The organism is Kitasatospora sp. NPDC004614 (assembly GCF_042873675.1).
Taxonomy (GTDB): domain Bacteria; phylum Actinomycetota; class Actinomycetes; order Streptomycetales; family Streptomycetaceae; genus Kitasatospora.
Genome location: NZ_JBIALR010000019.1, coordinates 1 through 54083, shown reverse-complemented (window position 1 = coordinate 54083; position 54083 = coordinate 1). Strand labels below are relative to the sequence as shown.

Annotated in this window: 40 protein-coding genes, 1 rRNA gene, 1 other RNA gene and 1 pseudogene; 13 read left to right on the top strand and 30 right to left on the bottom strand. The window is 72.6% G+C overall.

From position 1 onward, the window contains the following. Positions 1 to 128 precede the first annotated feature (128 nt). From ACFYST_RS29655 to ftsE, 10 genes are all read right to left on the bottom strand, one after another. Complete coding sequence (locus ACFYST_RS29655) at positions 129 to 410, bottom strand: HU family DNA-binding protein (RefSeq protein ID WP_014136004.1); 282 nt, start codon at positions 408 to 410, stop codon at positions 129 to 131. A 439-nt stretch (positions 411 to 849) separates the two neighbouring features. Then, positions 850 to 2325, bottom strand: coding sequence for an NAD-dependent malic enzyme (locus ACFYST_RS29650; protein WP_387647559.1), 1476 nt, complete (start codon positions 2323 to 2325; stop codon positions 850 to 852). Positions 2326 to 2646: 321 nt separating this feature from the next. After that, the gene (locus tag ACFYST_RS29645; RefSeq protein WP_387866773.1) at positions 2647 to 4947 is read right to left on the bottom strand and encodes a HelD family protein; all 2301 of its coding nucleotides are present in this window, start codon (positions 4945 to 4947) and stop codon (positions 2647 to 2649) included. Positions 4948 to 5116: 169 nt separating this feature from the next. Next, positions 5117 to 5495, bottom strand: a transfer-messenger RNA (tmRNA) gene (gene ssrA, locus ACFYST_RS29640). 90 nt (positions 5496 to 5585) lie between these two features. Then, a complete protein-coding gene (locus ACFYST_RS29635) occupies positions 5586 to 6872 on the bottom strand; it encodes an alpha/beta hydrolase (RefSeq protein ID WP_387866772.1) in 1287 nt (428 codons plus the stop codon). A 77-nt stretch (positions 6873 to 6949) separates the two neighbouring features. After that, a complete protein-coding gene (locus tag ACFYST_RS29630; RefSeq protein WP_387647566.1) occupies positions 6950 to 8218 on the bottom strand; it encodes an alpha/beta hydrolase in 1269 nt (422 codons plus the stop codon). A 104-nt stretch (positions 8219 to 8322) separates the two neighbouring features. Then, complete coding sequence (gene smpB / locus ACFYST_RS29625) at positions 8323 to 8799, bottom strand: SsrA-binding protein SmpB (protein WP_387647568.1); 477 nt, start codon at positions 8797 to 8799, stop codon at positions 8323 to 8325. A gap of 44 nt (positions 8800 to 8843) precedes the next feature. Next, the gene (locus tag ACFYST_RS29620; RefSeq protein ID WP_387866769.1) at positions 8844 to 9965 is read right to left on the bottom strand and encodes a S41 family peptidase; all 1122 of its coding nucleotides are present in this window, start codon (positions 9963 to 9965) and stop codon (positions 8844 to 8846) included. Positions 9966 to 10008: 43 nt separating this feature from the next. Then, the gene (gene ftsX, locus ACFYST_RS29615) at positions 10009 to 10917 is read right to left on the bottom strand and encodes a permease-like cell division protein FtsX (RefSeq protein WP_387647572.1); all 909 of its coding nucleotides are present in this window, start codon (positions 10915 to 10917) and stop codon (positions 10009 to 10011) included. Positions 10918 to 10928: 11 nt separating this feature from the next. Beyond that, positions 10929 to 11618: a cell division ATP-binding protein FtsE gene (ftsE, locus tag ACFYST_RS29610; protein ID WP_387647574.1), complete on the bottom strand. Its 690-nt coding sequence runs from the start codon at positions 11616 to 11618 to the stop codon at positions 10929 to 10931. Between the two features lie 259 nt (positions 11619 to 11877). On the opposite strand from ftsE, the gene ACFYST_RS29605 reads away from it, so the two are divergent. Next, positions 11878 to 12066 carry a hypothetical protein gene (locus ACFYST_RS29605; protein WP_387647576.1) on the top strand — a complete coding sequence of 63 codons (189 nt, stop codon included), beginning with the start codon at positions 11878 to 11880 and terminating at the stop codon, positions 12064 to 12066. A 76-nt stretch (positions 12067 to 12142) separates the two neighbouring features. Here the strand turns inward: ACFYST_RS29605 and prfB are convergent, their stop codons facing one another. The 3 genes from prfB to ACFYST_RS29590 form a co-directional block, all read right to left on the bottom strand. Then, positions 12143 to 13246 (bottom strand): peptide chain release factor 2, encoded by a 1104-nt coding sequence (gene prfB / locus ACFYST_RS29600; RefSeq protein WP_387647578.1) that lies wholly within the window; start codon positions 13244 to 13246, stop codon positions 12143 to 12145. Positions 13247 to 13281: 35 nt separating this feature from the next. Further along, a complete protein-coding gene (locus tag ACFYST_RS29595) occupies positions 13282 to 14529 on the bottom strand; it encodes a serine/threonine-protein kinase (protein ID WP_387866766.1) in 1248 nt (415 codons plus the stop codon). 136 nt (positions 14530 to 14665) lie between these two features. Further along, positions 14666 to 16495 (bottom strand): serine/threonine-protein kinase, encoded by a 1830-nt coding sequence (locus ACFYST_RS29590; protein WP_387866763.1) that lies wholly within the window; start codon positions 16493 to 16495, stop codon positions 14666 to 14668. A 340-nt stretch (positions 16496 to 16835) separates the two neighbouring features. Here ACFYST_RS29590 and ACFYST_RS29585 point away from each other — a divergent pair, with 340 nt between their 5' ends. Beyond that, complete coding sequence (locus tag ACFYST_RS29585) at positions 16836 to 19532, top strand: FtsK/SpoIIIE domain-containing protein (RefSeq protein ID WP_387866862.1); 2697 nt, start codon at positions 16836 to 16838, stop codon at positions 19530 to 19532. Between the two features lie 24 nt (positions 19533 to 19556). Here the strand turns inward: ACFYST_RS29585 and ACFYST_RS29580 are convergent, their stop codons facing one another. Next, on the bottom strand, positions 19557 to 20090 hold the full coding sequence (locus tag ACFYST_RS29580) for a M15 family metallopeptidase (RefSeq protein ID WP_387866760.1): 534 nt from the start codon (positions 20088 to 20090) through the stop codon (positions 19557 to 19559). An 867-nt stretch (positions 20091 to 20957) separates the two neighbouring features. On the opposite strand from ACFYST_RS29580, the gene ACFYST_RS29575 reads away from it, so the two are divergent. Beyond that, positions 20958 to 21620 (top strand): response regulator transcription factor, encoded by a 663-nt coding sequence (locus ACFYST_RS29575; protein WP_387647661.1) that lies wholly within the window; start codon positions 20958 to 20960, stop codon positions 21618 to 21620. 14 nt (positions 21621 to 21634) lie between these two features. Next, positions 21635 to 22753, top strand: coding sequence for a sensor histidine kinase (locus ACFYST_RS29570; RefSeq protein WP_387866759.1), 1119 nt, complete (start codon positions 21635 to 21637; stop codon positions 22751 to 22753). Here the strand turns inward: ACFYST_RS29570 and ACFYST_RS29565 are convergent. The 9 genes from ACFYST_RS29565 to ACFYST_RS29525 form a co-directional block, all read right to left on the bottom strand. Continuing rightward, a complete protein-coding gene (locus ACFYST_RS29565; protein WP_387866758.1) occupies positions 22704 to 23237 on the bottom strand; it encodes a hypothetical protein in 534 nt (177 codons plus the stop codon). The two genes, ACFYST_RS29570 and ACFYST_RS29565, sit on opposite strands and share 50 nt — an antisense overlap. Before the next feature lie 72 nt (positions 23238 to 23309). Next, positions 23310 to 28250, bottom strand: coding sequence for an NAD-glutamate dehydrogenase (locus ACFYST_RS29560; protein ID WP_387647594.1), 4941 nt, complete (start codon positions 28248 to 28250; stop codon positions 23310 to 23312). A gap of 292 nt (positions 28251 to 28542) precedes the next feature. After that, complete coding sequence (gene pruA / locus ACFYST_RS29555) at positions 28543 to 30177, bottom strand: L-glutamate gamma-semialdehyde dehydrogenase (protein WP_387866859.1); 1635 nt, start codon at positions 30175 to 30177, stop codon at positions 28543 to 28545. Between the two features lie 91 nt (positions 30178 to 30268). After that, on the bottom strand, positions 30269 to 30925 hold the full coding sequence (locus ACFYST_RS29550; RefSeq protein WP_387866755.1) for an HAD family hydrolase: 657 nt from the start codon (positions 30923 to 30925) through the stop codon (positions 30269 to 30271). Positions 30926 to 30987: 62 nt separating this feature from the next. Further along, positions 30988 to 31815 carry an aldo/keto reductase gene (locus ACFYST_RS29545; RefSeq protein ID WP_387866751.1) on the bottom strand — a complete coding sequence of 276 codons (828 nt, stop codon included), beginning with the start codon at positions 31813 to 31815 and terminating at the stop codon, positions 30988 to 30990. 5 nt (positions 31816 to 31820) lie between these two features. Continuing rightward, entirely contained in the window at positions 31821 to 32168 is a 348-nt protein-coding gene (locus ACFYST_RS29540) for a nuclear transport factor 2 family protein (protein ID WP_387647603.1), read from the bottom strand. Further along, complete coding sequence (locus ACFYST_RS29535) at positions 32165 to 32590, bottom strand: heme-binding protein (protein ID WP_387866748.1); 426 nt, start codon at positions 32588 to 32590, stop codon at positions 32165 to 32167. Before ACFYST_RS29535 ends, ACFYST_RS29540 begins: the two co-directional genes overlap by 4 nt. 32 nt (positions 32591 to 32622) lie before the next feature. Continuing rightward, entirely contained in the window at positions 32623 to 33810 is a 1188-nt protein-coding gene (locus ACFYST_RS29530; protein ID WP_387866746.1) for an MFS transporter, read from the bottom strand. 181 nt (positions 33811 to 33991) lie between these two features. Beyond that, entirely contained in the window at positions 33992 to 34501 is a 510-nt protein-coding gene (locus tag ACFYST_RS29525; protein ID WP_387866744.1) for a DUF6912 family protein, read from the bottom strand. A gap of 314 nt (positions 34502 to 34815) precedes the next feature. Between ACFYST_RS29525 and ACFYST_RS29520 the strand changes: the two genes are divergently transcribed. Beyond that, positions 34816 to 35328 carry an Rv3235 family protein gene (locus ACFYST_RS29520; RefSeq protein WP_387647614.1) on the top strand — a complete coding sequence of 171 codons (513 nt, stop codon included), beginning with the start codon at positions 34816 to 34818 and terminating at the stop codon, positions 35326 to 35328. Positions 35329 to 35420: 92 nt separating this feature from the next. On the opposite strand, the gene secA is transcribed toward ACFYST_RS29520, so the two are convergent. Next, the gene (gene secA, locus ACFYST_RS29515; protein ID WP_387647617.1) at positions 35421 to 38198 is read right to left on the bottom strand and encodes a preprotein translocase subunit SecA; all 2778 of its coding nucleotides are present in this window, start codon (positions 38196 to 38198) and stop codon (positions 35421 to 35423) included. 219 nt (positions 38199 to 38417) lie between these two features. Here secA and ACFYST_RS29510 point away from each other — a divergent pair, with 219 nt between their 5' ends. Further along, positions 38418 to 39608 (top strand): winged helix-turn-helix domain-containing protein, encoded by a 1191-nt coding sequence (locus ACFYST_RS29510; RefSeq protein WP_387866742.1) that lies wholly within the window; start codon positions 38418 to 38420, stop codon positions 39606 to 39608. A gap of 18 nt (positions 39609 to 39626) precedes the next feature. Here the strand turns inward: ACFYST_RS29510 and ACFYST_RS29505 are convergent. After that, positions 39627 to 40295, bottom strand: a pseudogene (locus ACFYST_RS29505) (response regulator); the annotation flags it as partial. A gap of 225 nt (positions 40296 to 40520) precedes the next feature. After that, complete coding sequence (hpf, locus tag ACFYST_RS29500; protein ID WP_387647621.1) at positions 40521 to 41213, bottom strand: ribosome hibernation-promoting factor, HPF/YfiA family; 693 nt, start codon at positions 41211 to 41213, stop codon at positions 40521 to 40523. A gap of 371 nt (positions 41214 to 41584) precedes the next feature. On the opposite strand from hpf, the gene ACFYST_RS29495 reads away from it, so the two are divergent. Beyond that, a complete protein-coding gene (locus ACFYST_RS29495) occupies positions 41585 to 42373 on the top strand; it encodes a ComF family protein (protein WP_387866739.1) in 789 nt (262 codons plus the stop codon). Here the strand turns inward: ACFYST_RS29495 and ACFYST_RS29490 are convergent. Genes ACFYST_RS29490 through mtrA form a run of 3 tightly spaced genes read right to left on the bottom strand, consistent with a single transcriptional unit; the run spans position 42357 to position 46997 of the window. Beyond that, the gene (locus ACFYST_RS29490) at positions 42357 to 44234 is read right to left on the bottom strand and encodes an LpqB family beta-propeller domain-containing protein (RefSeq protein ID WP_387866738.1); all 1878 of its coding nucleotides are present in this window, start codon (positions 44232 to 44234) and stop codon (positions 42357 to 42359) included. The two genes, ACFYST_RS29495 and ACFYST_RS29490, sit on opposite strands and share 17 nt — an antisense overlap. Further along, a complete protein-coding gene (mtrB, locus tag ACFYST_RS29485) occupies positions 44209 to 46317 on the bottom strand; it encodes an MtrAB system histidine kinase MtrB (RefSeq protein WP_387647630.1) in 2109 nt (702 codons plus the stop codon). The genes ACFYST_RS29490 and mtrB overlap by 26 nt, the downstream gene beginning before the upstream one ends. Positions 46318 to 46319: 2 nt before the next feature. Further along, positions 46320 to 46997 (bottom strand): MtrAB system response regulator MtrA, encoded by a 678-nt coding sequence (gene mtrA, locus ACFYST_RS29480; RefSeq protein WP_030459579.1) that lies wholly within the window; start codon positions 46995 to 46997, stop codon positions 46320 to 46322. Between the two features lie 227 nt (positions 46998 to 47224). Between mtrA and ACFYST_RS29475 the strand changes: the two genes are divergently transcribed. The 6 genes from ACFYST_RS29475 (at position 47225) to ACFYST_RS29450 (ending at position 53894) form a co-directional block, all read left to right on the top strand. Beyond that, on the top strand, positions 47225 to 48328 hold the full coding sequence (locus ACFYST_RS29475; RefSeq protein ID WP_387866735.1) for a glycerophosphoryl diester phosphodiesterase membrane domain-containing protein: 1104 nt from the start codon (positions 47225 to 47227) through the stop codon (positions 48326 to 48328). Positions 48329 to 48333: 5 nt separating this feature from the next. Continuing rightward, complete coding sequence (locus tag ACFYST_RS29470; protein ID WP_387866734.1) at positions 48334 to 49005, top strand: DUF4129 domain-containing protein; 672 nt, start codon at positions 48334 to 48336, stop codon at positions 49003 to 49005. Continuing rightward, entirely contained in the window at positions 49002 to 50240 is a 1239-nt protein-coding gene (locus ACFYST_RS29465) for a DUF4350 domain-containing protein (protein WP_387866731.1), read from the top strand. The genes ACFYST_RS29470 and ACFYST_RS29465 overlap by 4 nt, the downstream gene beginning before the upstream one ends. Then, positions 50237 to 51223, top strand: coding sequence for an AAA family ATPase (locus tag ACFYST_RS29460; RefSeq protein WP_387866730.1), 987 nt, complete (start codon positions 50237 to 50239; stop codon positions 51221 to 51223). The genes ACFYST_RS29465 and ACFYST_RS29460 overlap by 4 nt, the downstream gene beginning before the upstream one ends. A 76-nt stretch (positions 51224 to 51299) precedes the next feature. Further along, a complete protein-coding gene (locus ACFYST_RS29455) occupies positions 51300 to 52613 on the top strand; it encodes a DUF58 domain-containing protein (RefSeq protein ID WP_387647643.1) in 1314 nt (437 codons plus the stop codon). Between the two features lie 30 nt (positions 52614 to 52643). Then, positions 52644 to 53894 (top strand): hypothetical protein, encoded by a 1251-nt coding sequence (locus ACFYST_RS29450; RefSeq protein ID WP_387866857.1) that lies wholly within the window; start codon positions 52644 to 52646, stop codon positions 53892 to 53894. Positions 53895 to 53996: 102 nt separating this feature from the next. Here the strand turns inward: ACFYST_RS29450 and rrf are convergent. Beyond that, positions 53997 to 54083, bottom strand: a 5S ribosomal RNA gene (gene rrf / locus ACFYST_RS29445); the annotation flags it as partial.

The window sequence follows — 54083 nt, the reverse complement described above, 5'->3', positions numbered from 1 at the left end:
CCAACTCCGCGCGCCCGGGGGGGGCGGGGGGGGCGGGGGCCCCGCGCCCCCCCTGACCCCCCCCCCCCACCCCCCGGGGGCCCCCCCCCCCGGGGGGGGGGCCGGCCACCGGTGCGTTCAGCGGAGGGTCACTTGCCCTTCGCGGCTTCCTTCAGCTTCGAGCCGGCGCTCACCTTGACGCTGAAGCCCTCGGCGATCTGGATCGGCTCGCCGGTCTGGGGGTTGCGGGCGGTGCGGGCGGCGCGCAGGGTGCGCTCGAAGGTCAGGAAACCGGGGATGGTGACCTTCTCGTCGCCCTTGGCGACGACCTCGCCGGTGATCTCGGCGAAGGCGGCCAGCACGGCGTCGGCGTCCTTGCGGGTCACCTCGGCGCGCTCGGCCAGCGCGGCCACCAGCTCACTGCGGTTCATGTGTACTCCTGTGGTCTGTTGCTCTGCCGTACGCGGAGGCATGGCCGGTCCGCGGCACGGTGCTCGTTCAGGCGAGGGGTGGTCAGGGGCCGGGCTCGCACCGCGAAGCGCCGCAAACTGCCCGCCTGGGTACGAATCCTGCCTCGACCGGCACTGAGAAAGCCAATCGGGTACCGGCGTGGTTGACCCGAACAGCGTCCGCCGGACAGAGGTGTGACGCTCCGTCGGTTCCGGGGTGGCCGGGGCGGGCGGCGGCCGGGACGACACGCCGTGGCACAACTGGGGACGTTCCGTACTTGTCGGACACGCCACCCCGTCGCAGGGCTACGGTACGCCCTGGCACCGACAAGCCCAAACACGCCCCTTTCCCTTGTGTCGCAAGGGATCCGGCACGTTCGCCGCAATCCGGCCGCGGCGACCGTACCGGGCGCTCACCGGCTCAGAGCTGAACGGCCGGGAACGCGGCGGTGTCGAGCGTTCCGACGATGCCCGGGGTGGGCTTCGCCGGGGCCGCCTCCGCGCCGCCACGGGCCGCCACGGCGGCGTCCCGGACGGCCGCGGCGACGGTCTTGGCGACACCCGGGTGGAAGACGCTGGGGATGATGTAGTTGGCGTTCAGCTCGTCGTCGGTGACGGTGGTGGCCAGCGCGCGGGCGGCGGCCAGCATCATCTCGGTGTCGACGCTGGCGGACTGGGCGTCCAGCAGGCCGCGGAAGACACCCGGGAAGACCAGCACGTTGTTGATCTGGTTGGGGAAGTCGCTGCGGCCGGTGGCGACCACCGCGGCGGTGTGCCGGGCCACCGCCGGGTCGACCTCCGGGTCGGGGTTGGCCAGCGCGAAGACGATCGCGTCCTTGGCCATGGTGGCCAGGTCGTCGCCGTCCAGCACGTTCGGGGCGGAGACGCCGATGAAGACGTCGGCGTCGGCCACCGCCTCCTTGAGGGTGCCGGTGCGGCCGGAGCGGTTGGTGTTCTCGGCGATCCAGCGCAGGTTCTCGTTCAGGTCCTCGCGGCCCAGGTGGACCACGCCCTGCACGTCCGCCACGGTGGCGTGCGCGACGCCCGCGGCCATCAGCAGCTTGAGGATCGCGGTGCCGGCGGCGCCGGCGCCGCTCATCACCACGCGGATCTCGCCGATCTCCTTGCCGACCACCTTCAGCGCGTTGGTCAGCGCGGCCAGCACCACGATCGCGGTGCCGTGCTGGTCGTCGTGGAAGACCGGGATGTCCAGCGCCTCGCGCAGCCGGGCCTCGATCTCGAAGCAGCGCGGCGCGGAGATGTCCTCCAGGTTGATGCCGGCGAAGCCCGGGGCGATGGCCTTGACGATCGCCACGATCTCGTCGGCGTCCTGGGTGTCGAGGCACAGCGGCCACGCGTCGATGCCCGCGAAGCGCTTGAACAGCGCCGCCTTGCCCTCCATCACCGGCAGCGCGGCCTTCGGGCCGATGTTGCCCAGGCCCAGCACCGCGGAACCGTCGGTGACCACGGCGACCGAGTTGCGCTTGATGGTCAGGCGGCGGGCGTCCTCGGGGTTCTCCGCGATCGCCATGCACACCCGGGCCACACCCGGGGTGTAGATCATGCTGAGGTCGTCACGGTTGCGGATCGGCAGCTTCGAGGACATCTCGATCTTGCCGCCGAGGTGCATCAGGAACGTACGGTCGGAGACCTTCCCGATGGTGACGCCGTCGATCGTGCGGAGCTTCTCCACGATCTCCTGGCCGTGCGCCACCGAGGACGCCGCGACGGTGACGTCGATGCGCAGCGCCTCCAGGCCGGAGGCGGTGACGTCGAGGCCGGTGACCGAGCCGCCGGAGGACTCGACCGCGGTGGTGATGGAGCTCACCGCGTTGCCGGTGGCCGGCACCTCCAACCGGACCGTGATCGAGTTCGAGACACTGGGCACCGTCGCCATCGACGTCCTTCTTCCTAGAATCAGCAGACCGTGACCGGCCTGGTAATCGCGCAGCATGCTAGGTATCGATCGTCGCACCTACCGGGTGCTTCCCAGAAATAACGTTCATTGAGTGTGCGGATCCGACAAACCCGCACGGCCCGGGCAGAGGGCCTCCTTGCCCGTGGGCGCCGATGCGTTACATTGGAACGGCACCGGCTCGATCCAAGCCCCCGGGCCCAACCTTCGTCCCTTCGAGGGACCACTTGCCGCGAGGCGAGCATGGCGGGTCGGTGTTCAGCTTCACGAAGGCCCCCCACCTCCTGGTGGGGGGCCTTCGCGTTACTTCAGCAGGGCCGGGACTCCGGCGGCGTCCGGCAGGTCGTCCGGGCCGGACAGCACCGTCAGCCGCTGGGTGGCGCGGGTCAGCGCCACGTACAGCACCCGCAGGCCCGCCTCGGACTCGCCGGCGATGCCGGTCGGGTCGGCGACCACCGTGGCGTCGTACTCCAGGCCCTTCGCCTCCAGGCTGCCCAGCGCCACCACCCGGTCGCCCAGTCCCTCGGTCCAGGACGCGGCCTCCGCGCGGCGGTCCATCGGGACGACCACCGCGACGGTGCCGTCCACCTCGGACAGCAGCCGCTCCAGCTCGGCCCGGGCGGCCTTGCCGAAGGACTCCGCGCCGGCGTCCCGGACCGCCGCGAACCGCGGGTGCACGCCGGTGGCCCGGACCGCGCTCGGCGACGGGGTGCCCGGCGCGGCCAGCGCCAGCACCTTCGCCGCCACCTCGGCGATCTCCGCCGGGTTGCGGTAGTTCACCGTCAGCGTGTGCCGGCGGCGCGGCTTGCCCGCCAGCACCTCGCCCATCGCCGCCTGCGCCTCCTCGGGGAACGGCCAGGACGACTGCGCCGGGTCGCCGACGATGGTCCAGGTCGCCATCCGGGCGCGGCGGCCGATCAGCCGCCACTGCATCGGCGTGAGGTCCTGCGCCTCGTCCACGATCACGTGCGCGTACTCGCGGCGCTCCTCGGGAATCCGCTCGCGCTCGCGCCGCCCGTACGCCCGCTCGCCGTACGTGGTGACTTCCTCCAGGCCGGTCAGCAGGTCGATCGCGTCGACCTCCCGGACCTTCGGCCGGGCCGGCTCGCCGAGCAGCACCTGCAGCTCGTCGACCAGCGCCACGTCGTGCGCCGACAGGTCGCCGGCGCCGCGGTCGTCCAGGTGCCGCCAGGACGCCGCCAGCAGGCGGGCCTCCTCCGGGGTGACGGCCCGGCGGGCGATCCGGTTGGTGTGCCGGTGCTGGCGCAGCGTGGCCAGCACCCGGCGCGGGGTGACGGCCGGCCACCAGGCGTCCAGGAAGTTCAGGAACGCGGCCTCGTCGGAGACGTACTCGTCGAAGGACTCGCGCTCCTCCTGGCGCTGCTCGCGCTCGCCGTGGCTGACCGGCTTCGGCAGGTCGCGCACGGCCTCCGACCAGAGCGCGTCCAGCAGCAGGCGGCGGGCGCGCGGGCGCAGCAGGTTGAGCGGGGTGCCGCCGCCGCCCACCACGTTGCCGCGCACGGTCTTCAGCCGGCCGGCGTCCAGCCGCAGCGCCTGGCCGCGGGCGAACACCTTCAGCTCGGTCGGCGCGCCCAGCTCCAGGGCCGCCCGGGCGGCCCGGCGCAGCAGCTGCACCATCCGCGAGGAGCCCTTGATCCGGGCCACCTCGGGGCTGTCGTAGCGGGCCGCCTCGATGCCGTCCACCAGGCTGCCGACCGCGCGGATCGCCACCTGGCCCTCCTCGCCCAGCGAGGGCAGCACGCCCTCGGTGTAGGAGACCAGCAGCGCCGTCGGGCTGACCACCAGGATGCCGCCCGCGTAGCGGCGGCGGTCCTGGTAGAGCAGGAACGCGGCGCGGTGCAGGGCGACGGCGGTCTTGCCGGTGCCGGGGCCGCCGGTGACCAGGGTGGCGCCGGCGGCGGCCGCCCGGATCACCTCGTCCTGCTCCTTCTGGATGGACGAGACGATGTCGCGCATCGTGTGACCGCGGGCCCGGCCCAGCGTCGCCATCAGCGCGCCGTCGCCGACCACGGCGAGTTCCTCGCCGTCCAGGGTCGGGGTCAGGTCGGGACGCAGCAGGTCGTCCTCGACGCCGATGACCTTGCGGCCCTTGGAGCGGATCACCCGGCGGCGGATCACCCGGCCCGGCTCCAGCGGCGTGGCCCGGTAGAAGGGTGCGGCCGCCGGGGCCCGCCAGTCGATCACCAGCGGGCCGAACTCGGCGTCGAGCACGCCGAGCCGGCCGATGTGCAGGCTCTCGGCGACCGCCGGGTCGGCCGGGTCCATCGGTGTCTGCGAGGGAATCCCGTGTTCCTCGGGGGCGTCGGCCTGCTGGAGGTCGATGCGCCCGAAGAGGAAGTCCTCGAACTCGTTGTTCAGCCGCTGCAGGTGCGCGCCGGCGCGGTACACCTGGGCGTCGCGCTCGGCGAGTGCGCCGGGGGTGCCGACCTGCACGCGCTTCGCGGCGTCCTCCAGGATGTACTCCGCCTCGGCGAGCTTCTCCTCGAGCCGTTGGTAGACGGTGTCGAGATGCTGCTGCTCCTCCGCGATCTCGCGGTCGCGGAGAGTATCGGTGTGGTGCTCGGCAGAGCCGTGCGCGCCCAAGGAGCCCCCAGAGGTGCGGAGAAAAAGGCGGACGGACGATCTTACGGGATGAACTGTTCCGCGGACGAGGACCCCCGCCCACCGACGCCCGGACCGGGGACCGGGGACCGGCCCGGAACGCACGAGAGCCGCCCTCCTGGTGGAGGACGGCTCTGCGATGCACATGGGGTGGTGGAGATGCCGGGAATCGAACCCGGGTCCAGTGGAGAGGATTCAGGACTTCTCCGAGCGCAGTCCGCTGTGAGTTTCTCGGCCCTGGCAGTCACGCGGACAAGCCGCCAACAGGCCCAGCCACTGTTTGATTTCCCCGCCACCCCCGTGACCGGAGTGGAAGGTTGAGTTCCCTAGATTATGCCAGGATCCGGGTCGGGAACGCCCCGGGCTGACACCCATTCACTTTCGCAGATCAGGCTGCGAGAGCGAACTGCTGGGAATCGCGCTTAGAGTTGGCGATTATATTTTTGCGACAGATGGTTTACGAGATCATTGCCGCGTTCCTCGGCTCGCTTCTCCTGTTTCGACAGCCACTGTCGAAACCGATCATCCCCATGTTGATTTGACAAACAGCACCGGCGGGCGAGGCCCTCCGGGTGATGCGCTGCCATAGTACTCGGGCGGCGCGTCAAGGGTCCAGCGCATTAACGAGCGGCGGCCGGCGGGTTCTTCGCGGCCGCCCCCGGAGTACCCAACTGCTGGGCCAGCCACGGCAGCTGGCGCTGGAAGGCGCCGGCGGCGAACTGCCAGACGTGCCGCCCGGGCTCGACGTTCAGGCGGGTGGTCAGCCCGGCCTTCCCCGCCGCCGCCTCCAGCTGCTTGGCGTGCGCGAGCTGCCCGCTCTCCTGGTCGCCGACGTCGAACATCCCGGTGACGCCCTTGTACTTGCCGCGGTGCGCGGCCAGCACGGTCTGCGGGTCGTAGGCGGCCCAGGCGGCGGCGTCGCCGCCGTACAGCTTCTCGATGGTCTGCTGCTTGTCGCCGATGTACGGGCCGAGGTCGCCGGAGATGTCCAGGAAGTGGCCGAACACCTCGGGGTGGGCGGCGGTCAGGGTGATCGCGCAGGTGCCGCCCATCGACCAGCCGGCCATCGCCCACTTCTTCGGGTCGGCGGACGTGTCGAAGGTCTTCTCGACGTACTTCGGCAGGTCCTTGACCAGGTGGTCGGCGGCGTTCCCGGCCGGGCCGTCCACGCATTCGGTGTCGACCTTGAAGCCGCCGGTGGCGTCCGCGAACACCAGCACCGGGGAGAAGCCGTTGTGCTTGGCCGCGTAGGCGTCGGCGGTCTTCACCGCGTTGCCGGCCCGCACCCAGTTGTCGGGGGCGGCGAACTCGCCGCCGACCATCTCCACCACCGGCAGCTTGGGCCGCGTCTTGCTGCGGAACCAGGCCGGCGGCAGGTACACCAGCTCCTGCCGGTGCGCGAAGCCGCTCGGCACCGCGGGGACGTCCACCGCGACCACCCGGCCGGTGCCGGTGCGGCCGGTGGTCTGCAGCGCCTGGTCCAGGCTCATCTGGTCGGGCACCGGGGAGCCGGAGAGTTCACCGACCGCGTCGCCCAGCGTCGGGTAGTAGCCGGTCGCCGCGTTCAGCGTGTTCGCCCCGGCCAGCACCGCCGCCAGCATCGCGACGGGCACCGCCGCCCGGTGCCACCAGCGCGCCCCGCGCCAGCCGGCCACCAGCACCAGGGCGGCGAGCAGTGCCACGCCCAGCCAGACCCACAGCGTGGCGGGAAGCGGGTCGGTGATCCCGGACAGCTCCAGCACCCCGACGGCGAGCAGCCCCGCCGCGCCGGCCGCCGCGCCGACCGCCACCGGCAGCCGGCGCAGCCACCAGCGGCGTCCGGGCCGGCCGATCGCGGCCAGCAGTGCGGCGACGGCGAGCGCGCGCACCGTCCACGGGAACCAGCCGTCCAACAACGAGATGTCCACCCCGGGATGGTAGGCGCCCGAGCGGCGGCACCGCGCCATCCGGGTGGACGGTGACGAAGCTGCGACAGTGCCGCCGGTCAGCTGCCGGTGCCCGGCACGCCGAGTTCCTTGGCCAGCCAGGGCAGCGATTCCCGGAACGCGAAAGCGCCGAACTGCCAGTCGTGCTTGCCGGGGTGGATCTGCACGCTGGTCTTCAGGCCGGCGGCCTTCGAGAGCTTGTCGAGCTCCTGGGCGGTGTTGCGGTGCGCCTCGGTCTCCTCGGAGCCGACCATGAACATGCCGCTGGAGTTCTGGTAGGTGTCCTTCTTCGCCTTCGCCATCACCGTCGCCGGGTCGTGCGCCTCCCAGGCGGCCACGTCGCCGCCGAACAGCTGGTTGATGGTGGTCTGCTTGCCGCCGAGGTTGGGGCCCATGTCGCCGGAGATGCCGACGAAGTGACCGAACACCTCGGGGTGGACCACGCCGAGGTCGACGGCGCAGGTGCCGCCCATCGACCAGCCGACCACGCCCCAGGAGCGCGGCCCGGTGGCGGTGTCGAAGGTCTTCGTGATGTACGGCGGGATGTCCTTGACCAGGTGGTCCTCGGCCTTGCCGTGGGCGCCGTTGACGCACTCGGTATCGACGTTGAAGCCGCCGGTGGCGTCGACCATCACCAGGATCGGGGCGTAGCCGTTGTGCGCGGCGGCGAAGTCGTCGGCGGTCTTGACGACTTCACCGGCCCGGATCCAGTTGTCGGGGGCGGCGAACTGGCCGCCGATCATCTCCACCACGGGCAGCTTGGGCCGCGTCTTGCTGCGGAACCAGGCCGGCGGCAGGTAGACCTTCTCGCGGCGGTGCTTGAAGCCGCTCGCGTCGGCGGGGATGTCCACCACGACGACCCGGCCCTCGGTGGCCTTGCCGACGGTGGTGAGGGCCTCCTCGAGGCTCATCTCCTGCGGCACCGGCGCGCCCGACAGGTCGCCCAGCGCGGCGTCCACGCTCGGGTAGTAACCGGTCGAGATGTTCAGCGAGTTGGCGGCGCACAGCATCGACAGTCCGGCGGCCACCGGCACCGCGGCCAGGTTCCACCACTCGGAGTTGCGGACGCCGGCCGCCAGACTGCCGAGCGCGAGCAGGGCGCAGCACAGCCAGAACCACAGGCCGAACGGCAGCGGGTCGTCGATGTCCCCGAACACCTTGGCCAACAGCGCGAGCAGCGCGGTCAGCGCGACCGCGCCTCCGGCCACCCAGGGAAGTCTGCGGCGCAACCAGAACGGACTGACCCGGAACAGCGCCACCGCGGCCGCCGCCAGGGCAAGTATCCGCAAGGTCCAGGGCAGCCAACCGCTCAGCAGTGAGATCTCCACCCACAGATCGTACGCAAGCCCCAACTGCGCAGGCCCCAACTGTCCGCGTACGACCGGGAGGTACTGTTTACCTGACGTGCAGTCAACCGCTCCTGGCGGCGCCCTCAGCCCTGCCGGCGGCGGGCCGCGGCAACGGCGCGGTCGGACTCGCGGCGGTCCTGGCGCTCGCGCAGGGTCTGCCGCTTGTCGTAGAGCTTCTTGCCGACGGCGAGGGCGATTTCGAGCTTCGCGCGGCCGTCCTTGAAGTACAGGGACAGCGGGACCAGCGTGTGGCCGGTCTCCTTGGCCTTGGACTCCAGCTTGCGGATCTCCATCTTGTGCAGCAGCAACTTGCGCTTGCGGCGGGCCGAGTGGTTGGTCCAGGTGCCCTGGGTGTACTCGGGGATGAAGACGTTGTCGATCCAGGCCTCGCCGCCCTGGATGTACGCGTAGCCGTCGACCAGGTTGGCCCGGCCCTCGCGGAGCGACTTGACCTCGGTTCCGGTGAGCACCATTCCGCACTCGTAGGTGTCGAGGATGGTGTATTCGTGCCGCGCCTTCTTGTTCTGCGCGACCAGCTTCTTGCCCGTTTCCTTTGCCATAGCTCCGTCATTCTCGCACCTCGGGGGCGCCCTCGGCAGCCCCTTTACGGCGCGCCGGACGGTTCGGGGGCGGGGCTCAGCCCGTCCAGCACCCGCAGGGCGAGGTTCTCGGTGCCGGTGTCGTCGCCGGCGGGGGCGGGAACGTCGGGCTGGACGCCGGTGCCGTCCGGGGAGCGGCCGGCCGGGGTCTGGTAGCGGCCGACGGTGAGTTCGAGCACCGAGCCGTCGGCGAGCGTGCTGGGCTGCTGGACGGTGCCCTTGCCGAAGGTGCGCTCGCCCACCAGGACGGCCCGGGAGCGGTCCTGCAGGGCGCCGGCCAGGAGTTCGGCGGCGCTCATGGTGCCGCCGTCGACCAGCACCACCAGCGGGACGGCGGTGTCGCCGCCGGGGGTGGCGGTCAGTTCGCGGTGCTCGCCGCGCGCCTGGTAGCTGGCCACCGGGCCACCGTCGAGGAACGCCGAGGCGACGCCGACGGCCTCCTCGACCAGGCCGCCGGAGTTGCCGCGCAGGTCCAGCACCACGCCGCGGGCACCGGCCGCGGCGGCCCGAACCTGGCCGGCCACGCCCTTGGTGAAGGCGTGCACCGCGATCCGCGCCACGCCGGGGCTGGGGCGGTCGGTCTCGACCTCACGGGCGGCCAGTTCGGCCCGGGTCAGGCCGAGTTCGCGCACCGGCCCGTCGCCGTCCTGCACGCCGACCACGACCTCGCTGCCGGCCGGGCCGCCGCGCAGCCGGGACACCAGTTCGGTGACCGGCAGTTGAGCGGCCGGGACGCCGTCCACGCTGACCAGCCGGTCGCCCGCGGCGATGCCGGCCCGGGCGGCGGGCGAGCCGGGCAGCACCTCGGCCACCTCGGTGGGGCCGTCGGCGCTGCGCTCGACGGTCAGTCCGACGCCCGGGTAGCGGCCGCCGGTGAAGTCCCGGTACTGCTGCGGGCTGAGGTAGGCCGCCCACCGGTCGCCGCTGGCGCCGACCAGCTGCCGGGCCTCCTGCGGGCTCAGGTCGGCCCCGGACAGGTCCGCGCCGCGGACCCCGTCGGACGACAAAGGGGCCCGGGGCGAACCGATCGGTTCGCCCCAGGCCCCGGAAGCGGCTCCGGCGAACAGCACGGCGCCGAACACCAGGCCGAGGGTCATCCCCTGGCGTACACGTGGAGCTGTCGGCATGCCAGCGAGTGTAGGGCCACCGGCGGGCGCTGCCGACGGCCCGTCAGACCTTCAGGTACTTGCGCAGGGTGAAGAACGCCGCGATGCCGGCCATCGCCATACCGACCACCACCAGCAGCGGAATGACCGCCAGCACCGAGGACAGGCCGATGAAGTTGATGAACAGCACCTTCTTCGCCAACCACCCGTGGACGAAGAAGTGACCACCCAGAAGCAGCAGCGAGGCCAGGCCCGCACCGAGCAGCGCGGAGAACGCGGCCTCCGCAATGAACGGCATCTGCACGTAGAAGTTGGAGGCGCCGACCAGCCGCATGATGCCGGTCTCGCGGCGCCGGCTGAACGCCGACACCCGGACGGTGTTGACGATCAGCAGCAGCGCCACGCAGAGCATCAGCGCCATGATCACGAAGGCGGCGGTCTGCAGGCCGCGCAGCAGGCCGAACAGGTTCTCCAGGATCTTGCGCTGGTCCTCGACCGACTTCACGCCGGGCTTGCCGGCGTAGGCGCTCTGGATCACGTCGTACTTGGTCGGGTCGTTGAGCTTGACCCGCCAGGACGCCGGCAGCGCGTCCGGACCGACCGCCGCGAGCAGCGGGTTGTCCGGGTTGGACGCCTTGAAGCGCTGGTACGCCTCCTGCGAGCTCTCGAAGGTCGCGCTCTGCACCAGCTCGGTGCGCTTGTCCAGGTCGGCCTTGACGTCCCTGATCTGGTCTTCGGTGGCCGCGCCGGCCGCGCACTGGGCGGAGTTGTGGTCCGACTTGGCGCAGAAGTAGATGCTGACTTCGACCTTGTCGTACCAGTAGTCCTTCATGGAGTTGACCTGGTCGCGGACCAACAGCGAGGCACCGGCGAGGGCGAGCGAGAGCGCGACACTGACCACGACGGCGATCGTCATGGTCAGGTTGCGGCGGAGACCGACGCCGATCTCCGACAGAACGAACTGGGCGCGCATGCTTCTCTCTTCTAGCTCTGGTAGCCGTAGACGCCGCGGGCCTGGTCACGGACCAGCAGACCCTTGTCGAGCTCGATGACGCGCTTGCGCATCTGGTCGACGATCGCCTGGTCGTGGGTGGCCATCAGCACGGTGGTGCCGGTCCGGTTGATCCGGTCCAGCAGCTTCATGATTCCGACCGAGTTCTGCGGGTCGAGGTTGCCGGTGGGCTCGTCGGCGATCAGCAGCATCGGACGGTTCACGAACGCGCGGGCGATCGCCACACGCTGCTGCTCACCACCCGACAGCTCGCCGGGCATCCGCTCCTCCTTGCCGCCGAGGCCGACCAGGTCGAGCACCTCGGGCACCACCTTGTTGATGGCGCTCTTCGGCTTGCCGATGACCTCCAGGGCGAACGCCACGTTCTGCCCCACGGTCTTGTTCGGCAGCAGGCGGAAGTCCTGGAAGACGGTGCCCAGTTGGCGCCGCATGTGCGGCACCTTCCAGTTGGAGAGCTTGCCCAGGTCCTTGCCGAGGACGTGCACCTCGCCGGTGGACGGGCGCTCCTCGCGCAGGCACAGGCGCAGGAACGTCGACTTGCCCGAACCGGACGAGCCGACCAGGAAGACGAACTCGCCCTTCTCGATCTCCAGCGAGACGTTGTCCAGGGCCGGACGGTTCTGCTTGGGATAGGTCTTGGAGACGTTGTCGAATCTGATCACGGCTGCATCACGGGGCCATCCTAGGTGGATCGGAGCCAGTGACCTTACGCGATGCCCTTGCGTACCCGCAGTAACCGGGCGGCTACCCATGGGGATTTCGTCTGCTTCGGTTCCGGTTCGGACCCGAAATTGCGAGCTACGTCACAGCTCGATAACCCTTCCCCTCCGGGGGCCCAGGTGTCCGGAACCTGGCAGAGTGGTAGGGAGTCGGAACAGAAGCCGCCTCCGGCACGTTGGCTATGCAGCAAGGAGGACACGCATGACCTGCGACCAACTGGTGTGCGCCAACTGCAACGGCCGCGTCATCGACGGCCGCTGCCCGGTGTGTCGCGCCAACCGCGCCCGGCTCCAGCAGGAGCAGCACGGGCCGTTCGCCACGCTCAACCCGACGGTGCTACTGGCCGTCCTGTGCGCCGCCCTGATCGCGCTGGCGCTGCTCGCCCGCTGATTCCCAGGACCGAGAACACGGAAAGGGCCCCACCGCCGAAGCGGTGGGGCCCTTTCTCATTGCCTCGCTATGACGCTCAGCTCTCGCGCTGCTTGCGCCACCGGATGCCGGCTTCAATGAAGCCGTCGATGTCGCCGTCCAGCACGCCCTGCGGGTTGCCGACCTCGTGCTCGGTGCGCAGGTCCTTGACCATCTGGTACGGGTGCAGGACGTAGGAGCGCATCTGGTTGCCCCAGGAGCTGCCGCTGTCCTTGAGCGCGTCCATCGCGGCGCGCTCCTCCTGGCGGCGCCGCTCCAGCAGCTTGGCCTGGAGGACGTTCATCGCCGAGGCCTTGTTCTGGATCTGCGAGCGCTCGTTCTGGCAGGAGACCACCACGCCGGTGGGCAGGTGGGTGATGCGGACCGCGGAGTCGGTGGTGTTGACGCCCTGGCCGCCGGGGCCGGAGGCGCGGTACACGTCGATGCGCAGGTCGCCCTCGTCGATGTCGACGTGGTCGGACTGCTCGACGACGGGGAGCACCTCGACGCCGGCGAAGGAGGTCTGGCGGCGGCCCTGGTTGTCGAACGGGGAGATGCGCACCAGGCGGTGGGTGCCCTGCTCGACGGAGAGGGTGCCGTAGGCGTAGGGGGCCTTGACGGTGAAGGTCGCGGACTTGATGCCGGCCTCTTCGGCGTACGAGGTGTCGTAGACCTCGGTCGGGTAGCCGTGCCGCTCGGCCCAGCGCAGGTACATGCGCATCAGCTGCTCGGCGAAGTCGGCGGCGTCGACGCCGCCCGCCTCGGCACGGATGTTGACGAGGGCCTCACGGGCGTCGTACTCGCCGGAGAGCAGCGTGCGCACCTCCAGCTCCTCGACGGCCTTCTTGACGGCCTCAAGCTCGTTCTCGGCCTCGACGCGGGTGTCCGCGTCGTCCTCGGCCTCGGCGAGCTCGAACAGGACGCCCAGGTCCTCGACCCGGCCGCGCAGGGACTCCACCTTGCGCAGCTCGCCCTGGAGGAAGGAGAGCCGGCTGGTGACCTTCTGCGCGTTCGCGACGTCGTCCCACAGGGTGGGGACGGCTGCCTCCTCCTCCAGGGTTGCGATGTCGGCCCGGATCTTGTCCAGGTCGAGGACTGCCTCGATCGACGACATGGTCGAGTCGAGGTTCTTGAGCTCTTCGGAAGGATCGACGGCTGCCACGCCCACAAGGGTAATGGTTCGCCGGGGGGGCTCGGCTACAACCGGGGGTACCAGGTGGTGTGGACGGCTCCGGCGGTGGACGCGGGGGGCTCGGCGGCGAACGCCGTCCAGGCGGCGGCGGCCCCCGCGAGCAGCAGGATCACCGCGATCAGCACGGCCAGCGTGCGGCGGCGGCGGATCTGCTGGGCCCGGGTGCGCCGGTGGGCGGGCGCGGGCTGGGTGCGCTGGGCGCGGGACTCCTCCGCGTAGGAGGCGAGCTCCCCGGCAGACGGGCGGCGCAGGCTGGTGTGGGTGTCGCGGGTGGAGTCGGGGGTGGGCCCGGGCACCAGCGGGACGGCGGGGCCGCGGCGGCGGCGGTGGGTGCCGCGGCCGGTCTCCGTCTCGGCGTAGACGGCCTCGCCGGGGGTGGGCGCCTCCTCGGTGGCGGTCCGCTGGGCGGGCACCGCGAGCGGGCCGACCCCGGCCAGTTCGGGCAGCAGCTCGCGCAGCCGGGAGGCCAGTTCGGCGGCCCGCAGCCGGGAGGCGGGGGCCTTGGCCAGGCATTCGGAGATGATCCGCCACAGGCCGTCCGGCATCCCCTCGACCGGCGGGACGTTCTCGGTGACGTGCCGGCGCAGCACCGCTCCGGTGTGGCCGCCGCCGAACGGGGTGGTGCCGGTGAGCAGTTCGTACAGCACGGTGGCGAGGGCGTAGATGTCGACGGCGGCGCGCGGCTCCAGGCCCTCGATGATCTCGGGGGCCAGGTAGTCGGGGGTGCCGATGATCCGGGTGGCCCGGGTGCGGCGGGGGGCGTCGACCAGGCGGGCGATGCCGAAGTCGGTGAGCTTGGCGCGCGGGGCGCCGCCGGGGCCGGGCGGGGCCGCCAGGTCGAGCAGGACGTTCTCCGGCTTGACGTCGCGGTGCACGATGCCGGCGGCGTGCGCGGCGGCCAGGCCGTCGGCGACGTCGGCGATCACCGAGGCGGCGACCAGCGGGTCGAGCACGCCGTCGCGCTCCAGGCGGGTGCGCAGGTCGGTGCCCTGGACCAGGTCCATCACCAGGGCGAGGTCACTGCCGTCCACCACCATGTCGTGCACGCCGACCACCCGCGGGTGGTCGAGGCAGGTCAGTGCGGTGCGCTCCTGGACGAAACGGCCGACCAGGACCTGGTCGGCGGCCAGGTCCTCGCGCAGCAGCTTCACCGCCACCGGCCCGTCCGGGCCCTCGCCGAGCCACACCGTGCCGGCCGAGCCGCGGCCGATCACCTGGTGGACCGTGTACCGGCTGCCGATCTTGCGTGCCAATGCTGCTCCGTGGGCTCGTGAGGTCGGTGCTCGCGGAACAACCTACGCGCCCGAGCGGCCTCCGGGGGCCGCGGAGGGCCCCCGGAGCGGTTCCGATCCGGAGGAATTTCGTCGGAGTGTCGACAAAGCGTCAAACCTAGTTGCCGGTATGGCTGCCGATCCAGGACTTCGCCGAATCGAACCAGCCCACCACGTTGTGCCAGTAGTCCGGGAGCGGCGTGAAGTTCCACAGCGCCAGGCAGCCCAGCGCCAGCACCACCAGCACCAGCAGGCAGCCCTTCGCGCAGCCCAGGCCGGGGATCCACATCCGGTTGCGGCTGCGCGGGCGCGGCTCGCGCTCCCGCGCCCGGGGCGGCTCCGGCTCCCGGTACGGCGGCTCCTGGCGGCGCGGCGGGGCCGGTTCGGGCCGGCGCTGCGGCGCCGCGTGGCCCTGCGGGCGGCCGTCGTAGCCGGGCGGCGGGCCGGGCTGCTGCGCCTGGTACGGCTGCGGGGCGACCGGCGGGCGACCACCGCGGCCCTGCGGGTACTGGCCGCCGGGCCGGCCGCCGCCCTGCTGCGGGTGCCCGCCCTGCTGCGGGTGCCGGCCGGGCTGCGGCTGGTACGGGCCCGGCTGCGGGGCGTACCGGCCGCCGCCGGGCGGCGGGCCGGGCTGCGGGGCCTGGTACGGCGGCGGGGCGACCGGCGGGCGCTGCCCGGGCGGCGGGTACTGGCCGGCCTGGTACGGGCGGGGCGCGACCTGCGGGTCGGCCAGGTCCTCCGGCTCGAAGTAGCCGATCCGGGTCTGCTCGTTGCGGTCCCGGGCGGCCTGCAGCTGGGTCTGCCACGGGTGCGGCCCGTCCGGCCGCGCGGGCGGCTGCTCGGGCGCGGGCGGCATCGCGGGCATCACCCTGGTGCGGTCCGCGGGCGGCGCGGGCGGCTGCGGGCTCATCAGCTGGGTGCGGTCCTCGGCGCCCTGGACGGCCTGACTGTGCGTCATGACCTGGGTGGCGGCGGCCGGGTCGTACCCGTTGCCGCCGAACGCGGGGTCGTGGGCCGGCGCGGCCGGGGCGAGCGCGGGGTCGGGCACCAGCAGGGCGGCGACCGACAGGGCGGCGTCCACGGCGGCGGGCGAGGAGTGCACGCCGATGCCGGCCGCCACCACCCGCAGCGCCTCGGCCAGCGAGACGGCGGTGGGCCGCTCGGCCGGGTCCTTGCGCAGGCAGCGCTCGACCACCGTCCACAGCGGCTCGGGCATGGTGCGGGGGCGCTGCGGCTCCTGCGCGAGGTGGGCCTGCAGGATCGCCAGCGGGTTGTCGCCCTGGAACGGCGGGCGGCCGGTGACCAGTTCGTACAGCATGATGCCGGCGCCGTAGACGTCCACCGCGGCGGTCTGCGGGCGGCCGTCGGCGGACTCCGGGGCGACGTACACGGGGGTGCCGACGAACTCGTGGGTGCGGGTGATGCCCGGGGAGTCGGCGAGGCGGGCGATGCCGAAGTCGGTGAGCATCGGGTACATCTGCTCGCCGCCGTCCATCACCAGGGTGGCCAGCAGGACGTTGGCGGGCTTCAGGTCGCGGTGCACCACGCCGTCGGCGTGGCTGGCGGCCAGCGCGTCGGCGATCTGCGCCATCAGCAGCGCGCCGGCGATCGGCGACAGCGGGCCGGACTCGCGCAGGTAGCGGAACAGGTCGGGGCCGTCGATCAGGTCCATCACCAGGGCGAGCAGCTCGCCCTCCACCACCAGGTCGCGGGTGCGCACGATGTTGGGGTGGGTCAGCCGCAGCAGGACGGAGCGCTCGCGCAGGAAGCGCATCACCACGTCCGGGTCGGCGGCGAGCTCCTCGCGCAGCACCTTCACCGCGACGGCCTGGCCGGGCTGCAGGCCCGGCACGGCGACGTCCTCGCGCACCCGGCCGCGCCAGACCGTGCCGGTCGCTCCGCGTCCGAGGCTCTCCTCGAGCAAGTACTTGCTTCCGACAGGCCGCACCTGTGCACTCCGTTCGGTCACCCCGCGCCCGCTGCGGGGCCGCGTTCCGGCACTCCCCCGTTCCCGTGAACGGCGCCGGGGCCTTTGGGATCCGCCCGCGCGCGAGGGCTCCCGGTTTTCGGCAACTCTAACGGTGCCCGCGCGGGTTTCCGAGGTGTTGCCGGGGCCCGTCGCGCGCTGTCGGCCACCTGGGGCGCCGGGGTCTCCTTGACCTGACTCGGCGTCGGATTCACCATGGCGATGATCGCAAGATCGTCAAATCCGGTACCGTGCGCGGACTGTCCGTCCCGAGTGGCAGGATGGCAGGCACCACACGTGTGCAGAAGGGACCCCGGGCGTGATGCAGATCCGGCTCACCGTCCTTCGACCGCGCAGCGGCCCGACCAGCCCCGGGAGCTCTGCCGACGTCCTGGTCACCGCACCGGTCGGCACCACGCTCGGCGCCGTCGCCACCGCGCTGGCCGGCGCGGTCGGCGTCCGCGGACCACGCTCCGCCACCCACATCCACCTGTACGCCGGTGAGCAGCGCCTGGACGAACAGCTCCCGATCGGCCACCCCCCGCTGATCGACGGCGCCGTCCTCGCCCTCGGCGAGCCCGACCCGGACACCGGGGACACCGCCGGCCGCCCCGCCGCCGAACTCCGCGTCGTCGGCGGCCCCGACGCCGGCGGCGTCCACCGCCTGCACGGCGAGCGGATCCGGATCGGCCGCTCCACCGAGGCCGACGTGCCGCTCGACGACCCCGACGTGTCCCGGCTGCACCTCGCCCTCCACCTCACCGCCGACGGCCACGCCACCGTCCAGGACCTCGGCTCCACCAACGGCACCCTGCTGGACGAGCGCTACCTGCGCGAGGAGAGCGCCGAACTCGCGCCCGGCGCACTGCTGCGGATCGGCGAATCCACCCTCCAGCTCGCCCACCCCGCCGACATAGCGGCCCGCAGCACCACCCCCGACGGCGAAGGCCGGCTCCGGCTCGCCCCCCGCCCCACCGCCCGCACCGCACCCGGCCGCCCAGCCGGCCCCCCGCCCCCCGCCGAACCGCCCGCCGAGCCCGGCGGCGGCCGCGGCCGCTGGCTGCGCCGCACCCGCCCCGAGCCGCCCGCCGTCGACACCGACCGCCAGCACGCCACCGCCCGCCTGCGGCAGGCCGCCAACCAGCGCGAACGCTGGCCCGACCCGGCCGCGCTGCTGCTCGCCGCCCTCGGCACCGGCCCCCGGCTGTGGGAACGCGGCCCCGACCACCCCGACGCGCTCACCCTGCGTCTGGGCACCGCCGACCTCCCCGGCGGCCCCGGCACCGCCCCCGGCACCCTGCTGCCCGCCGTCCCCGCCACCGTCGACCTGCAGACCGCCGGCAGCCTCGGCCTGGCCGGCCCGCGCCACCGCCTCGCCGGCCTGGCCCGCGCCGTGCTCGCCCAGCTCGCCGCGCTGCACCCGCCCAGCGGCCTCGCCCTGGTCGTGATCGCCCCCGAGCACCACGCCGAGGACTGGTCCTGGGCCCAGTGGCTGCCCCACCTGCGGCCCGCCCACGGCCAGGCCTGCCGGCTCCTCTACGGCCTCGGCCCCGAACAGGCCGAGGCCCGGCTCACCGAACTCGCCTCCGCCACCGCCGCCGCGCCCGCCACCGTCGTCCTGGTCGACGGCGACCCCGGCACCGACGCCGGCCGACGCGCCCTCGGCCTGCTGCTCCGGCAGGGCCCCGCGGCCGGCGTATTCGTCCTCTGCCTCGCCGAGGTCCCCGAGGAACTCCCCACCGGGCTCGGCGCGTTCGGCCTGATCACCGGCGAGGTCGCCACCCGCCTCACCCTCGACCGGCCGGCCGGCGGCGCCCGCGAACACCTCACCGACATCGCCCTCGACGCGGTCTCCCCCGCCTGGGCCGAACGCCTCGCCCGCACCCTCGCCCCGCTCCGCGAAGCCGCCACCGACGCCGACCACGCCGCCCGCGGACCGCTCCCCGAAGCCCTCCGCCTGCTCGACCTGCTGCGCTCCGAATCGCTCTCCCCCGCCCGGCTCGCCGAGAGCTGGAACGCGCTGCCCGCCGGCGCGGGCGCCGCCGCCGCCCTGCTCGGCACCGCACGCGGCGCGGCCGGCGAGGAGACCTGCGCCGTCGACCTCGCCGAGGACGGCGACCACCTGCTCATCGGCGGCGGCCCCGGCTCCGGCAAGTCCGAACTGCTGCGCGCCCTCGCCGCCTCGCTCGCCGTCTCCGAACGCCCCGACCGTCTCGCCCTGCTGATGATCGACGGCGACCGCGCCGACGACGGCGGCCTGGCCGGCTGCACCGACCTGCCGCACGTCACCGACCACGTCAACGCCGCCGAGGACCCGCGCGGCGCACTGCTCGCCGCCGAACGCCTGCTCGACGAACTCGCCCACCGCGAAGCCCTGTTCGACGGCCTCAGCTTCACCGAGTGGCACACCCGGCAGATCTTCGACAAAACCCCCGCACTGGTCGGCGGCCCCGCCGCGGACCGCGTCCGGGTGGTCGAACCCCGCCGCTCCCCCGACGCCCCGTCCGCCGACGCCCCCGCCCGCCTGATCGTCGTCGTCGACGACTACGACGCGCTGCTCGGCCCCGCCTCCCCCGGCGGCCGCCCGCTCGCCCGCGCGCTGGCCGCCGCCGCCACCCGCGGCGCCCGCCTCGGCGTACACGTCATCGCCACCACCGGCTCGCCGGAGAGCACCGCCGACACCGAACTCGACGAGGCCGCGCAACTGCGGATCGCCCTGCGCACCGAACAGCCCGGCGACTCCGACCTCCTGATCGACCTGCCCGACGCCGCCGCCCTGCCCGGCACCACCCCCGGCCGCGGCTACCTGCGCCGCCCCGACGGCGCCGTCACCGCCTTCCAGGGCGCCCGGGTCAGCGGCCGCATCCCGCGCACCGCGACGCTCCGGCCCACCGTCGTCGCCCAACGCCTGGAGGACCACGGCGCCGCCCCGTCCCCGCGCCCCGTCCGCGAACTCGGCAACGGCCCCACCGACCTCGCCCTGCTCGCCTCCGCCCTCCGCCGCGCCACCGAGAGCTGACCGCTTCAGGCTTCCGGGCACCGCTCAGCCGGCGGCGTCCGGAAGCTGCGACGGGCAGCGGCCGCCCGGCGTGGTCAGCAGCTCGAAGTGCCACATCTCGTTCGCGAACACCTGGCACAGCCCGTACTTGGCGCCCTTCCGGTTCAGCCAGTCGTCGGCATTGGTCGGCCCGACATCCACCGCCTTGCCCGACACGTGCGAGGACTTCTCCGGCGTGTTCACGTACCGCCGCGCCAGCTCCAGACTGCCGTGCTTCTCCACCGCGGCATCCAGCAACCGCTGCTGATAGCTCCGGCTCCGCCACCCCGAAGTGACCCGCAGCTCGATCCCCTGCTCCTTCGCGTCCGTGGCCGCCGCCCGCAACGCGGCGAGCAGCGCCGGATCGAGCCTGCTCACCGCCGCCGAGCCGTCGTCGAACGGGCTGGCCGAGACACCGGCGGCCAGCTCCCCGTCGGCCTCTCGCACCTGGTCCGATCCCCCCACGGCAAACGCCGCCACCGCTCCGAGCACCGCCACCGTCCCCGCTGCGGTGATGGTCCGCCGTGTGGTCTTCCTCATCTCTGCCTCCTGCTCCGTGCGCTTGCTTCCGGGCTCCATTGCAGGGCGGGCGGTGTTGCGAGGGCGTCTGGGTTTCCGCATACGTTTTCGACACCCACCGCCCCCGGCCGCCCCGCGCAGCGGCACACAAAACACCCGCGCCAGCCCCGCGCAGCAAGTGGTGAGGGCGGGCACACGTATCCGACACCCACCGCCCCCGGCCGCCCCGCGCAGCGGCACACAAAACACCCGCGCCAGCCCCGCGCAGCGGGCGGTGGAGGCAGGCATACGTCTTCGACACCCACCGCCCCCGGCCGCCCCGCGCAGCGGGTACCGCCGGACCGGTCAGCCCGGCCTGCCCCCGGTTCTCGCGCCGGCCCCGCGCAGCGGGTGGCGGGCATACGTATCCGACACCCACCGCATCCCCCCGGCCGCCCCGCGCAGCGGCACACGAAGCACCCGCACCGGCCCCGCGCAGCGGGCGGTGGAGGCAGGCATACGTCTTCGACACCCACCGCCCCCGGCCGCCCCGCGCAGCGGGTACCGCCGGACCGGTCACCCCGGCCTGCCCCCCGGTTCTCGCGCCGGCCCCGCGCAGCGGGTGGCGGGCATACGTATCCGACACCCACCGCATCCCCCCGGCCGCCCCGCGCAGCGGCACACAAAACACCCGCACCGGCCCCGCGCAGCGGGCGGTGGAGGCAGGCATACGTCTTCGACACCCACCGCATCCCCCCGGCCACCCCGCGCAGCGGGTACCGCCGAACCGGTCACCCCGGCCTGCCCCCGGTTCTCGCGCCAGCCCCGCGCAGCGGGTGGCGGGCATACGTTTTCGACATGCGGGGTCCGGTTCAATGGATGTTCGATCGTCGAGGAGCGGAGCTGTGCGTGCGGGTGCTGGTGGTGGAGGACGAGGTGTACCTCGCCGAGGCGGTGCAGGCGGGGTTGCGGTTGGCGGCGATCGCGTGCGACGTGGCGGGGGACGGCGAGGCGGCGTGGGAGCGGTTGGGGGTGCACCGGTACGACGTGGTGGTGCTGGACCGGGACCTGCCGGGGGTGTCGGGTGACGAGGTGTGCCGGCGGATCGTCGCGGCGGGGCTGGGCTGCCGGGTGCTGATGCTGACGGCGGCGTCGCGGCTGGATCAGAAGGTGGCGGGGTTCGAGCTGGGCGCGGACGACTATCTGACCAAGCCGTTCGACCTGGCGGAACTGGTGGTGCGGCTGCGGTCGTTGGCCCGTCGGCCGGAGCAGTCCGCGCCGCCGGTGCTGGAGTTCGCGGGGCTGCGGGTGGATCCGTTCCGGCGCGAGGTGTTCCGGGACGGGCGGTATGTGGCGTTGCCGCGCAAGCAGTTCGCGGTGCTGGAGGTGCTGATGGCGGCGCGGGGCGGGGTGGTGAGCGCGGAGGATCTGCTGGAGCGGGCCTGGGACGAGCACGCGGATCCCTTCACCAACGCGGTGCGGATCACCATCTCGGGTCTGCGCAAGCGTCTCGGTGAGCCGTGGGTGATCCACACCGTGCCGGGTGTCGGCTACCGCCTGGACGCGGCGTGAGCCGCCCTCGCCGCTTGACCGCCCGGCTGCGGCTGACGTTGAGCTACACGCTGTTCACCGTGACCACCGGCGCGCTCTGTCTGGGCGTGGTGTACGTCGGCATGAAGTACGTCCCCAACTACCCGTTGACGTCGGCGAATCCGCGCTACCGCTCGGACGCCCCGTCGCGGCAGGAGATCCTGCGCTCGCTGCTCACGGCGGAGGCGTACGCGCTGGCGGTGCTGACGACGGTGGGGATGGTGGGCGGCTGGCTGGTGGCGGGGCGGGTGCTGCGGCCGTTGCAGGAGGTGACGGCGGCGGCGCGGCGGGCGTCGGACGGGGATCTGGGGCACCGGATCGCGTTGGCGGGGCCGCGGGACGAGTTCACCGAGCTCGCGGACGCGTTCGACGAGATGCTGGCCCGGCTGGAGCGGGCGTTCGACGCGCAGCAGCGTTTCGCGGCGAACGCCTCGCACGAGCTGCGGACGCCGCTGGCGATCAACCGGACGATGCTGCAGGTGGCGGCGGCCGACCCGGCGGGGCAGGACTGGCCGCGGCTGGTGGACCGGCTGCTGGACACCAACCGGCGCGGCATCGAGGTCACCGAGGCGCTGCTGCAGCTCGCCGAACTCCCGCACCGCGTCCCGGAGTCGGCGCCGGTGGAGCTGTCCGCGCCGGCCCGCGAGGCGTTGGCGGCGGTGGCCGCGGAGGCCGCCGAGCTGGGGGTGGCCGTCAGTGCGGAGCTGTCCGCGGCCCCGGCCGCCGGCAACGAGGTGCTGCTGCGGCAGGCGGCGGTGAACCTGCTGCAGAACGCCGTCCGGCACAACCTGCCGTCCGGCGGCCGGGTGGAGCTGGCCACCGGCCCGGACCGGCAGCACCCGGGCCGGGTGCAGTTGACGGTGCGCAACTCCGGCCCGATGCTGGACAGTTCGGTGGTCTCCACGCTCACCGAGCCGTTCCTGCGCGGCAGCGGCCGGACGGCACAGCGCGGCCCGGTGCGGCGCGGGCACGGCCTGGGGCTGGCGATCGTCGCGGCGGTCACCGAGGCACACGGCGGACAGTTGCGGCTGGCGGGCAACCCGGACGGCGGGTTGACGGTGGTGCTCAGTCTGCCCGGTACGGCAGGTAGTGGGGCTGCGGTCGCGGCCAGGTGATGTCGAGGAACAGCGGGTAGTTCTCGCGTTCCAGGCAGCGCAGCAGGAACTCGGGGAAGGTGCCGCGGGTGGCGTACCACTGGCCGGTGTCGCTGACCACGGCGATCGGCCAGCCGTCCGGGTCGGGGCCCTGGGCGAGGAAGAACCAGGCGCCGCCGTACTTGTCGACTCCCCAGCCGATCAGCCCGCCGGGCTCGGGGTGGTACGGGAACGGGTCGATGTCGTGGTTGCGTGTCTGGCCGGGCTGCGAGCCGTACCACACCCCCCACAGCCCGCGGGCCTCGTCCGCGGTGCCGTCGACCGGTCCGAGGACGGTGAGGAAGCTGTCCAGGGTGCCAGGGCCCCAGCGGTCCACGAAGGTCTTGTAGCCGCTCGGCAACGGGACCCCGAGGTAGGTCTCGGCAGCGTCCCAACTGCCGTGCGGCGCTTGCCTGTCGGGTTCGCCGAGCAGGTCCGTGAGCCGGTCGAACGCGGAATCGCTCATGCGGGTCATTGTGCCGGGAACGCCCGAAGGGGCCCCGGGCGGGTTGCCCGGGACCCCTTCGGGGTGGTGCGGTCAGCGACCGGCGCGCAGCAGGGTGCGGATGACCCGCATGGCGACCGAGAGGCTGGACAGCTCGTAGTTGTCCGAACCCCTTATGTCGTCGAGGGTGGTGCGGGCCCGACCGAGCAGGTTGCCGTTGAGCTCGGCCCACTCGGTGTAGCGCTCCTCGGGGCTGGATCCGGCCGGTCCGGCGGCCAGCACGTCGGAGGTGAGCGCGGCGTGCGCGGCGAACAGGTCCTCGCGGATCGCGGCGCGGGCCATCGACGACCACCGGTCGGTGCGCGGCAGTTCGATGATCCGGTCGAGCAGGTGGCTGATCTCCAGGCGGTCGCCGAGGTCGTAGTACAGCTCGGCGACCTCCATCACGTCCGCGTCCGAGCGGTCCGCGACACCGACGATGTCGAGGGTCGGGAACGCGGAGGACAGTCCGGCCATCCGGCCGGCCAGGTCTTCCGGCACACCGGCCGAGGACAGCCTCTGGTACACCGACTCGTACCAGGCGAGGTCCTCGCCGCGCAGCGGCTTGGGCAGCGAGTCCCAGACCTGGTTGACCCGGTCGTGGAAGAACGCGATGGTGCCGGCGATGTCGAGCGGCTGGCGGCGGTTGCCCAGCATCCAGCGGGTGGCGCGCTCGACCAGGCGGCGGGCGTGCAGCCGCATGGTGGTCTGGATCTTGGCGCCGACCTGGTTGTCGAGGCCCTCGACCTGGTCCCAGAGCTGCTCCAGGCCGAACACCGCGCGGGCGGCGGCGTGGGTGCGGGCGATCTCCTCCATCGTCGCGCCGGTCTCCTCGCGGAGGCGGAACGCGAAGGTGCAGCCACCGCGGTTGATCGTGTCATTGACGATCAGCGTGGTGATGATCTCCCGGCGCAGCGGGTGGTTGTCGATCTGCTCGGCGAACCGGGCCCGCAGCGCGGACGGGAAGTACTGGTGCAGCACGTCCCGGAAGTACGGGTCGTCGGGCAGGTCGGTGGCGAGCAGCTCCTCGGCGAGGGTGATCTTGGTGTAGGCCAGCAGCACCGACAGCTCGGGCTGGGACAGGCCGCGGCCGGCCTGCTGGCGCTCACGGATCTGCTTCTCGGTGGGCAGGAACTCCAGCGCCCGGTCGAGCTGTCCGTTGGACTCCAGCCGGTTGATCATGCGGGCGTGCACGTTGACCATGCTGGCGGCCTGCGCGACGGCGTTGGCCAGCACCACGTTCTGCGCGTAGTTGTTGCGCAGCACCAGGCGGCCGACCTCGTCGGTCATCTCGGCGAGCAGGGTGTTGCGCTGCTTGACCGTCATGTCGCCGTCGGCGACCACCTGGTTGAGCAGGATCTTGATGTTCACCTCGTGGTCCGAGGTGTCCACGCCGGCCGAGTTGTCGATGGCGTCGGTGTTGATCCAGCCGCCGCTGGACTGCGGGCCGCCGTGCGAGGCGAACTCGATCCGGCCGAGCTGGGTGCAGCCGAGGTTGCCGCCCTCGCCGATGACGCGGGCGCGGATGTCGGTGCCGTTGACCCGGATCGGGTCGTTGGCCTTGTCGCCGACCTCCGCGTTGGTCTCGGTGGAGGCCTTCACGTAGGTGCCGATGCCGCCGTTCCAGAACAGGTCCACGGGGGCCTGCAGGATGGCCTTCATCAGCTCGGCGGGGGTCAGCTTGGCCGCTTCGATGCCGAGCACCTCGCGGACCTGGGCGGACAGCTGGATCGACTTGGCGGAGCGCGGGAACACGCCGCCGCCGGCCGAGATCAGCGACTTGTCGTAGTCGTCCCAGGAGCTGCGCGGCAGGTTGAACAGGCGCTGGCGCTCGGCGTGCGAGGCGGCCGCGTCCGGGTTCGGGTCGAGGAAGATGTGCCGGTGGTCGAAAGCGGCGACCAGGCGGATGTGCTCGGACAGCAGCATGCCGTTGCCGAACACGTCGCCGGACATGTCGCCGATGCCGATGACGGTGAAGTCCTCGGACTGGGTGTCGACGCCGAGCTCGCGGAAGTTGCGCTTGACGGACTCCCACGCGCCGCGGGCGGTGATGCCCATGCCCTTGTGGTCGTAGCCGGCCGAGCCGCCGGACGCGAACGCGTCGCCGAGCCAGAAGCCGTACTCCTGGGCGACACCGTTGGCGATGTCGGAGAACGTCGCGGTGCCCTTGTCGGCGGCGACCACCAGGTAGGTGTCGTCCTCGTCGTGGCGGACCACGTCGACCGGGTTCACGACCTCGCCGGCGACCAGGTTGTCGGTGATGTCGAGCAGCGCCGAGATGAAGGTCTTGTACGAGGCGATGCCCTCGGCCAGCCACGCGTCGCGGTCCACCGACGGGTCCGGCAGCTGCTTGGCGACGAAGCCGCCCTTGGCGCCGACCGGCACGATGACGGTGTTCTTGACCATCTGGGCCTTGACCAGGCCGAGGATCTCGGTGCGGAAGTCCTCACGCCGGTCGGACCAGCGCAGACCACCGCGGGCGACCTTGCCGAAGCGCAGGTGGACGCCCTCGACCCGGGGCGAGTACACCCAGATCTCGAAGGCGGGGCGCGGCGCGGGCAGGTCCGGGATGGCCTTGGGGTCGAACTTCATCGACACGTACGAGTGCCAGTTGCCCTCGGCGTCGTGCTGGAAGAAGTTGGTCCGCAGGGTGGCCTTGATCAGGTGCAGGAAGGAGCGCAGGATGCGGTCCTCGTCCAGCGACACGACCTCGTCGAGGGCGCCGGACAGCTCTTCCAGGATGGCGTCGGTCAGCTCGTCGCCGCCGGAGCGGTGGCTCGGCGAGAGCCGGGCCTCGAACAGGTTGACCAGCAGCCGGGTGGTGTGGGTGTTGTTGCGGAGCGCGTCCTCCATGTAGTCCTGGGAGAACGTGGAGCCCGCCTGCCGCAGGTACTTCGCGTAGGCGCGCAGCACCACGGCCTGACGCCAGGTCAGCTTGGCGGTGAGGACCAGCTCGTTGAAGCGGTCGTTCTCGGCCTGGCCGCGCCAGGTCGCCGCGAAGGTGTCCTGGAAGCGCTCGCGGTCCTCCTCGGTGAGGTCGGTGCCCTCGCGCAGGCGCAGGCCGAAGTCGACCACCCACGCGGTGGTGCCGTCGGTGCGGCGCAGCGCGTACGGGTGCTCGTCGAGTACCTCGACGCCCAGGCGTTGCAGGACCGGCAGGACCTCGGTGAGCGAGATCGGGCCGCCCACCCGGTAGATCTTGAAGCGGCGCTCGTCGTCGCCCGCGCCGACCGGCTGGTACAGGTTCAGGCGGAAGTCGCCCTCGCCGGTGAGCGATTCGATCTGCTTGAGGTCGGCGACGGCGGTGCGCGGCGAGTAGTCGGCGCGGTAGCCGTCGGGGAAGGCGGTGGCGTACTTGTGGCCCAGCTCGGCGGCGTGCTCCTCGCCGAACTCGGTCTGCAGCTGGTCGTTGAAGCCGTCCATCCAGAACCGGGCGGCCTCGGCGAGCCGGTTCTCGATCCGCTCGATGTCGGCGTCGGACAGCTGCGGCAGCTCGTTGCCGGGGGCGACCCGGACCACGAAGTGCAGGCGGGTCAGCACCGACTCGGTGGCGTACACCGTGTAGTCGATGGTGTCGCCGTCCAGCTCCTCCTTGAGGATGCTCATCAGGGCGAGCCGGATGCGGGTGGTGTAGCGGTCGCGCGGCAGGTAGACGTACGCCGAGAAGTAGCGGCCGTACTCGTCCTGACGGAGGAACAGCCGCAGCCGGCGGCGCTCCTGCAGGTACAGCACGCTGGTGGCGACGGACTGCAGCTCGGCGGCGGCGGTCTGGAACATCTCGTCGCGCGGGAAGGTCTCCATGATCTGGAGCAGGTCGCGGCCGTCGTGGCTTTCGCCGGAGAAGCCGGCGCCGTCCATGACCTCCTGCACCTTGCGGCGCACCACGGGGATCCGGGTGACCGACTCGGTGTAGGCGGCGGAGGAGAACAGGCCGAGGAAGCGGCGCTCGCCGATCGGCTCGCCGGCCGCGTTGAACTTCTTCACGCCGACGTAGTCGAGGTACGCGGGGCGGTGCACGGTGGCCCGGCTGTTGGCCTTGGTGAGGATCAGCAGCTTCTTCTCGTGCGCCTTGGCGCGCACGGGGGCGGAGAGCCGGCCGAAGGCCTCGGAGACCGGGTGGTGGTCCACGTCGTGGCTGAGCGGGTCGGCGCGCAGGATGCCGAGGCCGGTGCCGGCGACCGCCTTGAGCACCTCCTCGCCCTTGTGCTCGACCAGGTCGTACTCGCGGTAGCCGAGGAAGGTGAAGTGCTCGTCGGCCAGCCAGCGCATCAGCTCCCAGGCCTCGCCGACCTCCTGCTCGGGCAGGTGCGCGGGGGGCTGCTCGGCGAGCTCGTCGGCCAGACGGAGCGCGGAGTCGCGCATCTTCGTCCAGTCCTCGACGACCTCGCGGACGTCGCCCAGCACGCGGCGCAGGCCCGTCTCGATCTCGCGCAGGTCCTCGCGGGCGGTCTCGCGGTCGATCTCGATGTGCATCCAGGACTCGATCACGGCGTCCGCGGGCCACTCGGCGCCGGCGGCCTGCGCGCGGTTGCACGCGTCGGTGTCGAGGATCTCCAGCAGCTTGCCGGTGAGGTCGCGGCGGACCGCCAGCTGCGGGTGCACGACCAGGTGGATGGCGCGGTTCAGGCGGGTCAGCTCGTTGGTGACCGAGTCGACCAGGAACGGCATGTCGTCGGTGACGACCTCGACCACGGTGTGGCCGCAGGACCAGCCGTTCTCCTCCACGGTCGGGGTGTACACCCGGACCTCGGCGGTGCCCTGCGGGCGCTTGAGGCCCAGCCGGTAGTGGGAGGCCGCGGCACCGTAGACGTCCACCGGGTCCCGGTTGATCAGGTCCTCGGGGGCCGTGTGGAGGTAGTAGTGGTGCAGGTAGGCGGCCAGAGCGCCGTTGCTCAGCCCTTCGCCGGGCGCCGCTCCCCCCACCTGGCTGTTCTCAGCGGCTGCTGCTGCCTTCTTGAGCAGGTCGGCCTTGGCTGCGTCCAGCTTGGTCTGCATAGCTGTTTGGCTCCTGTCGCGCGCCGTTGCGTGACTCGGTGATGACGGTGGGTGCACCGCCGGGCCCCATCGGCAAATCCTCCCGCGCACCAGGTGGAAAAGCGCTCATGTCACGCATGAGTCGCGCTCAACCCGGGTACGACAAGTCGTTTGGCCTGCCTGACCGAAACCGGCGACGCCAGCCAGCCTAACGTGGCGGCACCAGGGTGTCAGGGGACATGGAGGCACAATCCCGGACGAAGATCGTTCCTTCCTGGACACCTTGTCCAAAGCCGTCCGGGCGTCCTGTACGTCACTCGGGTGACCACTCCATGTGCGGGTGCACGTAGTCGGTCGGCGGGGTGAACGTCTCCTTGATCGACCTGGTGGACGTCCAGCGCAGCAGGTTCTGCGCCGCGCCCGCCTTGTCGTTGGTGCCGGACGCCCGGCCGCCGCCGAACGGCTGCTGTCCGACCACCGCTCCGGTCGGCTTGTCGTTGACGTACAGATTTCCGGCGGTGAACCGCAGCCGCTCCACGGCCTGCGCGATGGCCCGCCGGTCCTGCGCGATCACCGAGCCGGTCAGGCCGTACGGGGCGGCCGCGTCGACCCGGTCCAGCGCCTCCTCCCAGCGGGTGTCCTCGTACACCTGGACGGCCAGGATCGGCCCGAAGTACTCGGTGGAGAAGATCTCGCCGCGCCGGGCGCCGCCAAGCAGCACGGTCGGCCGGACGAACCACCCGATCGCGTCGTCGTACTGGCCGCCCGCGAGGAGTTCCACCTGCGGGTCGGCCTTGGCGCGCTCGATCGCATCGCGGTTGCGCGCGAACGCGCGTTCGTCGATCAGCGCGCCCATGAAGTTGCTCAGGTCGGTGACGTCGCCGACGGTCAGCGCGTCCACCTCGCCGAGGAAGTCGTCCTTGATCCGCCGCCACAGGCTGCGCGGCACGTACGCCCGGGACAGCGCCGAGCACTTCTGGCCCTGGTACTCGAACGCGCCGCGCAGCATCGCGGTGCGCAGCACGGCCGGGTCGGCGGAGGGGTGGGCAATCAGGAAGTCCTTGCCGCCGGTCTCGCCGACGATCCGCGGGTAGCTGCGGTAGTGGCCGATGCTGCGGCCGATCTCCCGCCACAGGTGCTGGAAGGTGGCGGTGGAGCCGGTGAAGTGCAGCCCGGCCAGCGCCGGGTCCCGCAGCGCCACCTCGGTCACCGCCTGCCCGTCGCCGGTGACCAGGTTGACCACGCCGGGCGGCAGGCCGGCCTCCTCCAGCAGCCGCATCAGGAAGTGCGCGGCCAGCATCTGCGCCGGCGCGGGCTTCCACACCACCGTGTTGCCCATCAGGGCGGGCGCGGTCGGCAGGTTGCCGGCGACGGCGGTGAAGTTGAACGGGGTGATCGCGCAGACGAAGCCCTCCAGCGGGCGGTGGTCGGCGCGGTTCCACACCCCGGGGCCGGAGATCGGCTGCTCGGCCAGGATCTGCCGGGCGAACCGCACGTTGAACCGCCAGAAGTCGACCAGCTCGCACACGTCGAGCTCGGCCTGCTGCACGGACTTCGACTGGCCCAGCACGGTGGCGGCGGCCAGCGTCTCGCGCCACGGCCCGGCCAGCAGGTCGGCGGCGCGCAGGAACACCGCCGCCCGGTCGTCGAACGACAGGCCCCGCCACTCCGGCGCGGCCGCCAGCGCCGCGTCCACCGCGTCCCGCACGTCGGCGGCGGTCGCGTTGCCCAGCACGCCGAGCTTCGCCGCGTGGTGGTGCGGCTGCGCCACCTCGATCCGCTCCCCGCCGCCGATCCGCTGCCGGCCGCCGACGGTCATCGACAGCGTCGTGTACTGCCCGGCCAGCAGGTCCGCGACCCGCAGCAGCCGGGCCCGCTCGGGACTGCCCGGCGCGTACTCCCGCGACGGCTCGTTGACGGGTGTGGGGACGGTGGTGACCGCGTCGATCGGCATGCTGCTCAACTGCTCCGTACGGTGGTGCGTGCTGTTCCCCTCCCAGGGTGAACGCGCGTACCTGCGTTGACGTGCCGTGACACGCCTAGCGCGACAGCTCCTCGGCCACCGCGACGGCCTCCGCCAGCGAATCCACCACCGGCACGCCGACGTGCACCAGCTTCTCCCGGGTGTGCGAGCCGCCCGTCCACAGCACCGACTTGATGCCCTGCGACAGCGCCGCGTGCGCGTCGTCCGCCGCGTCCCCGATCAGCACGGTGCGCTGCCGGTCGATCTCCCCGCCCAGCGCCGCCAGGTGCCCCGCCAGTTCCTCCGCCTTGCGCCCGCCGGAATCCCCACGCCGCCCGTCCACCCGCACGAAGTGCCTGGTCAGGCCGAACGCGTCCACCGCCGGCACCAGCTTCTCGTGCTCGTACATCGACAGCACCGACTGGCTGCGCCCACCCGCCGCCCACCCCGTCAGCAGCTCCTCCACGCCCGGCGTCAGCCCGCAGCTCGGGAACAGTTCCAGGTACTTGACGTGGAACGCGTCGTCCAGCTCCAGCCACTCGTCCCGGCTCGGCATCCGCCCCAGCAGCCGGTGGTAGAACCGCGGGACCGGGATCTCGTACTGCGCCCGGTACTCCTCCAGCGACATCGGCGCGATCCCGACCAGCGAGAGCGCCGCGTTGCTGGCCCCCAGCACCGCCGGCATGTCCGACAGCAGGGTGCCGTTCCAGTCCCAGACTATGTGTGTACGCACCCGCCAAGGGTACGGCCGGGGGCCCGGAATCCCGTTCGGAATTCCGGGCCCGGCCGGCCGGATCAGGCAGCGTTGAACTCGTCCGGGTTCGGGCCGGTGCGCAGGCCGCGGTCGGTGGCGGCGATCGCGGCCATTTCCTCGTCGGTCAGGGTGAAGTCGAAGACGTCGAGGTTCTGCCGGATCCGGGCCGGGGTGACGGACTTCGGGATGACCAGGTTGCCGAGCTGGAGGTGCCAGCGCAGCACCACCTGGGCGGCGGACTTGCCGGTGCGCTCGGCGATCTCGGTGATCGCCGGATCGCCCAGCACGGCGCCCTGGGCGAGCGGGCTCCAGGCCTCGGTGGCGATGCCGTGCTCGGCGTGGAAGGCCCGCAGTTCGGCCTGCTGGAGGCCGGGGTGCAGTTCGACCTGGTTGACGGCGGGCACCAGGCCGCCGTTCTCGATCAGCCGGGTGAGGTGCGCGGGCTGGAAGTTGGAGACGCCCGCGGCGCGGATCCGGCCGTCGGCGGCGAGGCGCTCGATCGCCCGCCAGGAGTCGAGGTAGAGGTCCCGGGCGGGGGTGGGCCAGTGGATCAGGTACAGGTCGACGGTCTCCAGCCCGAGCTTGTCGAGGCTGGCGTCGAAGGCCCGCAGGGTCGCGTCGTAGCCCTGGTCGGCGTTCCACAGCTTGGTGGTGATGAACAGCTCCTCGCGCGGCAGCCCGGACGCGGCCAGCGCCTTGCCGACGCCGCGCTCGTTGCCGTAGATCGCGGCGGTGTCGATGCTGCGGTAGCCGGCCTCCAGCGCGGTGGCGACGGCGGCGGTGGTCTCCTCGTCCGGGACCTGGAAGACGCCGAAGCCGAGCTGCGGCATCTCGACGCCGTTGTTGAGGGTGACAGTGGGGACGGTCATGCGGATCAAGCCTTTTCGGTGAGGGTGTAGTTCAGGGTCTGGGCGCGGATCAGGCCGTCCCGGAAGACGAAGGTGTCGACTCCGTCGGTCACCTGCCGGGTGGCGGTGGCGGCGCTCCAGCGGAGGAACAGCAGGTCGTCGGCGAACAGCGGGGTGAGCTGCCATTCGGCGTCGGGGAGTTCGGCGAGCAGCCGGCCGATGACCTGCTTGACGCCGCCGCGGCCGGTGCGGACGCCGTCGGGCGTCAGGAACACGGCGTCCTCGGTGTAGCTCTGGGCGATCAGGTCGAGGTCGCCGGTGGCGAGGCGCCGGCCGTGCTCGGCGAACACCTCCTGCGGGGTGCGGGCGCTCACCGGTCGAGCTCCCGCAGCGCGGTCGTGGCGAACCCGTGGTCCTGCTCGGGGGCGCCGCCGCCGACGCCGAGGGCGCCGATCAGCCGGCCGTCGCGGTGCACCGGGACGCCGCCGGCGATGAACAGCAGGGGACGGTCCAGCGCGGTCGGCAGCGAGTGGAACGGGCCGTCCGGCTTGACCAGGTCGACCAGGTCGGCGGTCGGCGCGTTCAGCTGGAGCGCGGTGTACGCCTTGCGGGTGCTGGTCTCGCCGGAGATCAGCACGGCCCGGTCGTCGCGGCGGAACGCCAGCAGGTGCCCGCCCGCGTCCAGGACGGTGACGCTGACCGCGACCCCGGCCGCCTCGGCGGCGGCGCGGGCGGCGACGACCAGGGTCTCGGCGTCGGTGGTGGTGAGCGGGGTGGTGGTGAGGGTGGTGCTCATGGTGCTTCTCCGGTACGGGGAGTGAGGGTGGATCAGTGGTTCAGCGCGGGAGCGGGGACGGCCGCGGGGGCCGCCGCCTCGCGGCGCTCCAGGCCGGCCGAGACGAAGGCCAGCAGCAGGGCGGAGCCGGCCAGCGCCGCGCCCACCCAGTTGGGTGCGGTCGCGCCGAATCCGGCCGAGATGACGGCGCCGCCGAGCCACGCGGCGAGCGCGTTGCCCAGGTTGAATGCTCCGATGTTGACGGCCGAGGCCAGCGTCGGCGCGCCGTGCGCCTGGTCGAGGACCCGCTTCTGGAGCGGCGGCACGGTGGCGAAGCCGAGGGCGCCGATCACCAGCAGGGTGACCGCGGCGGTGATCTCGTTGTGGGCGGTGACGGTGAACAGGGCGAGGGCGAGGGCCAGGCCGCCGAGGGTGGTGAACAGCATCGGCATCAGCCGGCGGTCGGCGAACCGGCCGCCCAGCAGGTTGCCGAGGAACATGCCGACGCCGAGCAGCACCAGCAGCCACGGCACCGCGCCTGCCGAGAAACCCGCGACGTCGGTCATCATCGGCGCGATGTAGGTGATCGCGGCGAACACGCCGCCGAAGCCGAGGACGGTCATCGCCATCGCCAGCACCACCTGCACGTTGCGGAACGCGGCCAGCTCCCGGCGCAGGTGCGCGCCCTCGGGCCGGGGCAGGTCCGGCACCAGCTTGGCGATGCCGAGCAGTCCGATCACGCCGAGCGCGGCGACGACCGCGAAGGTGGCCCGCCAGCCGACGCTCTGGCCGACGAAGGTGCCGAGCGGCACGCCGACGATGTTGGCGACCGTCAGCCCGGTGAACATGGTGGCGATCGCCCCGGCCTTCTTCTCCGGCGCGACGAGCTCGGCGGCGACCACCGACCCGATGCCGAAGAACGCGCCGTGGGCGAGCGAGGCGACGATCCGCCCGACCAGCATCGCCCCGAAGTTCGGCGCGAGGGCCGAGAACAGGTTCCCGACGGTGAACAGGACCATCAGCAGCATCAGCATCCGCTTGCGGCTGATCCGGGTGCCGAGCACGGTCATCAGCGGTGCGCCGACGACCACGCCGATCGCGTAGCCGGTGACCAGCAGGCCGGCGGTGGGGATCGTCACCCCGAAGTCCGAGGCGACCTCGGGCAGCAGGCCCATGATCACGAACTCGGTGGTTCCGATGCCGAACGCCCCGATGGCCAGGGCGAGGAGCGCGAGAGGCATGACTGCCGACCTCCATGCGATTGCGGATGCGCCTTACGTGCTCCGACAATAATTGCAGACGCATCTTCTTGCAAGCGCAATGATTGCAGACGCCTTGTACGGGGCGGTCGGTGCAATGGGCGCGGAAACGCGAGGACCCCGCCCCGGCCGGGTGGCCGTGACGGGGTCCTGGAGCGAAAGATCAGCCGATCAGACCGGGGATCTCCTGGGTGGCGAACCAGAGCAGCTCGTGGTCCTCCGCGCCGTCCACGGTGAACTGCGCGTCCTGGTCGCCCTGGTCGGCGGCGGCGATCGCGTCGGCCGCGGCGGCCACGTCGGCCTCCACGTCCGCGTCCGCGTCGTCGGCGTGCACCGAGGCGGCCTTCGCCAGCCGGATCGGGCCGGCCAGCACCACCCGGCCCAGCGAGGCCTGGTCCTGGTACTCGTCGCCCGGGAACGGCGACACCGCGGAGTCGGCGACCTCGACGGCCACCACGACGCGCCGCCGCGCCGCCTTCGGGTCGGCGGCCAGCAGCCGGATCGAGGACAGCGCCGCCCGGTTGAGGGCCGCGTACTCCAGCTCCTCCATGTCGTCGCTGACGTACCACTCGCGAAGCGCCGGAGTCACCGCGTACGCGACGCTCTGCTCCAGGACCCCCTCGGGGTGCGCCACCGTCAGGTCGTTCAACGTGGTGGGCACGTACACGCGCATGGGGGGCACCTTCCTCGGTCACAGTGCGACGGGTCAAGAATACGCAGCCCGCGGCCGCCGGTTCCGCGCTGGGCCGGTCAGGGGAGGGGCGGTGTCCCCCTTGGTGCCGCCCGGCCGCCGACCGTGCGTCAACTCCGCGACCGGCCGGGCCCGCCGGGCCCCTTCCGCCCCCGCGAACACCACCCGCACGAGTGGATTTTCCGGCCGCCTCGCGGGCGCGCGACCCGCCTTGGGCCTGCCCCTGCGGGCCCGATAACAAGGTCCGGCACACCCGACTCACCGGCCCCCACGCCCCGACGCCCGAGAAGGCCCCGATGACCGAGCAGCTCACCCGGACGCCCGGCCCCCGCATCCGCCCGCTGGTCCATCCGGTGCACTCCGCCCGCCGCCCGGTCCGCCACCCGCACCCGGCCGGCGACGCGGTCCGGACCGTCCGCAGCCCGCGGGCGGCCTGCGACGGCGGACGCCCGGCCCGGCCGCGCAGCCCGGCACCGACCCGGACGGGGCACAGCGAGCTGGCGGCCCGCTTCGCCCGCCGCCTGGTGGAGGTGCTGTGCGGGGTGCGCCCGGTGCACCAGCTGCAGCGGCACACCACGCTGCCGGGCTTCCACCAGCTCGCGGCACTCACCCGCAGCGGCCCGCTCCGCCCGCGCGGGCGGTCCTGGCAGCCGCGGCTGGGCCATGTGCACGACTCGGCGCCCGCGCCGGGCGCGGTGGAGGCCTGCGTCCGGATCGAACTCGGACCCCGGCACCACATGCTGGCGTTCCGGCTGGAACTGCACACCCGCACCGGCCAGTGGCAGTGCACCGCCGTCGAGGCCCGCTGAACACCTGCCGAGTGCGTCTGAGCACCCGGGGAAACGCCGCGGGGCGCCACCCCCGGAAAGGAGGTGACGCCCCGTCGGACGCGTGCTGCCGGTCAGCTCTTGCGACGCCGGCCCTTCGCGGCCTTGGCCGCCTTGCGGCGCTCGGCCCGGGTCAGGCCGTCACCGTCGGGCACCAGGCCGTCCTCGTCGAAGTCGCCCTCGACCACGCCGCCGCCGACCTCGTCGGACGGGGCGGTGTAGTGCAGCTTCTTGCGCTCGGGGGCCTCCAGGCCCTTGGCGCGGATCTCCGGGCGGGCGGCGGGGACGGTGGCGTCCTTCTCCAGCTTCTCGAGCAGCACCTGCTCGTCGTCCGGCACCGGCACCTCCTCGACCTGCTGCTCGACCTGGACCTCCAGGTTGAACAGGTAGCCGACGGACTCCTCCTTGATGCCCTCCATCATCGCGGAGAACAGGTCGAAGCCCTCGCGCTGGTACTCGACCAGCGGGTCACGCTGGGCGTAGGCGCGCAGCGCGATGCCCTCCTGCAGGTAGTCCATCTCGTAGAGGTGCTCGCGCCAGCGGCGGTCCAGCACCGACAGCACGACCCGGCGCTCCAGCTCGCGCATGATCTGGTCGCCGAGCTGGTCCTCGCGCTTGCCGTAGGCGGCGGCGATGTCCTCCTGGATGACCTTGGTGAGGTACTCCGGGGTGAGGCCGCCGTTCTCCGCGGCGTCCTCCTCCAGCTCGTCGAGGTCCAGCTCGAGCGGGTAGAGCTGCTTGAGGGCCGTCCACAGCTTGTCGAGGTCCCAGTCGTCCTCGAAGCCCTCGCCGGTGGCGGCGTTGACGTACGCGGCGACGGTGTCGTCCATGAAGTGGCCGACCTGCTCCTGCAGGTCCTCGCCCTCCAGGACGCGGCGGCGCTCGCCGTAGATGACCTCGCGCTGGCGGTTGAGGACCTCGTCGTACTTGAGGACGTTCTTGCGGATCTCGAAGTTCTGCTGCTCGACCTGGGTCTGCGCGGAGGCGATGGCGCGGGTGACCATCTTCGACTCGATCGGCACGTCCTCGGGGACGTTCGCCATGGAGAGCACGCGCTCGACCATGCCGGCCTTGAACAGGCGCATCAGGTCGTCGCCCAGCGACAGGTAGAACCGGGACTCGCCCGGGTCGCCCTGACGGCCGGAGCGGCCGCGCAGCTGGTTGTCGATCCGGCGGGACTCGTGGCGCTCGGTGCCCAGGACGTACAGGCCACCGATCTCCTGCACCTCCACCTGCTCCGCCTTGACCGCGAGCTTGGCCTTCTCCATCGCGGCCGGCATCGCGCCCTCGTACTCCTCCGGGGTGTCCTCAGGAGTGATACCGCGCTGCGCCAGCTCGGCGGCGGCCAGGTGCTCGGGGTTGCCACCGAGCATGATGTCGGTGCCGCGGCCGGCCATGTTGGTGGCGACGGTGACGGCGCCCTTGCGGCCGGCCTGCGCGACGATCTGCGCCTCGCGCTCGTGGTGCTTGGCGTTCAGCACCTCGTGCGGGATGCCGCGCTTGCGCAGCTCCTGCGACAGGTACTCGGACTTCTCCACCGACACGGTGCCGACCAGCACGGGCTGGCCCTTCTCGTGGCGCTCGGCGATGTCCTGGACCACGGCGGCGAACTTGGCCGGCTCGGACTTGTAGATCAGGTCCGGCTGGTCGATCCGCAGCGGGGTCTTGTTGGTCGGGATCGGGACCACACCGAGCTTGTAGATCTGGTGGAACTCGGCCGCCTCGGTGGTGCCGGTACCGGTCATGCCGGACAGCTTGTCGTACAGGCGGAAGAAGTTCTGCAGGGTGATGGTGGCCAGCGTCTGGTTCTCGTTCTGGACCTCGACGCCTTCCTTGGCCTCGATCGCCTGGTGCATGCCCTCGTTGTAGCGGCGGCCGGCCAGGATGCGGCCGGTGTGCTCGTCGACGATCATGACCTCGCCGTTGATCACGACGTAGTCCTTGTCCCGCTTGTACAGCTCCTTCGCCTTGATGGCGTTGTTCAGGAAGCCGACCAGCGGGGTGTTCACCGACTCGTAGAGGTTGTCGATGCCCAGGTAGTCCTCGACCCGGCTGACACCGTCCTCGAGGATGCCGACGGTGCGCTTCTTCTCGTCGACCTCGTAGTCGCGCTCGATCTTCAGGCGCTGCACCAGCTTGGCGAAGTCGCTGTACCACTTGGTGGCCTGGTCCGCCGGACCGGAGATGATCAGCGGGGTACGGGCCTCGTCGATCAGGATCGAGTCGACCTCGTCGACGATCGCGAAGTTGTGGCCGCGCTGCACCAGTTCGTCCTGCGACCACGCCATGTTGTCGCGCAGGTAGTCGAAGCCGAACTCGTTGTTCGTGCCGTACGTGATGTCCATCCCGTACTGGCGCTTGCGCTCGGCCGGCGTCATGTTCGCCAGGATCACGCCCACCTCGAGGCCGAGGAAGCGGTGCACCCGGCCCATCCACTCCGAGTCGCGCTCGGCGAGGTAGTCGTTGACGGTGATCAGGTGCACGCCCTTGCCGGTGAGGGCGTTCAGGTACGCGGGCAGCGTGCCGACGAGGGTCTTGCCCTCGCCGGTGCGCATCTCGGCGACGTGACCGTGGTGCAGCGCGGCGCCGCCCATGATCTGCACGTCGTAGTGGCGCTGTCCGAGCACTCGCTTGGCGGCCTCGCGAACGGTCGCGAAGGCCTCGGGGAGGATGTCGTCCAAGCTCTCCCCGTCGGCGAGCCGGGCCTTGTACTCGTCGGTCAGTGCGCGCAGCTCGTCGTCGGTGAGGTTGACGAAGTCCTCTTCGATCGAGTTGACCTGGGCGGCAATCCGCTGCAGCTTGCGGAGGATCTTGCCCTCGCCTGCGCGCAGGATCTTGTCGAAGACGGACACGTGAGCGGGCTCCTTGCCTCATTCGGCTCTGGATGACTGCCGGTGGGGAGTCCACCCCACCGTACGGGCCATCGTATGCGAGGAGCCCGAGCGCCCGGGAGGTCCGTCAGCACGCTATTCCTGTGTCACCCCTGGGCGCACATCGCCCGAAGCAGGGTACAAACGGTCAAAGCGCTCGGGCGTGGCCGCACTGTCAGTGCCCTCCCCTAGCCTCGCCCCATGGCCGCGACCCCTGCCCCGACCGTCCGGATCTCCGCCGACCACGCCCGCCGGCTCGCGCTGCGCGCCCAGGGACTGCTCGGTTCCCCCGACCGCCGCGCGGGCGCCCGCGGCGTGCTGCGCCTGCTCGGCGCCGTCCAGCTGGACACCATCTCGGTGCTCGCCCGCTCGCACGAACTGGTGCCGTACGCCCGGCTCGGCGCCGTCGGCCGTCGCCCGGTCGAGCAGGCGTACTGGGGGCGCGGAACGACCTTCGAGTACTGGTCGCACGCCGCCTGCATCCTGCCGATCGAGGAGTGGCCGCTGTTCGCCTTCCGCCGCCGCGCCAACCGGATCAAGGGCCGGGTCTGGGGCCACCAGGTCTCCGAGGAGGTGTACGCGCAGGTGCTCGCCCAGCTGCGCGTCGAGGGCCCGCTGACCTCGACCGGCCTCGGCGGGGCGAAGAAGACCGCCGAGTGGTGGGACTGGTCCGACACCAAGATCGCGGTGGAGCGCGCACTGGCCTTCGGCGACGTGGTGGTCACCGAGCGGCGCGGCTGGAAGCGGGTCTACGACCTTGCCGAACGGGCGGTCCCCGGCGATTTGTTCGAGCAGGACCTGACGGACGCCGAGTGCCTGGAGCGCCTGGTCGCACAGGCCGGCGCCGCGCTCGGAGTGGCCACCCGCGCCGACCTGATGGACTACCACCGCCTCAAGGGCGCCCAGCTGGACGCGGCACTGCCCGCCTCCGGCCTGGTCCCGGTCGCGGTGGAGGGCTGGTCCGCCCCGGCCTGGGCCGACCCGGCGGCGCTGGAGACCGCTGGGTCGACGAGCGGCTCCGCCGCGGGGCGCGGCCGGCACCGCACCACCCTGCTCTCCCCGTTCGACTCGCTGATCTGGGACCGGCCCCGCACCGAGCGGATCTTCGGCATGGCCCACCGCCTGGAGGCGTACACCCCCAAGCACAAGCGGGTGCACGGCTACTTCGCGATGCCGCTGCTGGCCGGCGGCCGGCTGGTCGGCCGGGTCGACCCGGCCCGCGAGGGCGCCACCCTGGTGGCCCGCCAGGTCTCGCTGGACGGCCCCCGCTCGGTACCCGCCCTCGCCGAGGCGCTGCGCGAGGCCGCCGAGTGGGTGGGCTGCTCGGACGTCCGGGTGGAGCGGCTGGACGACGAGGCGCTGCGGCCGGAGCTGGAGAAGCTGCTGGCCTGACGGGCCATCGGCGTTCACTCAGCCTATTTCGAGGATCTTTTCACGCATCGCGTACACCACGGCCTCCATCCTGGAGTGCAGCTGCAGCTTCTCCAGGATGTTGCGCACGTGGTTCTTCACGGTGTTCTCGCTGATGAACAGCTCCTTGGCGATCTCCCGGTTGTTCATTCCGGTGGCCACCAGCTTGAGCACCTCCAGCTCCCGGTCGGTCAGCCGGGGCGCGGGCACCAGCTCCCGGTCGTCGGAGCGGCGCTGGATCATCGACTTGAACTCGGTCAGCAGCTTGGCCGCCATCGACGGGCTGATCTGCGACTGGCCGTCGGCCACCGCGCGGATCGCGGTGGCCACCTCGTCGGTGGAGATCTCCTTCAGCAGGTAGCCGGTCGCCCCCGCCTTGATCGCCTCGTAGAGGTCGGCCTCCTCGTCGCTGATCGTCAGCATGATGATCTTGGCGCTGGGCACCACGTCCTTGATCGCGGTGCACGCCTCGATGCCGCTGCGCCGGGGCATCCGGACGTCCATCAGGATGATGTCGGGCAGCAGGTCGGCGGCCTTCAGCACGGCCTCCGCGCCGTCCCCCGCCTCGCCGATGACCCGGATGTCCTCCTCCTCGGCGAGCACGATCTCCAGGCCGCGGCGGAACAGCGCGTGATCGTCCACCACCAGCACCCGGATCGGCTCCGCGCGTCGCGGCGGGTAGCCGGCGTCCTCCGCGCCCAGGCTCTCCCCCATCCGGTCCTCCCCCGCCTCCGGTCACGTGACGCGCTCATCATTCCACGCCCCGGACGACCTGAGATCACCCTGTGCCGCCGAACCGCCCGGCTGGGTGACTCCCCGAACGCCGGTGACCCCGGCGGCCGTTCACGGCCACCGGGGTCACCACTTCTGTCATTCGGCGGACGCGGCCGCCACTCACTCCTCGTCGGGGCCGTTGATCGCGCCCCCGGCCCCGGCGAAGTCGGCCGCCGCGGCCTGGTCCTCCTTCAGGTGGATCACGCCGTAGTGGTAGCCGTGCCGGCGGTAGACCACGCTCGGCAGCCCGCTGTCCTTCTCCTGGAACAGGTAGAAATCGTGGCCCACCAGCTCCATCGCGTACAGCGCCTGGTCCAGCGACATCGGCGCGGCCGAGTGGGTCTTCTCGCGGACCACCAGCGGCCCGTCCCCCTCCACCTCGAGGCTGCCCGCCAGCGTCTTGCGGATCGTGCCGTTCACGCCCTCGGCGGCCTCCGTCGAGGGCGGTTCGGCCAGCACGGCGGTGGCGGCGGCGACGCTCAGCGGGCCGCGCCCGTTGGTGCCGCCCTTCTGCACCCGGCGGCGGTCGGCGGACTTGCGCAGCTGCGCCTCCAACTTCGCCGAGGCCAGGTCGAGCGCGGCCCACGGGTCGTTGGCGGACGCCTCGGCCCGGATCACCGGGCCCCGGCTGCGGAGGGTGATTTCCACCCGGTCGGAACGGTCGGCCTGCCGCGGGTTGTGCTCCTTGGACACCTCGACGTCCAGGCTGATCGCCTTGGCGTCGAACTTCTGGACCTTCTCCAGCTTCTCGGCCACGTGCTCGCGGAACCTCTGGGGCACCTCGGTCTTGCGGCCCTTGACGACGATGTCCACGCAGAACTCCGATCCCTTGGTACTGACCGGCCCGGAGTGCGTCCCGGACCGGCGTGAGACCCAGCCGGACCGGCCGGCCACCGCCCGCCCCCGGAACACTGCCCGGGAGACCCGCGAGAACCGCCGGCCCCTTACCTCACTTCCTCCCCACCAGGAGCGTTCGAAACCCCTGGAGCCCTTATGCAACACCTCACGGGGGAATCTCGCCTCCCCAGTCGAACGAACGTACCGACGAGCGGTCGACGGCCCGGCTGTTCCCCCCTGTTTACCCTCCTACGGGTGAAACAGGGGTAAACGGCTGGACAACACGCCTGACACCGCCCACCGTATGGCTGAAGTCGCCGCCCGGCGAGGGTTCCGGAGGGGTTTCCGTGACGAGCCGCAGCACCGCCCACCGGCCCGGATCCGGCCCCGCACCGGTCCTCGCCGCCCTGCTCGACCTGCTGATCCCCGCCCGCTGCGCCGGCTGCGGCGACGGCCGCACCGCGCTCTGCCCGCCCTGCCGGGCCCTGCTCGACGGCACCGGCGCCGGGCCGGCCGGGCCAATGCGCCCACCACCCGGCCTACCGCCGGTGCACGCCGCCGCCCCCTACGCCGGGCCGGTGCGCCAACTGCTGCTCGCCCACAAGGAACGCGGCGCGCTGCGGCTGGCCGCCCCGCTCGGCTGCGCGCTGGCCGCCGCCGTCCGCTCCGCCACCGGCGCGGGCGCCGCCCCGCTGCTGCTGGTGCCGATGCCCTCCGCGCGCGCCGCCACCCGGGCCCGCGGCCACGACCCGATGCTGCGGCTGGCCCGCGCCGCCGCCCGCGAACTGCGCCGGGGCGGGGTGGCCACGCTGGTCGCCCCGGTGCTGCGGCAGTCCCGGCCGGTCGCCGACCAGACGGGCCTGGGCGCGGCCGAGCGGCACCGCAATCTGCACGGGGCACTGACCGTCCCGGCCCGACTGGCCGGCCGGCTGACGGGGCACCGGCTGGTGCTGGTGGACGACCTGGTCACCACCGGCGCGAGCCTCGCCGAGGCGGCCCGGGCGCTGCGCGCGGCAGGCTGCCCGCCGCGGGCGGCGGCCACCGTGGCAGCGGCGGCCAGGCGCGGCCCCGGGCCCGGCCGCCGCGGCGCGCCGGCCGGGGAAGCCGGGGAGGCCGGTCTCAGCCCGGGTAGATGAACGCCACGGGCGTGTCTTTCGTGTCCGTGCTGGTCACCGCGTGCCACTGGTTGTCCTTCAGCCGGTACACGCCGTTGCCGGACGCGGCGAGCACCGCCGGGCCGGCCTGGTCGGCCTGCACCCGGGCCTCGGTGGCGGACAGCGCCGTCATCGACTCGCCGCCCTGCAGCGGGGAGTCGGTGGACTGCGAGCCGTCGGTGCCCAGGAAGTGCAGCTGCTGCAGCCGGTCGGCCTCCTTGCCGAGCACCACCAGCTGGTCGGTGTCGCTCCAGGAGACGGCGGCGACCTCGGTGAGCTGCGGGGCGAGCTGGCGCAGCCCGGTGATCCGGGCGGTGGGGGTGGCGGGGGTGCCGCCGTGCGTCACCAGGCCGAGCCACAGCGTGGTCTTTCCGTCGGAGCCCCGCAGCAGCAGCGCGACCCGGGTGCCGTCGGAGGAGATCCGCAGCGCCTGCACGGAGCGCTTGTCCAGCCCCTCCACCGTCACCGGGACGACGACGTGCTCGCGCACCATCAGCACCCGGGACGCGGCCGGGTCACGGTCGACCAGCCACAGGCTCCCCTGGCCGTCCCAGCTGGGCGAGGCCAGGCCCTGCTGGGCGCGGCTGGAGACGATCGGTTCGCCGTACTTGCCGGACTTGGCCAGATCGACCTGGTACAGGTTGCGGCCGTCCTTGTCGATCACCGCGACGGCGCCGCCGTCCCGGCGGACGGCGAGCTCGCCCGGCTTCGGCTGGTTGCCCTGCGCGGGCTGGCCGAGCACCCCGGCGACCGAAGGGAGCGGCCCGGCGGTCTGGGCGGCGTCCCCGCCGGACTGGCTGTAACGGGTCAGCCGGCCGTTGGCCAGCTGGATGTACGCCTGCATGCCGTTCTCGCCACCGGCCAGGAAGCCCGGCGCGACCGCCGCGGCCTCGGCGCTGCCGACCGAGCAGCCGCCCTTGGGCGAGGACAGGTCGAGCCGGTCGAGCTTGCCCTGCTGGTCGGCCAGGGTCTGGAAGAACTGCTTGGCCAGCTGCTTGCAGCCGTCCTGGTACTTCCCGAGCTCGACGCCGTCCACCTTGACCGAGGCGATCCGGTTGTCGCCGACGGTGGCGCTGAGCACCTTGACGCCTTCGAGCGGGGCGGTGACCACCGGGGCGAGCCCCTGCGAGGGCCCTTCGGCGGTGGCTCGGACGGCCTCGGTGAGCGGGTCTATTCGGCGGCGCAGGTAGATCGGGTCGGGCACCAGCACCGCGCTCCGCTGGGCGGGGTCGATGGACGGGTCGGGAGTGGCGAAGAAGTACCGGTGGACCGGCTTGTAGGTGTTCTTGAAGTTGGTCAGGTCGACGATCAGGCCGTCGGGCAGGTCGTTGATCCGCCACTGGCCGGCGTCGGGCCCCTCGGCGACCTTCACGAAGGTGAAGGTCTCCTTGTACTCGGGAGAGCGGGGCGGCTGGTAGGTGTGCCGGCCGTCGAGTTCGGCGACCCGCGTGCCGGTGACTTTGATCGGCATGGTGGTCGCGTCCGGGCCCGGGACGGAATGGCTCCGCCCGGGGGGTTCGGCCAGCACCACGACCTGCGCGTCGGGGCGCCAGCGCTTGGCGGCGTCCGCGGTCAGGTACTGCTTGGCGGTGTCGTAGTTGGCCTGGTCGGCGTTGGAGGAGTCGAGGAAGCCGGCCAGCAGGTCGCTGGGGCTCTCGTCCTTGTGCGGGGCGACCGGGTAGACGTGCACCTGGACGCCGTCGGCGGCGCCCTGCGGCACCTCCAGGCGCTGCGGCGGGCCGCCGGAGGGCATCGAGACGCAGCCGGTGGCGGCGGCCGCCAGCAGTGCGACCCCGCCCCAGGCAAGCGCCCGTCGCTCAGCCGTCCTGTCGTCCCTGTGCACCGGTGGTCCCCTCCTGATCGGTGTCGGCGCCGTCCGGTGCGGACGGGGCCGGCTGCGTCGGGCGGCCGCTGCGGTCCACCACGACCTGTGCGCCGGTGGCCCCGTATCCGGCGGCTGCGGCGCGAACGTCCGACGGGTCGGCGACCGGGGCGGCGCTCGGCCGGCCCAGGCCCGGGCCGATGCTGAGCACCCCGCCGAGGCCGGAGCCGAACGTGTGCCGCTCGCCGGTGTCCGGGGTCTCCGGGACGGCGGCGGGCTCGCCGCCACCGCGCACCGCGCGCCGGTAGGGCGCGCCGACCGAGGACATGCCGCGGTTGTGCCGGGAGTCCTCCGGTTCCAGCCGGAACGGCGCACGGGAGATCTCGCCGCCGCGGGTGCGCGGCAGGGTCAGCCGGAAGTGCGAGCCGCCACCGGGCTCGCCCCAGGCCTGCAGCCAGCCGCCGTGCAGGTGGGCGTCCTCGACCGCGATGGACAGGCCGAGGCCGGTGCCGCCGGTGGTGCGCACCCGGGACGGGTCGGCCCGCCAGAACCGGTGGAACACCCGGGAGGCCTCGCCGGGCTTCAGGCCGATGCCGTAGTCGCGCACGCCCACGGCGACCGCGCCGTCCCCCGCGCCGAGCCGGATCACCACGTCCCGGCCCTCGCCGTGCTCCAGCGCGTTGACCACCAGGTTGCGCAGGATGCGCTCGATCCGGCGGCTGTCCACCTCGGCGATCACCGGGGTCTCGCCGCCGCGGATCAGCACCGCGCTGCCCTTGGCCTGGGCCAGCGGGTCGGCGGCCTCCACGACGCGGGTCACGATGTCGCGCAGGTCGACGGGTTCGGCGTCCAGGATGGCCGCGCCGGCGTCGAAGCGGCTGATCTCCAGCAGGTCGGCGAGCAGCGACTCGAAGCGGTCCAGCTGGTCCTGGAGCAGCTCGGCGGAGCGGGCCGCCATCGGGTCCAGGTCCTCGCGGCTGTCGTAGATCAGGTCGGCGGCCATCCGCACCGTGGTCAGCGGGGTGCGCAGCTCGTGCGAGACGTCGGAGACGAACCGCCGCTGCACCCGGGAGAGCTCTTCCAGCTTGCGGATCTGCGCCTGCAGGCCGTTGGCCATCCGGTTGAACGAGTCGCCGAGCCGGGCGATGTCGTCGGTGCCGGTGACCTTCATCCGCTCGTCGAAGTGCCCGGCGGCCAGCCGCTCGGAGATTCCGGCGGCCATCCGCACCGGGGTGACGACCTGGCGGACCACCAGCCAGGCGATGCAGCCGAGCAGGATGACCAGGAACAGCCCGGCGGTGGCCAGGGTCCCCATCACCAGGTTCAGGGTGCTGGTCTCCTGGTAGAAGGAGAAGACGTAGTACAGCTGGTACGGGTTGCCGTCCGGACCGCTGAACTGCTTGCCGATCGCCAGGCCCTTGTTGTCGTCGGGCTTGGCCTGGCTGTCCGGCGAGCGAAGCAGCTTGACCGGCTGCTCGTGCGGGACGGACGGCTCGGCGGCGACCTTGGCGCGCATGTCGAAGGTGATCGAGTCGGGCAGGATCGAGCCCGAGTAGCGGGCGCTGCCGCGCAGGCCGGCGCTGGCGGCGCTGTCCTCCTGGCCGCCGGGCCCGATCGCGATCACCGAGTAGACGCCGGCGCCGCCGGACGCCAGGTCGGAGACCTGCTTGGTCAGCCAGGCGTTGATCTGGTCGCGGGTCGGGTCGGCGGTCGCACCGGCCTTGGCCTGCAGGTTGATCGCCTCGTTGATCTTGTCCTGCTCGATCTGGAAGCCGCCGATGGCCTGCCCGTGCGCGGCCTTCTGCTTGGCCTCCAGCAGGCCGGTGCGCACCTGGGCGACCACCACCACGCCGAGCACCAGCACCACCACGAAGGACAGCAGCAGCGTCGCCGCGACCACCCGCAGCTGGATCGAGCGGCGGTACAGCGCCAGCACCCGGCCCACCGGGTGCCGGAACTGCCGGATCACCGGCGCGAACAGCGCCGCCCACCACCGGCGCCGGCGCGGCCGGCCGGTGGTGGAACTCAGCACGTCGCCGCGCACAGCAGCCTCCCCGCCGGCGAACTCGTCCGACGGGGAGGAGGCGGCCTGCTCTTCGCTCATCCTCAGCTGGGCCCGGCCTTGTAGCCGACACCGCGGACGGTGACCACGATCTCCGGGCGCTCAGGATCCTTCTCGATCTTGGAGCGCAGGCGCTGCACGTGCACGTTCACCAGCCGGGTGTCGGCAGCGTGCCGGTAGCCCCAGACCTGCTCCAGCAGCACCTCGCGGGTGAACACCTGCCAGGGCTTGCGGGCCAGCGCGACCAGCAGGTCGAACTCCAGCGGGGTCAGCGGGATGCCGCGGCCCTCGCGCTTCACCGAGTGCCCGGCGACGTCGATCACCAGATCGCCGATGGTCAGCTGCTCCGGCGTGGGCTCCTCGGCCCGGCGCAGGCGGGCCCGGACCCGGGCGACCAGTTCCTTGGGCTTGAACGGCTTCGTGACGTAGTCGTCGGCACCGGACTCCAGGCCCACCACGATGTCGACCGTGTCGGTCTTCGCGGTGAGCATGACGATCGGGATGCCCGACTCCGCCCGGATCTGCCGGCATACGTCGATGCCGTCCCGTCCGGGCAGCATCAGGTCGAGCAGCACGAGGTCCGGCTTGGTCTCCCGGAAGGCGGCCAGCGCCTTGTCCCCGTCCGCGACGAAAAACGGCTCAAAACCCTCACCACGCAGCACAATGCCGAGCATCTCGGCCAGTGCGGTGTCGTCATCGACGACGAGGACACGTCCCTTCATGGCTCCATCTTCTCATCACCCGAATGTGACCTGACGCACAGCTGTTCCGTTGCCGGCCCCCCGGCCGTCGGCCGAAGCAGTCATACCATCGCAAAGGTATCGGCTCGACGGCCTTGCCCGCACCGTTGCGGATCAGCAACGGGATACCTCTGGGGTGCGCGTGCGCACCATGGCACGATGGGCACCCCGATGCACCCGCGCCAGGGTGCCCCGACGAGGAGCGTCGATTGTCCGAGACCCCGGGTTGGACCTCACCCGGTTCTCCCGAGCCCGCGCCCGGCCCGTCCGAAACCGGCCACTCGGTTCCCCCGGCCCCGCAGGCCACCGCCGCAGCCGCACCGCCCCCGCCCGGCCCGCATCCCGGCCCGACGCCCGGACCGGCCGTGCCGCCCGGCCCGACGCCCGGCATCATCCCGCTGCGTCCGCTCGGCTTCGGCGAACTGATGGACGGCGCGTTCGCCCTCGTCCGCAGGTACTGGAAGACCGCCTTCGGACTCAGCCTGCTCCTCGCCTGCGTCCTCGAACTCGTCCAGGCCGGCGTCTCCTGGTGGATCCACGTCTCCGGCACCAGCCTGGAGGCGACGTTCTCCACCTACTACACGCTGCCGCTGGAAATGCTCGCCGGCGTGATCGCCACCGGACTGCTCACCCCCGTCATCGGGAACAGCCTGCTCGGCCGTGACACCCCGCCCAAGGACGCCTGGGCGCAGGCCCGGCCGCACCTCGGCCGGCTGACCGGCCTGGCCCTGCTGCACACCCTGATCATGCTCGGCGCGCTCGCCGTGCCGCTCGTCCCGGTGCTGCTGCTGACCGGCTTCACCGCCGAGCCCGCCCTGCTGGTGCTCGTCCCGCCCGCCCTGCTGCCCATGCTGTGGATCGCGGTCAAGCTCACCTTCGCCGCCCCCGCGCTGGTCCTGGAGAAGCAGGGCGTCGTCGGCGCCCTCAAGCGCTCCTGGCACCTGGTCCGCGGCTCCTGGTGGCGGATCTTCGGCGCCCTGGTGGTGTTCCAGATCGCCGTCGGCCTGCTCGGCGCGGTACTCCTCGTTCCCGGCCAGCTGATCTCCCTGGCCATCGGCGGCGGCCCCGGCGAGCTCTACGCCACCGACACGGAGGCCGCGCTCAGCATCGGCGTCACGGCGGTCTTCGGCGTCCTCGCCAAGACACTCACGATCCCGCTCACCGGCTGCCTGCTCGGCCTGCTCTACGTCGACCAGCGGATCCGCCGCGAGGCGCTCGACATCGAACTCGCCCGCGCCGCCGGCCTGCCCGGCCACTACCCGCCCCCCACCACCGCGCCCGTCCCGGGCCAGTACCCCCCGCCGGGAGCCTGATCGCCATGGGACTCCGGGGGGGAGGGTCGCTGCTCGCGGACAGCGTTCCGGTCACTGTGCCGCGCGACGCCGCCCGCGACGCCGCGCACGAGGAACTCCGCAAAGCCATCTACCACCAGCACGAACCCGGACTGGTCGACCGCTTCGTGGCGTGGGTCCAGCGCCAGCTCGACCACCTGACCGCCACCGGCGTTCCGCTCGGCGGCGGCGACGGCGCCGCCCTGGTGGTGGTGATCGTCCTCGCCGTGGTCATCGCCGTGGTGGCCTGGCGACGCTACGGCGCGCCCCGCCGCGACGCCCGTTCCGTCGGCACGCTGTTCGCCGCCGACGGTCCGCGCAGTGCCGCCCAGCACCGGGCCGACGCCGCCGCCCACGCCGAACGCGGTGCCTGGGCCGACGCCGTCCGCGAACAGATGCGCGCCCTGGTCCGCGGCCTGGAGGAACGCACCGTCCTCGACCCGCGCCCCGGCCGCACCGCCGTCGAGGCGGCCGCCGAAGCCGGTCGCGCCCTGCCCGAACGGGCCCGCGAACTCGCCTCCGCCGCACGGCTGTTCGACGACATCGCGTTCGGCGAACGAACCGCCGACGAAGCGTCCTACCGGCTCCTCGCCGACCTCGACCGCGCCCTCGAACGCACCCGCCCCACGCCCGTGGCGGCCGGCGGAGGAACCGCATGACCACCACCGCACCCCCGCCCGCCACCGCCGACCCCGCCGAGCAGCCCACCGCCGCCGCGCCGGCCGACACGCCCCGCACCACCCTGCGCACCCTGTGGCGGCGCTGGCGCTGGTGGCTGCTCGCCACCCTCGCCGTGCTGCTGGTCGGCGCCATGGTCGCCGGCATCCCCAACAACGGCTCCGACTGGCCGCTCGACCCCCGCTCCGGCGCCCCCGGCGGCATCCGCGCCGCCGACCAGCTGCTCCAGCAGCGCGGCGTCTCCAGCCGCACCGCCGCCACCGAGAGCGAACTCGGCGCCGCCCTGCGCGCCGACGACACCACCGTCGTCCTCGGCCACCCCGACGAACTGACCGCCCAGCAACTCACCCGGCTCGCCGCCGTCCACCGCGGCGCCAACAGCCGACTGGTGCTGATCTACCCCGACCAGCCCGCCCTGAAGGCCTTCGTCCCCGGCATCGCCACCTACTACTCCGCCACCGACAGCACCACCGCCATCGAACCCGCCTGCGCGCTGCCCGAGGCCGCCAACGCCGGCGCCGTCCAGATCGGCGGCGAGAGCTACGAACCCGGCGCCCACGACGTCGGCTGCTACCCGCACGGCAACGGCCGCAACTCCCTGATCAGCCGCACCACCGGCACCCAGCAGGTGATCGTGGTCGGCAGCGCCCGGCCGTTCACCAACGAACGCCTCGACCGCGAAGGCAACGCCGCACTCGCCCTCGGCCTGTTCGGCGCCCACCACCAGCTGGTCTGGCAGACCGTCGACCACAGCACGGCCAACGCGGCCGCCCGCCACAACAAGACCCTCGGCGACCTCATCCCGGACGGCTGGTACTGGGGCTCCCTGCAGCTCCTCCTCGCCGCCCTGCTCGCCGTCGTCTGGCGCGCCCGCCGGCTCGGACCGGTGCTCAGCGAACGGCTGCCCGCCGTGGTCCGCGCCTCCGAGACCGCCGAGGGCCGCGCCCGGCTCTACCACCGCGCGAACGCCCGCGGCCACGCCGCCGAAACCCTGCGCCGCGCCGCCCGCCGCCGGACCGCCGCCGCCCTCGGCCTCCCGCACACCTCCGGGGACCCCGACCAGGCCACCCTCACCGAGGCCGCCGCCGCCCGGCTCGGACGCCCCGCCGCCGACCTCCAGCAACTGCTGTACGGCCCGGCCCCCTCCGACGACGCCGCCCTGCTGCGGCTCGCCGACGACCTCGACGACATGGAATGGCAGGTACGACAGCCGTGACCGACCAGCTCTACAAGACCGACCCCGGCCAGACCCGCGACGCCCGCACCGCCCTCACCGGCCTGCGTGACGAGATCGCCAAGGCCGTGGTCGGCCAGGACGCCGCCGTCACCGGCCTGGTCGTCGCCCTGCTCTGCGGCGGCCACGTCCTGCTCGAAGGCGTCCCCGGCGTCGCCAAGACCCTGCTGGTCCGCACCCTCGCCACCGCCCTCGACGTCGAGACCAAGCGCATCCAGTTCACCCCCGACCTGATGCCCGGCGACGTCACCGGCTCCCTGGTCTACGACACCCGCACCGCCGAGTTCTCCTTCCAGCCCGGCCCGGTCTTCACCAACCTGCTGCTCGCCGACGAGATCAACCGCACGCCGCCGAAGACCCAGGCCGCGCTGCTGGAGGCGATGGAGGAGAAGCAGGTCACCGTCGACGGCGAGCCCCGCAAGCTCCCCGATCCCTTCCTGGTCGCCGCCACCCAGAACCCCGTCGAGTACGAGGGCACCTACCCGCTGCCCGAGGCCCAGCTCGACCGCTTCCTGCTCAAGCTGATCCTCCCGCTGCCGACCCGCGAGCAGGAGTTCCAGGTCCTCACCAAGCACGCCACCGGCTTCGACCCGCGCGACCTCGCCTCCGCCGGCGTCCGCCCCGTCGCCGACGCCGCCGACCTGGCCGCCGCCCGCGCCGAGATCGGCGCCCTGACGGTCTCCCCCGAGATCCTCGCGTACATCGTCGACCTGGTCCGCGCCACCCGGCAGTCGCCCTCGCTCGCCATGGGCGTCTCCCCCCGCGGCGCCACCGCCCTGCTCAACACCTCCCGCGCCTGGGCCTGGCTGGCCGGCCGCGACTACGTCACCCCCGACGACGTCAAGGCCCTCGCCCTGCCCACCCTCCGGCACCGCATCCAGCTCCGCCCCGAGGCAGAGATGGAAGGCACCACCGCCGACAGCGTCATCCAGGCCGTCCTCTCCCAGACGCCCGCACCGCGCTAGCCGCTGCCCGGGGGGAGAGCGCCACCCGCCTCTCCCCCTCCGCGTCCACTGCTCCAGAAAGCGAGCCCCGCACCCCATGGCCCTGACCGGCCGCACGGCCCTGATCGCCGCCCTCGGCGTCCTCCTGGTCGGCCTCGTGCTCCCCTCCTGGACCGGCATCGGCGTGGTCATGCTGCCGCTGCTCGCCGCGATCGTCGCCGACCTGGTGCTCGCCGCCCCCGTCCGCCGCCTCACCCTGGAACGCTCCGGCGACCCCAGCGTCCGCCTCGGCGAAGCCGTGGATGTCGACCTGCTCGTCGCCAACCCGTCCCGCCGCCCGCTGCGCGCCCGGATCCGCGACGCCTGGTACCCCTCCGCCTGGGCCCCCGGCACCTCCCTCACCGCCTCCCGGCACTCCGTCACCATCCCCGCCGGAGAACGCCGCCGCCTCACCACCCGGCTCGCCCCCACCCGGCGCGGCGACCACCACAGCGGCCGAGTGACCATTCGCTCACTCGGCCCGCTCGGCCTGGCCGGCCGCCAGGCCACCCTCGACGCGCCCTGGCGGGTCCGCGCCCTGCCGCCGTTCGCCAGCCGCAAGCACCTCCCGTCCCGCCTCGCCCGGCTGCGCGAACTCGACGGCCGCACCTCGGTCCTGACCCGCGGTCAGGGCACCGAGTTCGACTCCCTGCGCGAGTACCTCCCCGGTGACGACGTCCGCTCCATCGACTGGCGGGCCAGCGCCCGCCGCAGCGTCGTCGCCGTCCGCACCTGGCGCCCCGAACGCGACCGGCACGTCCTCATCGTCCTCGACACCGGCCGCACCTCCGCGGGCCGCGTCGGCGACGCCCCCCGCCTGGACTCCGCCCTCGACGCCGCGCTGCTGCTCACCGCCCTCGCCACCAAGGCCGGCGACCGGGTCGACCTGCTCGCCCACGACCGCCACCGCCGCACCGCCGTCGCCGGGCGCTCCCCCTCCGAGATCCTCCCCGCCTTCACCGACGCGATGGCCCTCCTGGAACCCGCCCTGATCGAGACCGACCTGCGCGCCATGGTCTCCACCGCGCTCCGGATGGCCCCCCACCGCTCGCTGATCGTCCTGCTCACCGGCCTCGACGCCCACCAGATCGAGGACGGCCTGCTCCCCCAGCTCCCCCTCCTCACCAAGCGCCACGAGGTCGTCATCGCCTCCGTCGCCGACCCCCGCCTCGACGAGCTGGTCAACACCCCCCGGGTCACCGTCCGCGACGTCTACGGCGCCGCCGCCGCCGAACAGACCCGCGCCGACCGCCGCCGCACCGCAGACCTCCTCACCCGCCGCGGCATCACCGTCCTCGACTCCCCACCCGAGTCCATCGCCCCCGCCCTCGCCGACACCTACCTCAGCCTCAAGGCCGCCGGCCGCCTCTGACCCGCCCCGGCCACATATTCGGAGCCGACGATCGACACCAACCTGCAGCTGATCAGCGACGGCGACGGCCTGGCGGTCATCGGCGACCCGACCGCCGTCGAACGGTTCCTGGTCTCCGAAGGCCTGCCGTCCCGCGACCTCGGACTGTCCCGGCTCGGCTCGGCCTTCAGCGCCACCGCCGGTGCCGCACAGACAGGCTCGGAGATCGCCGCCAACTCGGGCCGCTGGGTGAAACTGACCAAGGAATCCGCCCAGGCGCTCAGCAAGCACGGGCTGATGAAGGGCTCGACCGCGAACACCAGCCGGGCCGTGCTGACCGAGAACGGCAGGATCAAGGGAATCCTCGAACTGGTGCGGACGCCCGGCTCGATGCTGTCCAACCCCGCGATGCTCGCAGGTGCCGCAGGACTCATGGCGCAACTCGCCATGCAGCAGACCATGGACGAGATCACCGACTACCTCGCCGCAATCGACGAGAAGGTCGACGACGTGCTCCGCGCCCAGAAGGACGCGGTGCTGGCGGACATGATCGGAGCCGGCTTCGTCATCGAGGAGGGCCTGACCGTCCGGGACCAGGTCGGCCGGGTCTCCGAGGTCACCTGGTCGAAGGTGTCACTCACCTCGGTCACGATCGCCCGCACCCAGGCCTACGCCCTCCGTCAACTCGACGCACTCGCCGAGAAGTTGGAACAGAAGACCAAGATCGGCGACCTCGCCAAGGTGTCCAGGGACGCCGAGACCACCGTCCGGGAGTGGCTCGCTGTGCTGGCGCGCTGCTTCCAGTTGCACGACGCAATAGCCGTACTGGAACTCGACCGCGTGCTCGACACCTCGCCGGACGAACTGGACCTGCACCGCCTCGCGATCCGAACCGCCCGGCAGAACCGCGTGGAACTCATCTCCCGGTGCACCGAACGGCTCATGGCCCGCATCGACGCGGCCGTCAGCACCGCCAACACCAAGGTCCTGCTGCACCCCACGACTTCCCCCGCCGTGGTGAACTCGGGCAACCAGGTCGCCACCACCGTCATCGACTTCCGCGGCCGGCTCGGGATCGAACGCGACCGCCAGTCCTTGGACGCCAGGCGCTGGGTGGACGCGGCCACCGACGCGAAGGACCGGATGCTCGAAAGCGGCGCCGAGGGTGTCGACGCCGCCAAGCGCCTCGGGGCGGAGACCTTCGACCGTGCCAAGTCGGTGACGGGCAAACTGTCCAACGGAATCGCCGGACGAGTGCTCCGCCGCCGCGGAAACGACGACGGAGAAGCCAAGAAGCTCTGAGCCCGCCGGCCGGCGGGCCCCGGGCCCGCTGGCGTTCGGCACCGGCTCCAGAAATGCAGAAAGGGCCCCAGCCATAAGGCTGGAGCCCTTTCCAGAAGAATTGTTCGGCGGCGTCCTACTCTCCCACAGGGTCCCCCCTGCAGTACCATCGGCGCTGTGAGGCTTAGCTTCCGGGTTCGGAATGTAACC

Coding starts and splice junctions, on each gene's coding strand:
- ACFYST_RS29655 (WP_014136004.1), bottom strand. CDS start 410: ATGAACCGCAGTGAGCTGGTGGCCGCGCTGGCCGAGCGCGCCGAGGTG.
- ACFYST_RS29650 (WP_387647559.1), bottom strand. CDS start 2,325: ATGGCGACGGTGCCCAGTGTCTCGAACTCGATCACGGTCCGGTTGGAG.
- smpB (WP_387647568.1), bottom strand. CDS start 8,799: ATGGCAAAGGAAACGGGCAAGAAGCTGGTCGCGCAGAACAAGAAGGCG.
- ACFYST_RS29620 (WP_387866769.1), bottom strand. CDS start 9,965: ATGCCGACAGCTCCACGTGTACGCCAGGGGATGACCCTCGGCCTGGTG.
- ftsX (WP_387647572.1), bottom strand. CDS start 10,917: ATGCGCGCCCAGTTCGTTCTGTCGGAGATCGGCGTCGGTCTCCGCCGC.
- ACFYST_RS29605 (WP_387647576.1), top strand. CDS start 11,878: ATGACCTGCGACCAACTGGTGTGCGCCAACTGCAACGGCCGCGTCATC.
- ACFYST_RS29585 (WP_387866862.1), top strand. CDS start 16,836: ATGCAGATCCGGCTCACCGTCCTTCGACCGCGCAGCGGCCCGACCAGC.
- ACFYST_RS29580 (WP_387866760.1), bottom strand. CDS start 20,090: ATGAGGAAGACCACACGGCGGACCATCACCGCAGCGGGGACGGTGGCG.
- ACFYST_RS29565 (WP_387866758.1), bottom strand. CDS start 23,237: ATGAGCGATTCCGCGTTCGACCGGCTCACGGACCTGCTCGGCGAACCC.
- ACFYST_RS29560 (WP_387647594.1), bottom strand. CDS start 28,250: ATGCAGACCAAGCTGGACGCAGCCAAGGCCGACCTGCTCAAGAAGGCA.
- ACFYST_RS29545 (WP_387866751.1), bottom strand. CDS start 31,815: ATGACCGTCCCCACTGTCACCCTCAACAACGGCGTCGAGATGCCGCAG.
- ACFYST_RS29535 (WP_387866748.1), bottom strand. CDS start 32,590: ATGAGCACCACCCTCACCACCACCCCGCTCACCACCACCGACGCCGAG.
- ACFYST_RS29530 (WP_387866746.1), bottom strand. CDS start 33,810: ATGCCTCTCGCGCTCCTCGCCCTGGCCATCGGGGCGTTCGGCATCGGA.
- ACFYST_RS29525 (WP_387866744.1), bottom strand. CDS start 34,501: ATGCGCGTGTACGTGCCCACCACGTTGAACGACCTGACGGTGGCGCAC.
- ACFYST_RS29520 (WP_387647614.1), top strand. CDS start 34,816: ATGACCGAGCAGCTCACCCGGACGCCCGGCCCCCGCATCCGCCCGCTG.
- ACFYST_RS29510 (WP_387866742.1), top strand. CDS start 38,418: ATGGCCGCGACCCCTGCCCCGACCGTCCGGATCTCCGCCGACCACGCC.
- mtrB (WP_387647630.1), bottom strand. CDS start 46,317: ATGAGCGAAGAGCAGGCCGCCTCCTCCCCGTCGGACGAGTTCGCCGGC.
- mtrA (WP_030459579.1), bottom strand. CDS start 46,997: ATGAAGGGACGTGTCCTCGTCGTCGATGACGACACCGCACTGGCCGAG.
- ACFYST_RS29470 (WP_387866734.1), top strand. CDS start 48,334: ATGGGACTCCGGGGGGGAGGGTCGCTGCTCGCGGACAGCGTTCCGGTC.
- ACFYST_RS29465 (WP_387866731.1), top strand. CDS start 49,002: ATGACCACCACCGCACCCCCGCCCGCCACCGCCGACCCCGCCGAGCAG.
- ACFYST_RS29455 (WP_387647643.1), top strand. CDS start 51,300: ATGGCCCTGACCGGCCGCACGGCCCTGATCGCCGCCCTCGGCGTCCTC.